Origin of the sequence: Steroidobacter sp. (assembly GCF_016790065.1) — a bacterium.
In the GTDB taxonomy this organism is placed as follows: Bacteria; Pseudomonadota; Gammaproteobacteria; order Steroidobacterales; family Steroidobacteraceae; genus Steroidobacter.
The window spans coordinates 1-41,570 of the sequence record NZ_JAEUPY010000737.1 but is presented as its reverse complement, the minus strand read 5'-3'; the positions used below and the strand labels follow the sequence as shown (position 1 = coordinate 41,570).

At 62.2% G+C, this 41,570-nt stretch carries 35 protein-coding genes; 16 read left to right on the top strand and 19 right to left on the bottom strand.

From position 1 onward, the window contains the following. Positions 1–52: 52 nt before the first annotated feature. The 4 genes from JNL55_RS30100 (at position 53) to mgtE (ending at position 4,435) form a co-directional block, all read left to right on the top strand. Entirely contained in the window at positions 53–1,561 is a 1,509-nt protein-coding gene (locus JNL55_RS30100) for an RNA polymerase factor sigma-54 (RefSeq protein WP_293863309.1), read from the top strand. 45 nt (positions 1,562–1,606) lie between these two features. Further along, positions 1,607–1,927: a ribosome hibernation-promoting factor, HPF/YfiA family gene (gene hpf / locus JNL55_RS30095; RefSeq protein WP_293863307.1), complete on the top strand. Its 321-nt coding sequence runs from the start codon at positions 1,607–1,609 to the stop codon at positions 1,925–1,927. Positions 1,928–2,125: 198 nt separating this feature from the next. Beyond that, a complete protein-coding gene (gene rapZ, locus JNL55_RS30090) occupies positions 2,126–2,995 on the top strand; it encodes an RNase adapter RapZ (RefSeq protein ID WP_293863305.1) in 870 nt (289 codons plus the stop codon). Between the two features lie 87 nt (positions 2,996–3,082). Beyond that, the gene (gene mgtE / locus JNL55_RS30085; RefSeq protein WP_293863303.1) at positions 3,083–4,435 is read left to right on the top strand and encodes a magnesium transporter; all 1,353 of its coding nucleotides are present in this window, start codon (positions 3,083–3,085) and stop codon (positions 4,433–4,435) included. On the opposite strand, the gene JNL55_RS30080 is transcribed toward mgtE, so the two are convergent. Beyond that, a complete protein-coding gene (locus tag JNL55_RS30080) occupies positions 4,400–5,665 on the bottom strand; it encodes a patatin-like phospholipase family protein (protein WP_293863301.1) in 1,266 nt (421 codons plus the stop codon). The genes mgtE and JNL55_RS30080 overlap by 36 nt on opposite strands. Positions 5,666–5,800: 135 nt before the next feature. Here JNL55_RS30080 and JNL55_RS30075 point away from each other — a divergent pair, with 135 nt between their 5' ends. Together JNL55_RS30075 and JNL55_RS30070 are read left to right on the top strand one after the other, a co-directional pair. Then, on the top strand, positions 5,801–6,367 hold the full coding sequence (locus JNL55_RS30075; RefSeq protein ID WP_293863299.1) for a peroxiredoxin: 567 nt from the start codon (positions 5,801–5,803) through the stop codon (positions 6,365–6,367). Between the two features lie 268 nt (positions 6,368–6,635). Then, positions 6,636–7,085 carry an ORF6N domain-containing protein gene (locus JNL55_RS30070; protein ID WP_293863297.1) on the top strand — a complete coding sequence of 150 codons (450 nt, stop codon included), beginning with the start codon at positions 6,636–6,638 and terminating at the stop codon, positions 7,083–7,085. Positions 7,086–7,088: 3 nt separating this feature from the next. Here JNL55_RS30070 and JNL55_RS30065 read toward each other — a convergent pair whose 3' ends face one another. The 7 genes from JNL55_RS30065 to tkt all read right to left on the bottom strand — a co-directional run bounded on the left by JNL55_RS30065 (position 7,089) and on the right by tkt (position 17,304). After that, on the bottom strand, positions 7,089–8,264 hold the full coding sequence (locus JNL55_RS30065; RefSeq protein WP_293863295.1) for a vWA domain-containing protein: 1,176 nt from the start codon (positions 8,262–8,264) through the stop codon (positions 7,089–7,091). 9 nt (positions 8,265–8,273) lie between these two features. Further along, a complete protein-coding gene (locus JNL55_RS30060; RefSeq protein ID WP_293863293.1) occupies positions 8,274–9,125 on the bottom strand; it encodes an AAA family ATPase in 852 nt (283 codons plus the stop codon). Positions 9,126–9,201: 76 nt separating this feature from the next. Next, complete coding sequence (locus JNL55_RS30055) at positions 9,202–11,616, bottom strand: penicillin acylase family protein (protein ID WP_293863291.1); 2,415 nt, start codon at positions 11,614–11,616, stop codon at positions 9,202–9,204. Between the two features lie 8 nt (positions 11,617–11,624). Next, positions 11,625–13,058 carry a pyruvate kinase gene (gene pyk / locus JNL55_RS30050; protein WP_293863289.1) on the bottom strand — a complete coding sequence of 478 codons (1,434 nt, stop codon included), beginning with the start codon at positions 13,056–13,058 and terminating at the stop codon, positions 11,625–11,627. Between the two features lie 13 nt (positions 13,059–13,071). After that, entirely contained in the window at positions 13,072–14,265 is a 1,194-nt protein-coding gene (locus tag JNL55_RS30045; RefSeq protein ID WP_293863287.1) for a phosphoglycerate kinase, read from the bottom strand. A gap of 2 nt (positions 14,266–14,267) precedes the next feature. Then, on the bottom strand, positions 14,268–15,281 hold the full coding sequence (gap, locus tag JNL55_RS30040) for a type I glyceraldehyde-3-phosphate dehydrogenase (RefSeq protein WP_293863285.1): 1,014 nt from the start codon (positions 15,279–15,281) through the stop codon (positions 14,268–14,270). A 19-nt stretch (positions 15,282–15,300) separates the two neighbouring features. Then, positions 15,301–17,304 (bottom strand): transketolase, encoded by a 2,004-nt coding sequence (tkt, locus tag JNL55_RS30035; protein WP_293863283.1) that lies wholly within the window; start codon positions 17,302–17,304, stop codon positions 15,301–15,303. Positions 17,305–17,674: 370 nt separating this feature from the next. Between tkt and JNL55_RS30030 the strand changes: the two genes are divergently transcribed. Both JNL55_RS30030 and JNL55_RS30025 read left to right on the top strand, forming a co-directional pair. Next, on the top strand, positions 17,675–18,493 hold the full coding sequence (locus tag JNL55_RS30030) for a metallophosphoesterase (RefSeq protein WP_293863281.1): 819 nt from the start codon (positions 17,675–17,677) through the stop codon (positions 18,491–18,493). Positions 18,494–18,598: 105 nt separating this feature from the next. Continuing rightward, positions 18,599–19,465, top strand: coding sequence for a TraB/GumN family protein (locus tag JNL55_RS30025; protein ID WP_293863279.1), 867 nt, complete (start codon positions 18,599–18,601; stop codon positions 19,463–19,465). A 2-nt stretch (positions 19,466–19,467) separates the two neighbouring features. On the opposite strand, the gene JNL55_RS30020 is transcribed toward JNL55_RS30025, so the two are convergent. After that, on the bottom strand, positions 19,468–19,632 hold the full coding sequence (locus JNL55_RS30020) for a rubredoxin (protein ID WP_116810406.1): 165 nt from the start codon (positions 19,630–19,632) through the stop codon (positions 19,468–19,470). A 140-nt stretch (positions 19,633–19,772) separates the two neighbouring features. On the opposite strand from JNL55_RS30020, the gene hemL reads away from it, so the two are divergent. Further along, a complete protein-coding gene (hemL, locus tag JNL55_RS30015) occupies positions 19,773–21,041 on the top strand; it encodes a glutamate-1-semialdehyde 2,1-aminomutase (protein ID WP_293863274.1) in 1,269 nt (422 codons plus the stop codon). Positions 21,042–21,048: 7 nt separating this feature from the next. Here hemL and JNL55_RS30010 read toward each other — a convergent pair whose 3' ends face one another. From JNL55_RS30010 to JNL55_RS30000, 3 genes are read right to left on the bottom strand one after another with little or no spacing between them, the layout of a single operon-like run. After that, the gene (locus JNL55_RS30010) at positions 21,049–22,023 is read right to left on the bottom strand and encodes a glycosyltransferase (protein WP_293863272.1); all 975 of its coding nucleotides are present in this window, start codon (positions 22,021–22,023) and stop codon (positions 21,049–21,051) included. Positions 22,024–22,032: 9 nt separating this feature from the next. Further along, positions 22,033–23,010 carry a glycosyltransferase family 2 protein gene (locus tag JNL55_RS30005; protein WP_293863270.1) on the bottom strand — a complete coding sequence of 326 codons (978 nt, stop codon included), beginning with the start codon at positions 23,008–23,010 and terminating at the stop codon, positions 22,033–22,035. Between the two features lie 3 nt (positions 23,011–23,013). Next, complete coding sequence (locus JNL55_RS30000) at positions 23,014–24,972, bottom strand: capsule assembly Wzi family protein (protein ID WP_293863268.1); 1,959 nt, start codon at positions 24,970–24,972, stop codon at positions 23,014–23,016. 302 nt (positions 24,973–25,274) lie between these two features. Between JNL55_RS30000 and JNL55_RS29995 the strand changes: the two genes are divergently transcribed. Further along, positions 25,275–26,996, top strand: coding sequence for a hypothetical protein (locus JNL55_RS29995; protein ID WP_293863266.1), 1,722 nt, complete (start codon positions 25,275–25,277; stop codon positions 26,994–26,996). Here the strand turns inward: JNL55_RS29995 and JNL55_RS29990 are convergent. Together JNL55_RS29990 and JNL55_RS29985 are read right to left on the bottom strand one after the other, a co-directional pair. Further along, positions 26,940–27,914 (bottom strand): glycosyltransferase family A protein, encoded by a 975-nt coding sequence (locus JNL55_RS29990; RefSeq protein WP_293863264.1) that lies wholly within the window; start codon positions 27,912–27,914, stop codon positions 26,940–26,942. The two genes, JNL55_RS29995 and JNL55_RS29990, sit on opposite strands and share 57 nt — an antisense overlap. A 2-nt stretch (positions 27,915–27,916) precedes the next feature. Beyond that, entirely contained in the window at positions 27,917–28,324 is a 408-nt protein-coding gene (locus tag JNL55_RS29985; RefSeq protein WP_293863262.1) for a hypothetical protein, read from the bottom strand. 228 nt (positions 28,325–28,552) lie between these two features. Between JNL55_RS29985 and JNL55_RS29980 the strand changes: the two genes are divergently transcribed. Next, positions 28,553–29,464: a CPBP family intramembrane glutamic endopeptidase gene (locus JNL55_RS29980; RefSeq protein ID WP_293863260.1), complete on the top strand. Its 912-nt coding sequence runs from the start codon at positions 28,553–28,555 to the stop codon at positions 29,462–29,464. A 64-nt stretch (positions 29,465–29,528) separates the two neighbouring features. Here the strand turns inward: JNL55_RS29980 and JNL55_RS29975 are convergent, their stop codons facing one another. The 3 genes from JNL55_RS29975 to JNL55_RS29965 are packed head-to-tail and all read right to left on the bottom strand — an operon-like array spanning position 29,529 to position 32,017. Further along, a complete protein-coding gene (locus tag JNL55_RS29975) occupies positions 29,529–30,110 on the bottom strand; it encodes an LON peptidase substrate-binding domain-containing protein (protein ID WP_293863258.1) in 582 nt (193 codons plus the stop codon). Positions 30,111–30,127: 17 nt separating this feature from the next. Further along, a complete protein-coding gene (gene mpl / locus JNL55_RS29970; RefSeq protein ID WP_293863256.1) occupies positions 30,128–31,498 on the bottom strand; it encodes a UDP-N-acetylmuramate:L-alanyl-gamma-D-glutamyl-meso-diaminopimelate ligase in 1,371 nt (456 codons plus the stop codon). A 3-nt stretch (positions 31,499–31,501) separates the two neighbouring features. Next, a complete protein-coding gene (locus tag JNL55_RS29965; protein WP_293863254.1) occupies positions 31,502–32,017 on the bottom strand; it encodes a hypothetical protein in 516 nt (171 codons plus the stop codon). A 75-nt stretch (positions 32,018–32,092) separates the two neighbouring features. Between JNL55_RS29965 and rnd the strand changes: the two genes are divergently transcribed. After that, entirely contained in the window at positions 32,093–33,217 is a 1,125-nt protein-coding gene (gene rnd / locus JNL55_RS29960) for a ribonuclease D (RefSeq protein WP_293863252.1), read from the top strand. Positions 33,218–33,260: 43 nt separating this feature from the next. On the opposite strand, the gene JNL55_RS29955 is transcribed toward rnd, so the two are convergent. Continuing rightward, entirely contained in the window at positions 33,261–34,289 is a 1,029-nt protein-coding gene (locus JNL55_RS29955) for an adenylate kinase (RefSeq protein ID WP_293863250.1), read from the bottom strand. A 104-nt stretch (positions 34,290–34,393) separates the two neighbouring features. Here JNL55_RS29955 and JNL55_RS29950 point away from each other — a divergent pair, with 104 nt between their 5' ends. From JNL55_RS29950 to JNL55_RS29940, 3 genes are all read left to right on the top strand, one after another. After that, on the top strand, positions 34,394–35,698 hold the full coding sequence (locus tag JNL55_RS29950; protein ID WP_293863248.1) for a 6-phosphofructokinase: 1,305 nt from the start codon (positions 34,394–34,396) through the stop codon (positions 35,696–35,698). A 163-nt stretch (positions 35,699–35,861) separates the two neighbouring features. Next, the gene (locus JNL55_RS29945) at positions 35,862–37,913 is read left to right on the top strand and encodes a sodium-translocating pyrophosphatase (protein ID WP_293863246.1); all 2,052 of its coding nucleotides are present in this window, start codon (positions 35,862–35,864) and stop codon (positions 37,911–37,913) included. Between the two features lie 125 nt (positions 37,914–38,038). Beyond that, positions 38,039–38,449, top strand: coding sequence for a YbaN family protein (locus tag JNL55_RS29940; protein WP_293863244.1), 411 nt, complete (start codon positions 38,039–38,041; stop codon positions 38,447–38,449). Here JNL55_RS29940 and JNL55_RS29935 read toward each other — a convergent pair. After that, complete coding sequence (locus JNL55_RS29935; RefSeq protein ID WP_293863242.1) at positions 38,446–40,809, bottom strand: bifunctional diguanylate cyclase/phosphodiesterase; 2,364 nt, start codon at positions 40,807–40,809, stop codon at positions 38,446–38,448. The genes JNL55_RS29940 and JNL55_RS29935 overlap by 4 nt on opposite strands. 333 nt (positions 40,810–41,142) lie before the next feature. Here JNL55_RS29935 and JNL55_RS29930 point away from each other — a divergent pair. Then, on the top strand, positions 41,143–41,570 hold a 428-nt coding region (locus JNL55_RS29930), incomplete at its 3' end, for a protein-L-isoaspartate O-methyltransferase family protein (protein WP_293863240.1).

Genomic DNA, 41,570 nt, shown 5'->3' with positions numbered 1-41,570 from the left:
AGCCTGCTAGACTGCCGCTCGTACGCCCCGAGATCCCCGGATTCCACCGTCGATGAAACAGTCCCTGCAGCTCAAGCTCGGTCAGCAGCTGACCATGACACCTCAGCTGCAGCAGGCCATCCGCCTGTTGCAGTTGCCCGTGTTGGAGCTGCAGGCGCAGATCCGCGAGGCGTTGGAATCCAACGTGATGTTGGAAGCCGAGGACGAGGCCAATAATCCCGAAACCGGCGAAACAACGCTCGAACCTCAATACGAGTCGCCGTTCGAGTCGTCCACGCCGAACTCCCAATCCAGCAGCAGCTCCAGCGACAGCGGCGACAGCAACGAACACACCGACACACGCGAGACCGCCGAGGCCGAGCAGCCGCTCGATATCGTCGAGGATCAGGACTGGAGCGATTCGCAAGTCACTGGCCCGGCCGACACGCCGTGGTCGGGCGATGACGATCACTCGCAGGACTTTTCCGACGCGCGCGGCGAGACGCTGTCGGAGCATTTGACCTGGCAGCTGGAAATGTCGCGTCTCAACGAGCGTGACATGCGCATCGGTGCGGCCCTCATCGACGCCATCAACGACGACGGCTACGTGATCGAGCCGCTCGACGAGATCGCGCGCAATTTACAACCTGAGCTAGTCGTCACGACCGCGGAAGTCGAGCGCGTGCTGACGCATGTGCAGGCAATGGATCCCGCCGGTGTGGGTGCCCGCTCGGTCGGTGAGTGCATCGAGCTGCAGCTCCGTCAGCTGGATCCGGACACGCCGGGTCGCGACACCGCGCTCGCCATCGCAGCCGGTTATCTCGATCAGGTCGCCGAACAACAGTACGCATTGCTGAGACGCCAGCTGCGCGTCACCGAGGAAGAGCTCGAATTCGCGTTGGTGTTGGTCCGCGCTTGTCAGCCGCGCCCGGGCTCGAGCGTGCATTCGGTACCCGCCGAATACGTCGTGCCCGATGTGTTCGTGCGCAGGACCGAGCGCGGCTGGGTGGTCGAGATCAATCCCGCCAGTTTGCCGCGCATCCGAGTCAATCAAAGTTATGCCGGCCTGATCGGCCGCTCCGGCGATCACGCCATGCTCCGGACCCAGCTGCAGGAAGCGCGCTGGCTGATCCGCAGCCTGGAGATCCGCAACGAAACCCTGTTGAAGGTGGCTCGCTGCATCGTGCAGCGCCAGTCGGCGTTCCTGGAGAACGGCGACGAGTACATGCAGCCCATGATCTTGAAAGACGTGGCCGAGGCCGTGCAGATGCACGAGTCGACCATCTCGCGCGTCACCACCAACAAGTACATGCACACGCACCGGGGCGTGTTCGAATTTCGTTATTTCTTTTCCAGCCATGTGGCTGCCAGCGACGGCACGGAGATGTCCTCGACCGCCATCCGCGCCAAGATCCGCAAGCTGGTAGCCGCGGAGGAGCCTGACAAGCCCCTGTCTGATAGCCGGATTGCCGACATCCTGTCACGCGAGGGCGTGCTGGTCGCGCGGCGGACCGTCGCTAAATACCGCGAGGCTCTAGGTATACCTCCGTCCAGCGAACGCAAGCGAGTTTCGGTGAGATAGACGCAAGTTTTCCGACTTCCCCCCGCTCCATGACAGGAGGCTTCCATGCAACTGAACGTCACTGGTCACCACGTCGATGTCACCACTTCCATGAAGGGCTACGTCGAGAAGAAGCTGGACCGCATCGTCCGACACTCCGACCACATCATTGACGTTCACTGCATACTCACCGTCGAGAAACAACGCCACAAAGCCGAGGCCAAGGTTTTGTTGAATGGCGCCATGGTCTACGCCGACGCCGTGGATATGGACATGTACGCTGCCATCGACGCGCTGGCCGACAAACTCGACCGCCGCGTCAAGAAGCACAAGGAAAAACTGTCCGACCATCACGCGCTGGATGCACTGAAAGTGCGTCCTTCCTGATCGGTCACCACGGATCCAACCACCGGACGGTTCACATATTCCGTACTAAATCGGCCGGCGGTTCACGCAGTTGGCGTGGGCCGCCGCAGTCGATCATCATTTGTTACATTTGCCTCGTTGCCCGCTTCGAGCGGCACGCTGTAGTCTTTGCCGTAACACTCTTTTTGAGCACTCCTCGCCATCGCCGCCGTGCCCGCCATGCGTCTCGTCATCGTCAGTGGTCTGTCTGGGTCCGGCAAGAGCGTGGCCCTGCACATGCTCGAAGATCTCGACTATTACTGCGTGGACAACATTCCGGCGGGCCTGCTGCCGATGTTCATTTCCCACACGGTGCGCTCGCCCGAATCGACCTACGGCTACACGGCCGTGGGCGTCGACGCGCGTAACCGGCCCGCCGAGATCGCGTCGGTCCCGAAGCTGGTTGCGGACCTCAAGCGCAGCGGCGTGGCCTGCGAAGTACTGTTCCTCCGCGCGGATTCGGACTCACTGCTGAAGCGCTACAGCGAGACGCGCCGCCGCCACCCGCTGAGCCGCGACGGCCTGGGCTTGGCCGAGGCCATCAGCCAGGAACACTCGCTACTCGAACCCATCGCGGACGCAGCCGATCTGATCATCGATACCACGCGCACCAGCGTCCACGAACTGCGTGAGCTGATTCGCGATCGCGTCGGCGCGCGCGTCGAAGGGCGCATGTCCATCCTGTTCGAATCGTTCGCCTTCCGTCACGGCGTACCGGGCGATGCGGACTTCGTGTTCGATGTGCGCAGCCTGCCCAATCCGCATTGGGAACCCGGGCTCGCGCGCTTCACCGGGCGCGATCCGTCCGTCGTGGAATATCTCGAGCGCCACCCGCAGGTGACCAAGATGTTCGACGACATCGTCGCTTTTCTGGAACATTGGATTCCAGAATTGGTCCGGACCAATCGTAGCTATCTGACCATCGCCATCGGCTGTACCGGCGGTCAGCACCGTTCCGTATATCTGGTGGAACGGCTGGCCCGACATTTCTCGGCGAAATTCCCGCAGGTCCACGCACGCCACCAAGTCGTCGGCGCGCATCCTCGGTGACCCCGCGCGTTAAATAGTCCGACGCGCGGAAAATCCTTTCGTTCTTAACTTCGCCTGCGCGCCGCGCGCCGCTACACTGCGCGCGCTATGACCGAAGCCCAGGAACAACAGAAGAGCCGACTCGCCGCGCTACGCAGCGCGCTCGAGTTGGGCTCGCTGCGTCATGGTCATCGGCTCATCAACAGCCTGCACCCCGCGGAAATCGCCTCGCTGATCGAGTCGCTCCCCCCGGCACGGCGCGAAATCGTCTGGGAATTCGTCGACCCCGAGATCGAGGGCGACGTGCTGATCGAGCTCAACGAGGAAGTGCGCGCCGAGCTGATCGGCGGCATGGATGCCGACGAGCTGATCGCGGCCACCGAGGGCATGGAGGTCGACGACCTCGCCGACTTGATCGGCGACCTGCCCGAGACGCTCAATGAGCGCGTGCTCCATTCCATGGACGCGCAGGACCGCGAGCGACTCACCGCCGTCCTGCAGTTCGAGGAAGACAGCGCCGGCGGTCTGATGAATCTCGACGCCGTCACGGTGCGCGCCGACGTGACTTTGGAAGTGGTGCTCCGCTATCTGCGCATGCGTGGCGAATTGCCCGCCCGCACCGACCAGCTGTTCGTGGTGAATCGTCACGACAGGTACCGCGGCGCTGTGGACATAACCCGGCTGCTGACCGAGGACCCCGAGAAAACCGTCGGCGAAGTGATGGACTCGAGCGTCGAAGGGATCGCGCCCGAAACCCACGCTCGCGACGTTGCCAAACTGTTCGAAGACCGCGACCTCGTGTCCGCCGCCGTGGTAACCAGCGACGGCAAGCTGCTCGGCCGTATCACCATCGATGACGTCGTCGACGTTATCCGTGAGGAAGCCGACCACTCGGTCATGAGCATGGCCGGCCTCGGCGAAGACGAAGATATGTTCGCCGGCGTTCTCACCAGCGCGCGCCGGCGCGCGGTCTGGCTGAGTGTGAATCTGGCGACGGCCTTTCTCGCAGCCAACGTCGTGGGCCTGTTCGAGGCCACCATCGAGAAGGTCGTGGCACTCGCCGTGCTGATGCCCATCGTCGCCAGCATGGGCGGCATTGCCGGCAGTCAGACGCTCGTGCTCATCATCCGCGGTATCGCGCTCGGCCAGGTGGAACAGACCAATGCGCGCTGGCTGCTGATACGCGAAGTCTTGGTCGGCTTGTTAAATGGCGTGGCCTTGGCCAGCGCCGTGGGACTGGCCGCGGGCATCTGGTTCGAGGAATGGACCCTCGGCCTGATCATTTTCGCGGCGCTGATGATCAACCTATTCGCGGCGGCACTGGCAGGCGTCGGCGTGCCGCTGATGTTGAAACGTATGGGCGTCGATCCGGCACTGGCCGGCGGCGTGGTTCTGACCACCGTTACCGATACGGTCGGCTTCGCCTCACTTCTGGGCCTCGGCACGCTGTTCCTTACGTGAGTCGAGCCGGCGCAGGATCGCGGTAGCCCCGCTCGACGCCACCGAGTAGCCCGCTAAGAACGACATCAGATCGTCCGCGCGCTTCATCGCATCCTGATACCCGAGCGCAATCAACTCACGCGTGTACGTGTCTTGGAACAGCAAATAACTCATTAGCTGTCCGCCGCCGGTATTCATCGCGCCCATCGTTCTGAGCAGCACGCGCAAGGTCCGCGGCAGCGATGCCACGTGATGACGCGCAATCTCGGACAGATCGCGGCTCGGCAAGATCACCAACATGTCGACCCGCTTCAAATGCGTCGAACCATCGGGAGTGTTGACCGTGATCGGGCCCACCTTGTCCACGATCTGGTTCAGTTGGGTCAGGCGCTCCAGGTCCGAATACATGCCGTCCGAGAACAATGAATCGAGCATGTAACCGAAGATCTGGCCGAAGGTGGGACACAGCGGCGGCACCGCCATGGCCGGCGAGGCTTCATTCCGCGTGCCGACAACCAGCAGCCGTTGCGCGCCTAGATGAATGGCGGCGCTGAACGGGTTGGACTCACGCATCGCGCCGTCGCCGTAATACTCGTCTCCCAGTAGCACCGGAGGAAACAAGAACGGCACCGCGACGCTGGCCATTAGATGCTCGACCGTAAGCGACGTCTGCTCGCCCGCGCGGCGCGTTCGCAGCCACGGTGCATGACCCGCCTTGGATTCGTAGAAAGACACCGACCGCGTGCTCGCGTACCCGGCCGTCGACATGGCGATGGCGTCCAAATGCCCATCGGCGATGGAACGGCTGATGCGGCTGAAATCGAATTGTTCCTTCAGCAGCTCCCGCAACGGTGAATTGTCGAACAACGACCGCGGCGGTGGCAGCAGCCAGCCCCCCGACAGCATGGCCAACAACCAATGCAAACTGCCGCGCATCATGCTAGCCGTGTCGGCGCGAAACACTTGGTTGACCTGGAAGTTGCGCCAGACGCGCTCCAGGTTACCGACTGCGACGCGGAAGCGATCGGCGTGGACCGCGATGGCAGTGGCATTCACCGCGCCTGCCGAGGTCCCGGAGACCACTGGAAACGGATTGATGGCGCGCGCCGGCAATAGATCTGCCAGCGCCCTCAGGACGCCCACTTGATAGGCGGCCCGCGCGCCACCTCCCGGCAACACCAGCCCGACTTTGGGCGGCCCGACCGGAGGCGCAGATATCGGAGTGCGCTCGCTCATAGGTGATGAATCCATGCCGATGTCATTAGCGAAATTCCCGGCCGTATGGTTTCGATCCGGGCGCTCGCCGCTGAGCGTTTAGTATGGCACAGTGCCCCGGTGCCCCCTGTTACGCACGCCTCAGTGCGCCGCTTTTTTCAGGATTTCGCCATGAACCGCACACGCTTTTCCCCTAATAAGCTCGGCTCGGTGGCGCTCGCCGCCATCCTCACCTGGTTCGCCGTCGCCGGCCTGGCCCAAGCCGCCGAAGGCCCGGCCCTGGGCAGCGCCGCGCCCGACTTCAAACTACCGGACCAGAACGGCAAATGGCATGAGCTGAAGGACTATCGCGGCAAATGGGTGGCCCTGTACTTCTACCCCAAGGACAAAACCCCAGGCTGCACCACCCAGGCCTGCGAGTTCCGTGACAACGTCTTCGCCTTCCGCGACGCCGGCGCCGTCATCCTCGGCGTGAGCGTCGATGACGTCGAATCTCACAAAGAGTTTTCCGAAAAACACGGCCTGCCGTTTCCTATCCTGGCCGACGATAAGAAAGTCGTCGCTAAAGAGTACGGCGTGTTGAAGCGCTTCCTTGGCACCATCGAGCTGGCCAAGCGCGATACTTTCCTGATCGATCCGGAAGGCAAGATCGTGCGGCACTACGCCGATGTCGACCCGAAGGGTCATTCGCAGATCGTGTTGAAGGATATTAAGGAACTGCAGGCGAAGAAGAGCTGAGCACTTCAACCTGACACGGCAGCGGCTGTCTTCATCGTTAGATGGCCGCCTCCCGGGAACGGCGCTATTTCCGAAGCGCTCGATTCGAATGACTCAGTGCGATCCGTCTAACCGACGAGTAGCTCGAGCTGCTTTGAGATCGCAAATTGCGACCTTAAAGACGGGCCCAGGCCCGCACCATCCGCCCAGGCAAATGTATTTCAACACCCGTTAACTCAACAATACCGTCCGCACCGGTCGTTCATACTCAGCTCCGCAAGGACTCGCCGTGCTCTACGGCGTCACCACCAAACGACTCAACGAGCAAGTCAAACGCAACCTTGCGCGCTTTCCAGAAGACTTCTTGTTTCGTCTGACGCCTAAGGAACTCGAGACATTGAACCGGTCGCAATTTGCGACCGGTTCCCAGAAGCACCGTGACCCACGCTTCCCTCCCTATGCCCTCACCGAGCACGGCGCCATCATGGCTGCCACCGTCCTCAACAGCCCGCGAGCCATCGAGATGAGCATCTACGTCGTTCGCGTCTTCGTGGAACTACGCGCGATGCTCGCGTCCAACCAAGAGCTGGCGCAGAAGCTCGCTGAACTCGAGCGGAGGGTTTCTTCGCACGACCAAGCCATCGTCGGCATCCTCAAGGCCATTCGTGAGCTCATGCACGTTCCGATACCGAAGAAGCGGCCGATCGGATTCACAGCTAATTTGGACGAGGAAGCGTGATGCTCAGTGCAACGCCTTGATCGCCTGCTCCAACCCACCGAGCGTTAGAGGAAACATCCGGTTCTCGATCAGCTCGCGAGTCACTTGCACCGACTGAGTGTGTTCCCACCGTTGTTGCGGCTCGGGGTTCAGCCAAACATGATGAGGCCACGTCTTCGCCAACCGCTGCATCCACACAGCGCCGGCCTCTTCGTTCCAGTGTTCGATGCTGCCGCCGGGTTGGACGATTTCGTAGGGACTCATGGTGGCGTCGCCGACCACGATGAGTTTGTAGTCATGGCCGTAGGTGCGCATCACTTCCATCGTCGGGATCTTCTCTGTGCGACGGCGACGATTGTCCTTCCACACGTGCTCGTACACGAAGTTGTGGAAGTAGAAATATTCGAGATGCTTGAACTCCGAGCGCGCGGCGGAGAACAGTTCTTCGCAGACGCGGACGTGGTAGTCCATGGAGCCGCCGACATCGAGGAACAGCAGCACCTTGATGGCATTGTGCCGCTCAGGCACGAACTTCAAGTCCAGGAATCCAGCGTTGCGGGCCGTGGAACTGATGGTGTCATCGAGATCGAGCAGTTCAGCGGCGCCTTCGCGGGCGAACTTGCGAAGCTTGCGTAGCGCGATCTTGATGTTGCGCGTGCCGATCTCGACCTGGTCGTCGAGATTCTTGAAATCGCGTTGGTCCCAGACTTTGACGGCACTCTTGTTGCGCGACTCATCCTGGCCGATGCGAATGCCTTCAGGGTTGTAGCCATGAGCACCGAATGGCGACGTGCCGCCGGTGCCGATCCATTTGTTGCCGCCCTGGTGACGCTCTTTCTGCTCGGCGAGGCGCTGCTTCAAAGTCTCGATGAGCTTGTCCCAACCGCCGAGTGCCTGGATCTGCGCCTTCTCTTCATCACTCAAAGTGCGCTCGCCCATGCGACGCAGCCATTCCTCGGGAATGCTTTTCATCATGGCGTCGAACAAGTCTTCGGCGCCCTTGAAGTGGGCAGCGAAGGCGCGGTCGAAGCGATCGAAATGGCGCTCGTCCTTCACCAGACAGGCGCGGGACAGATAATAAAAGTCCTCAGCGCTGGCGCCAGCAACGCGCGCCTGCAAAGCCTGCAGCAGCGTCAGGAACTCGGTGATGGACACCGGCACCCCGCCCTCGCGCAGTTTGAAGAAGAACGGCACCAGCATAATGGAAGCTCAGCGACCGCCGCGACGATTCAAGAACACCAGCTGTTCGAACAGATGCACATCCTGTTCGTTCTTCAGCAGCGCGCCGTACAGCGGTGGGATGGACTTCTTCGGGTCGTCGCTACGTAACGCTTCGGGCGGAATGTCCTCGGCGACCAGCAACTTGATCCAATCGAGCAGCTCGGACGTCGAAGGCTTCTTCTTCAACCCCGGCATCTCCCGCACCTTGAAGAACGCGCTGAGCGCTTCCGACAACAATTCTTTCTTCAGCGTCGGATAGTGCACATCGACGATGCGCTCCATCACCGCTGCATCGGGGAACCGAATGTAATGAAAGAAACAACGCCGCAGGAACGCATCGGGCAGTTCCTTTTCGTTGTTGCTGGTGATGATGATGACGGGACGATGCGTCGCCTTGATCCACTGGCGCGTCTCGTACACGTAGAACTCCATCCGATCCAGCTCGTGCAACAGATCGTTGGGAAACTCGATGTCGGCCTTGTCGATTTCATCGACCAGCAATACCGGCTGCACGTCGCTCTCGAACGCTTCCCACAAGCGTCCCTTGACGATGTAGTTGCCGATGTCATGAACCTTCGCATCGCCGAGCTGCGAATCGCGCAGCCGGGACACCGCGTCGTATTCATACAAACCCTGCTGAGCTTTGGTGGTCGACTTGATGTGCCAGCGATACAGCGGCCGCTGCAGCGAGCGCGCGACTTCTTCGGCCAGCTGCGTCTTGCCGGTGCCGGGTTCGCCTTTGACCAGCAACGGCCGGCCCAACACCACCGCCGCATTCACGGCCATGTTCAAATCTTCAGTGGCGACGTAGTTCTCGGTGCCGGCGAAACGTGAGGACATGCAAACCCCGAATGAGCGTAGCGATGGCTAAGGAATAGCCACACCATACCATCGGCGGCCGGCGCAGCTAAATGACTTACTGTTTAGAAACAGCTGCGCCAGGCGACAGCTTGAGGACGTATCGGGCCTGGCCGGGCAACAGTGGCCGAGGTTCGCCGCGAGTCCAGGCATTGTGGCCTGCGCCGTAGAACGGCGACATCGGGTGGTCGACCGGCCCGCCGGGCATCTGGAAATATCCTTCAGCCTCGCGTCCCGGCGACACCACCATACGTTGAGAAGCACCGAACGCCGGCCCCTGAACGCGTGGCATGAACGAATCGCCCGACAACGGTTCAGATGGCATGTCGAGCCAACGCCCGACGAACGGCATCGCCTGCGACAGCGGATGTCTCATCGCCAAAGTGTTCTGCTCGCCCCAGGTGCACTGACTCAGTGTGGTGCATTCGGCCACCAATTCATGAAGCGCAGCGTCGATGGATGCCAACAGCGCCTGGTCCCAATTCGCATGCCGAGGATCGAGCATATGCGCAGGCTGCCGAGTGATCAGCTGCCACAGCGGCCCTTCGAACTGCGATGACGGTGAGAATTTGGTCTCTGGATACTTGATGCGCGCCGGCGCGGTGAGCGACTCGAACACATCCTGACGAATCTGTAGCCGCATCGCGCGCACCAGCCGATAGCCAACGTCGTCAGCTGCGGCACGCGCCGACCAATCTTCCAAGAACTTTCTGGCCTCGGCCCGCAGCGGCTGACCTTGCACGGCATCTTTGTCCAGCAACTCGAGCAGGAAGTCACGCCAGCGAACTAGAAACAAAGCGCGATCGTCGAGCTGGATATTCATCATGTCCGTGGCGTTCGCACTATCGAGCGCGAGCAGATCGTCGCGGATCTGAGCAGCACGCGCACCGTTGTCGTACATGCCATCACCCATGAACGCCATCCAGGATTCGAGGTCGATGGTGCGCGCATTGGCGGTCCACAAACGAGCGGCAGTCGGGTCGACGATGCGAGGATATTCCTCCGGCTTGCGCCAGCCGTGCCAGCCAGTGCCTGGTGAATTCCATAGATAAGGCATCGTGGAATCGTAGTTGCCACGCACCGGCACTTGGCCCATCAGCGACCAACCGATGCGTCCGCTCGCATCCACCGCCAAGAAATTCTGCACGGGCACGCCGGCGCGATTTGCAGCGAGCAAAGCCGCTTCGACATTGCCGGCCGTTTCGAGATCCAGCATACGCATGTTCGTAGCTTCAGCACGATGCGCAGTCCACGCCAATGCCAGCGGGCGATCCGAAGCCTCCTGCCGCACGATGGGGCCCCACCGCGTGACCAGCACGGTGAGCTTCACCGGATCGGCATCTTTGACGTTGAAAATTTCCTGACGCACTTCGAAAGGCTCCGAGCCTTCCGGGGTGAGATAGCGAGTCTTGTCCTGCGGATCGCGCTCGACGATCACCAGGTCGGTCCAATCGCCGAAGCTGTTGGTGAAGCCCCAGGCGACCTGACCATTGCTGCCCACGATCAACACCGGCAAGCCCGGCAACGTCACACCGACCAGATCGCGACGATCGGACCCATTCGCTTCGACAATCATCCGCGCGCGATACCAAACATGTGGCAACCGCAGGCCGAGATGCATGTCATTGGCGAGCAGCGCACCTTTGTTGGCGGTGTGAGTACCGGCGACCGCCCAGCTGTTGCTACCGAAGTAAACTTTCTCTTCCATCGTGCCGGCAGAACGGGGCGCCGATAAAGCGGCACTTCGCGCCGCGCCGTTGCGGAGATCAAAGATATCCGGCCCGGGAATCGCGGCGGAACGGATGGTGCCACCGGCGATGGGTGCATCCCATTCGGTGCCCAGCGGCGAGAGGAAGGTGAACATCGGCGCCGGCAAAGCATCACGCAGCTGGGAGCGCGCGAGTTCTTCCAAACCGCTGGAGTCGTTCAGATTGAGATACATCGAGAACGCCACCAGGATCGAATCTTCTGGCGTCCACGGCGCGGGCTGCGCACGCAGTAACAAATATTCCCAAGGCTTGGCGCCCGCCTGAGCCAGCGCGGAATTGGCGCCCGCAGCGTACGCGTCCAACAAGACGCGATCATTCGCAGTCGATGCCGCAACGACTTCGCGAGCGACGCGGCGAAATCCATGGATGCGCAGCTTGCGATCCGTATCCAGCACCGCCGCGCCCAGCAGCTCCGACATCTCGCCGGCCGCCGCACGACGCATCAAATCCATCTGGAAAAAACGATCCTGCGCGTGAGCGAAACCGGTAGCAAACGCGAGATCGGCACGAGTGGTAGCGCGCAGGACGGGCGTACCCTCGGCATCGCGCTCGATAGATGCGGGCGCCGACACCGCCGCGGTAGAAACATTGCCCTCAATTTGCGGCAGGCTGGCATGCAGTGCCAAGTAACCTGCCAACAGGCCGCCGACGAGAACGATCAGGACAGCAAGAGCAACAACTCGCAGCGGCCGGAGCAAACGCATTACAGCTCCTAGACCCGCACCTCGAGAATTTTCATGGCATTGGTCTTGCCGGAAACGCCGGACAGTTCGCCCTTGGTCAGGATGATGCGATCGCCCGCTTCCACCATGCCCTGTTGCAGCATGAGTCTAAAGATATCGGCATACAGCAATTGGGCGTCGCTGTGCGTGATATCGAAGGTCACCGGATACACGCCGCGATAAAGCATCACGCGACGGCGCGTCTCTTCGTGACGGGTGAACGCGTAGATGGGAATGTCGGCACGAATACGCGACATCCATAACGGCGTCGACCCCGACTCGGTCAACGCGACGATGGCCTTCACCTTCAAATGATTGGCGGTGTACATCACCGCCATGGCAATGGCTTCGTCGGTCTTTTCGAAGATGCTGTGTTCGCTACGGTGACGCACCGGCGTATGCGAAGACTCATATTTCTCGGCACCGAGAATGACCTGCGCCATGGTCGCTACAGCCTTGACCGGATACTTACCGACGGCGCTCTCGCCAGAGAGCATCACCGCGTCGGTACCGTCCATCACCGCGTTGGCGATGTCGGACACTTCGGCGCGCGTCGGCACCGGATTGTGAATCATGGACTCCATCATCTGAGTCGCGGTAATGACCACGCGATTGCGCTTGCGACACGCGGAGATGATGTGTTTCTGCAGGCCCGTCAGCTCGGCATAACCGACTTCGACGCCGAGATCGCCACGCGCCACCATGACGGCGTCGCTGGCTTGAATGATGCGATCCAGATTGACCAGCGCTTCACTGCGCTCGATCTTGGCGACCAGATAACCATGGCCACCGGCCGCGCGCAGCAGTTGGCGGGCTTCGTCCATGTCGCCACCGTCGCGGGCAAACGAGACCGCGAGATAATCGACTCGCAGCTCGGCAGCGAGCTTGATGTGCTCGCGATCCTTATCGGTCAACGCACCGGCAGTCAGTCCGCCGCCCTGCTTGTTGATGCCCTTGTTGTCCGAAAGCTCGCCGCCCACCACGACCTTGGTCATGATGCGCGGGCCATCGACATCGACGACTTCCAGGACGATCAGGCCATCGTTCAGCAACAGCGTGTCGCCGCCGCGAACATCCTTGGGCAGATTCTTGTACGCCACGCCCACCGATTTGACGGTACCGGCCTTGGAGTCCAGCGACACGTCGAGGACGAACGGATCGCCCTCGTTCAAGAACACTTTGCCTTCGACGAAGCGATCGATGCGGATCTTCGGGCCCTGCAGGTCGCCGAGGACAGCGACCCACTTGCCCACCTGCTCCGCCACTTCGCGCACCATCTGTACGCGTTTGGCGTGGGCCGCTGCCTCGCCGTGCGAGAAGTTCACTCGCACGACGTCGGCGCCGGCCCGCAGCATCTCACCAAGCACCTTTGGGTTATCGGTGGCCGGCCCGAGGGTGGTCAGGATCTTGGTGCGACGGAGCATTGAGGACCTCGTGTTAGCTACGACTACGCTCTTCCAGGACCGCCACCGCGGGCAACTTCTTGCCTTCCAGGAATTCCAGGAAGGCGCCGCCGCCGGTAGAGATATAGGAGATGTCGTCTTCTACACGATATTTCTCGATGGCCGCTAGCGTATCGCCACCACCGGCGATGGAGAACGCCGTGGCCTTGGCGATGGCCAGCGCCAAAGTGCGCGTGCCTTCGCCGAACTGATCGAACTCGAACACCCCGACCGGGCCGTTCCAGACGATGGTGCCGGCCGCTGCAAACGTCTGTGCAAACTTTTCAGCCGTGTCCGGACCGATGTCCAGGATCATTTCGTCGGCCTGCACCTTGTTGGCCGGCTTCACGTCGGCTTCGGCGTTCGCGGAAAATTCCTTGGCCACCACCACGTCGGTGGGCAGCGGGATTTTCACGTTCAGCTCGGCCGAGCGCTTCAGCAAGCTTTTGGCAATGTCGATCATGTCCGGCTCGTGCAACGACTTGCCCACCGGCAGCCCCTGCGCCGCGATGAAGGTGTTGGCGATGCCGCCACCGACGATCAGCGTGTCCACCTTGGACAACAGGCTCTCCAGCACCGTGAGCTTGGTCGAGACCTTGGAACCGGCCACGATGGCGATCAGCGGCCGCTTGGGTTTTTCCAGCGCGGTCTCCAACGCCACCAGCTCGTTCATCAGCAACGGGCCGGCACAGGCAACCTTGGCGAACTTGGCCACGCCGTGCGTGCTGGCTTCGGCGCGATGCGCCGTGCCGAACGCGTCCATCACGAACACGTCGCACAGCTCTGCCATTTTCTTGGCCAGATCTTCCTTGTCCTTTTTCTCGCCCTTGTTGAAGCGCACGTTCTCGAGCAGCACCACTTCGCCAGGCGCGCATTCCACGCCATCCAGCCACTGCTTTTCGAAACGTACTTTGTAGCCCAGCAGCTCGGACAACCGCTGCGCCACCGGTGCAAGCGAAAACTCTTCGTCGTACACGCCCTCTTCGGGCCGGCCGAGGTGCGACATGATCAGGACGCGGGCGCCCTTTTCCTTCGCTGCCTGGATCGTCGGCAGCGACGCGCGAATGCGCGCGTCGCTGGTAACCACACCACCCTGCACCGGCACGTTCAGATCCTCACGGATCAGCACGCGCTTGTCGCGCAGGTCGAGATCGACCATCCGCAGGACGGTGCCTGCTCCGGTAGGCATGATCAGACCGCCTTCGACCAGGCCACCGTGGTGTCCAACATGCGGTTGGAGAAGCCCCACTCGTTGTCGTACCACGAGCACACCTTCACCAGCGTGCCGTCGATGACCTTGGTCATGGTGGCGTCGTAGGACGAGGAATGCGGGTCATGGTTGAAGTCCACCGACACCAACGGGCCGTCGGTGTATGCCAGGATGCCCTTGAACGCACCGTTGGCGGCTTCCTTCATCACGGCGTTGATCTCTTCGATCGACGTTGCACGCTTGGCGACGAAGCTCAGGTCGACCAGCGACACGTTGATGGTCGGCACACGCACCGAAAAACCATCCAGCTTGCCGTTCAATTCCGGTAGCACCAGGCCGACAGCCGCAGCAGCGCCGGTCTTGGTCGGGATCATGGACTGAGTGGCTGAGCGGGCGCGACGCAGATCCTTGTGGAACACGTCGGTCAGCACTTGATCGTTGGTGTACGAGTGGATGGTGTTCATCACGCCCGACACGATGCCGATCTTCTCGTGCAACACCTTGGCGAGCGGCGCCAAGCAGTTGGTGGTGCACGAAGCGTTGGAGATGACGGTGTGGCTGGCCTTGAGCGTGTTGTGGTTCACGCCGTAGACGACCGTCGCATCGACGTCCTTCTCACCAGGAGCGGAGATCACGACTTTCTTCGCGCCGCCCTGGATGTGCAGACCCGCCTTCGCCTTGCTGGTGAACAGACCGGTGCACTCGAACACGTAGTCGACGCCCAGCTGACCCCAAGGCAACTTGGCCGGATCGCGCTCGGCCAGCACCTTGATGCGGTCGCCATTGATGACCAGCGAGTCGCCATCGACCGAGACCTCGCCGTTGAACTTGCCGTGCACGGTGTCGTAGCGAGTGAGGTGCGCGTTGGTCTGCGCGTCGCCGAGATCGTTGATCGCGACGATTTGAATCTCTTTCTGGCGATTCGCCTCGTACACCGCACGCAGGATGTTGCGACCGATGCGACCGTAGCCGTTGATACCAACCTTGATGGGCATTCTCGTTACCTCGTTAGAATCACTGCAGCAGCTTGGTCGCGGTGCGAACGACATTGTCCGCGCTGAAACCAAAGTGCTTGAACAAATCCTTGGCGACACCGGAGGCGCCGAACGTCGTCATGCCGACGATGGCGCCACGCGTACCGACATAGCGGTACCACGTGTCGGGGGCCGCCGCCTCGATGGCGACGCGTGCTTCGACAGCGCGCGGCAATACCTGCTCGCGATAAGCCTCGTCCTGCGCGTCGAACACGTCGGTGCTCGGCATGGACACTACGCGGACTCGCTTGCCGTTCTGTTGCAACAGGCCGGCAGCTTCCACTGCGAGAGCCACTTCCGAGCCGGTCGCGATCAGGATCACGTCGGGCGTGCCTTCGGAATCCTTCAGCACGTAACCGCCGCGACGAATGTTGGCGATCTGCTGTTCGGTGCGCGGCTGCGGCGGCAATGCCTGGCGAGTGAGCGCCAGCGTCGACGGACCGTCGCGACGTTCGATGGAATCCGCCCAGGCGACTGCCGTTTCAGTGCTGTCGCAGGGACGCCAGACCGTCATGTTCGGAATCAGGCGCAGGCTCGGCACATGTTCCACCGGTTGATGGGTCGGGCCGTCTTCGCCCAAGCCGATAGAGTCGTGAGTCATCACGTAGATCACGCGCTGTTTCATCAACGCCGACATGCGCATGGCGTTGCGAGCGTAGTCGGAGAACACCAGGAACGTGCCGCCGTAAGGAATCACGCCGCCGTGCAAAGCCAGGCCATTCATGATCGCGGACATGCCGAACTCGCGCACGCCGTAGTGAATGTAGTTGCCGCCAGCAGCCTCGCCAGTGATGGAGACCGAGTCCTTGCGATTGGTGTTGTTCGATCCGGTGAGATCGGCCGAGCCGCCCAACAACTCAGGCAGTCCAGGGCCGTAGGCGTTGAGTGACGCCTGCGAGGACTGGCGAGTGGCCAACGGCTTACTCTCCTTCGCAACGTCGGCCACATATTTGGCGACGACTTCTTTCCAGGCCTTGGGCAGCTCGCCGGCCTGGCGACGCTGATACTCGGCGGCCAGCTCGGGGAACTTGGACTGGTAGGAGTTGAAGCGTTCCTGCCAGTCGGCTTCACGCTGGGTGCCCTTGGCTTTCGCGTCCCAACCCTTGCGAATCTCCTCGGGGATCACGAACGGCTCGTAATTCCAGTCGAGGTGTTTGCGAGTCGCAGCCACTTCGTCCGGGCCAAGCGCCGCGCCGTGCGTGGCTTCGGTGCCCTGCTTGTTGGGCGAGCCCCAGCCGATGATGGTCTTGGCGCAGATCAGGCTGGGCTTGTCGGTCTGAGCCACGGCCGCGGCGATGGCCTTTTCGATGGCCGCCGGATCATGGCCGTCGACATTCGGCACCACGTGCCAGCCGTACGCTTCGAAGCGCTTCGGCGTGTCGTCCGTGAACCAGCCGTGCACTTCGCCGTCGATGGAAATGCCGTTGTCGTCGTAGAACGCGATCAGCTTGCCCAGCTTCAAGGTGCCGGCCAGCGAACAGGCCTCGTGCGACACGCCTTCCATCAAGCAACCGTCGCCCAGGAACACCCAGGTGCGATGGTCGACGATCTCGTGGCCGGGCTTGTTGAACTGCGCGGCCAGGTGCTTTTCAGCCAGCGCCATGCCGACGGCGTTCGCCAGACCCTGGCCGAGCGGGCCAGTCGTGGTCTCGATGCCCAGGTGCGCGTCGTGTTCGGGATGGCCGGCGGTATGCGAGCCGAGCTGCCGGAACTTCTGCAAATCCTCGATGGACAGCGGGTAGCCCGTCAGATGCAGCAGCGAGTACAGCAGCATCGAGCCGTGGCCGTTGGAAACCACGAACCGGTCGCGGTCCGACCACAGTGGATTCCCGGGATTGTGCTTGAGGTGATCGTTCCACAAGACTTCGGCCAGGTCGGCCATGCCCATGGGCATCCCCGGATGCCCGGAGTTGGCCTTTTGCACGGCGTCCATCGCCAGGGCGCGAATGGCGTTGGCGAGCTGCCGGCGGTGCGATGTCTGCATCGGAAAATATCTCGAAAAGTGCGTATGAAGGCTGGCCCAAAGGCGTGGCATGAGCGGCCGAGAAGGCCGCGCATTTTGGACTATGGGGCGGGGTGGGGCAATGCAGATCGCCAAATTGCATGTGCTGGGCAGGATGCCCGAATGCCGGGAGCGCATGGACGCGCAGGACCGGCGAACGAAAGCCCAGCTCGCCAGTCAGAATTGGGAACGTTTCCGACGCCTGAGCCTTTGTGAAACGAAGCGCAAAACTGGAGGCTGGGGAGTGCCCGAGCCATGCGATTAGACACTGGTCACCGTTTCGCCCCAACCCCGTTGCTACGATCATTGTGGCTATTTTGCCCCATTATGTAGCGAGTAGACGCTAGCCCAAATGCAATCGGTCCGTCTCATTCAGTTCAGCGATCTGCACCTGTTCGGCGAAGCCAGCGGCCGCCTGCGCGGCGTGGCCAGCTTGCCGGCACTGCAGGCCGCGGTCGCCGATGCCCAACGGCGCAGTCACCGTGCCGACGGAGTGTTGCTGACGGGCGACTTGGTGCAAGACGACCCGGACGGCTACCGCTGGGTTCGCCAGGTTTTCGGCACCTCGCGCGCGCCGGTGCTGTGCCTGTCGGGCAATCACGACCTACCCGACCACATGCGAGCAGCCCTGCGCGGCGGCCCGTTCAAGGTCGGCGGGCATACCGAATTCGGCCGTTGGCTGGTGGTCATGCTGGACTCGTGGGTGGCCAACGACGCCGCCGGCCGCGTCGGCGCCGAGCAGCTGGAGTATTTGCGTGAAGTGTTGCGCACACATCGCAACCATCACGTGCTGGTGTGCTTGCACCATCACCCCATCGCCATCCGTAGCAAGTGGCTGGACCAGGTCGGGCTGTATGACGCCGACGAGTTCATGACCATCGTGCGCGAACATTCGAACGTGCGCGGCGTCCTGTGGGGCCACGTGCACCAGTCGCTCGACAGTTTCATTCATGGCGTGCGCTTCATGGCGACGCCAGCCACCTGTGCCCAATTCCTGCCCGGCAGCGTCGACTTCGCCATCGACAATCGGCCGCCCGGCTATCGCGTGCTGGAATTGATGCCGGACGGCGCCATCGCCACCGAAGTGTGCTGGCTGGAAACTTACATTTCTAATGAACTCGGGACCGGGCATCCTGCCACGGCCCGAGTTGCGAACCGGCAAAAGGCGTGACTTTTGCCTCTCGCTCGCCGCCTGCGGCGTCGGGGTACGTCCATGTACCCGGGGCTGTTCTAGCTGAGGTACTCTGCGAGCCGGCGTCAACGTCGGGATAACTCAGTGAAGCAAGTACTCGTCGCGCTGTGCGCGCTCTGGTTCAGCGCGTGCACACCGGCCGCCGATCAGCAGCACCATAGTCTGTGGTCGCTGAAGGGCAAGACCAACACCGTCTACCTGCTCGGCTCAGTGCACTTTCTCAACGAGTCCGAGCAACTGCCCGCCGCGCTCGATCAGGCCTATAAAGAGTCGGAAGTGTTGTTGATGGAGATCGACATGGACGATCTCGATCCGCTGGAAACCCAGCAGGTCACGCTGGAGCTGGGCATGCTGCCGGCCGGTCAATCGCTCGAACAACAGCTCGGCAAAGCCACCTACTCCCGACTGGCGACGCGCGCTCAGGATCTCGGTATCGATCCCGAATTGTTGAATCGCTTCAAACCCTGGTTCGCGGCCATGACGCTGGTCCAGCTGCAGCTCATGAAGATGGGCCTGGCACCGACTTCCGGCGTCGAACAGCGGTTCACCGCACGCGCGGTGGCGGACAAGAAGCCGATTCACGGCCTGGAAACGTTGCGTGAACAGCTGACCATGCTGGCCGGCTTGCCGGACCAGCAGCAGCGCGAATTCCTGCTCTATAGCATCGAGGATGCGGACCGGATCGCGCAGGAAATCGATGAGCTGTTATCGGCCTGGCGGCGCGGCGACAGCAAGGCACTGGCGGCGCTGCTGGCGGAAGGCTTCGATCAATACCCGGACCTGTACCGCCCCCTGACCACCGAACGCAATCGCCGCTGGCTGAGCCAGGTCGAGGCGTTGCTCGACGATCGCGAAGACTATCTGGTGGTGGTCGGAACGCTGCACCTGGTGGGCAAGGACAGCCTGATCGCGCTATTGGAAGGCAAGGGCCACAAAGTGACCCAACACTAGGCTCACACCTCAACCATCTCGAAGTCTTCTTTGCCGGCGCCACAGTCCGGGCAGCGCCACGACAGCGGCACGTCGTCCCAGCGCGTGCCGGCAGCAATGCCGGATGCGGGATCGCCTTTTTCTTCTTCGTAGACGTAACCGCAGATCACGCACATGTAGGCTTTCATTTCGCTGACGCCGACTCGAACCAGAAGGTAAGAAGGGGCCGGATTATAGGGAAGTGACGGCAGGGATGGGAGCTGCTTGCTCGATGGCGTGGAGCTCGATGGCTTACACTGCACGGCTTAAGACCTGCGGAGTTTTGCCCGTGTCGTTATTTTCCGATGCCAGCCGTTACATCCCCGGTGGCGTGAATTCTCCCGTCCGTGCTTTTCGCGGCGTGGGCGGCGACCCTATCTTCATCGAGCGTGCCGACGGCGCGCGCGTTTACGATCAAGACGATCGGGCTTACATCGACTACGGCGGCTCGTGGGGCCCGATGATTCTTGGTCACGCGCATCCGGACGTGATCCGGGCCGTGCAGGAACGCGCTGCGCTGGGCCTGTCGTTCGGCGCTCCGACGCGCATCGAGACCAAGGTCGCGCAGCGAGTTTGCGAAATGATGCCGTCCATCGAACTGGTGCGCATGGTCAGCTCGGGCACCGAAGCCACCATGAGCGCGATTCGGCTGGCGCGCGGCTTCACCGGTCGCGACAAGATCGTCAAATTCGAAGGCTGCTATCATGGCCACTCCGACTCGCTGCTGGTCAAAGCCGGCTCCGGCGCACTGACTTTCGGCGTGCCGACCTCCCCCGGCGTGCCGAAAGAGTTCGCAGCACAGACCATCACGCTGGCTTACAACGACATCGCGCAGGTCCAGCAACTATTCAGCGATAGCGGCAATGAAATCGCCTGCATCATCGTCGAGCCCATCGCCGGCAACATGAACTGTGTCCCGCCGGTGCCGGGCTTCCTGGAGGCATTGCGCGCGGTGTGCGACCAGCACGGCTCAGTGCTGATTTTCGACGAAGTGATGACGGGCTTTCGCGTGGCCCGTGGCGGCGCGCAAGCGCTGTACAACATTCGTCCGGATCTCACGACGCTGGGCAAGATCGTCGGCGGCGGCATGCCGGTCGGCGCGTTCGGCGGACGCCGCGACATCATGGAAAAGATCGCGCCGCTCGGCCCGGTGTACCAAGCCGGCACGCTGTCGGGCAATCCGGTGGCAATGGCCGCCGGCCTGACGACATTGGAGCTACTGGATCAACCGCAGCTCTACGAACAGATCGCCGCTCGCACCACCCAACTGATGGAAGGCCTCCAGCAAGCGGCCAAGCTCGCCGGCATTGGGCTGTCCACCAATCATGTGTGCGGCATGTTCGGTTTGTTCTTCACCAGCAAGACGCCGGTGCGTTATTTCCGCGAAGTGATGGCTTGCGACGTGGAGCGCTTCAAACGTTTCTTCCACGGCATGCTGAACGAGGGCATCTATCTCGCCCCGTCGGCGTTCGAAGCAGGTTTCGTTTCAGCAGCGCACACGGCAGCTGACATCGACGCCACCATCGCGGCAGCCAAGAAAGTATTCGCGACGCTGTAATTCCGGCTCAGGACAAGAGCCAACGCCGCGGTATCGCCAGCTTCAGCGCCCGTTCGAACGACTTGCGCCTCAGACCCGGATGTTTGAGGCCCTGCCAGATCGGGTGCAGCCAGCGGCGTTTCGGTAACGCGAGCACAGCCTCGCGGCCGTCGGCCTCGATGCGATACATCGAGACGATCTGCTCACCCAAGTGACGCCGTTCCGCTGCCAGCTGCGGCAACGCTTGCAAGCAGCGCTCGTGGTCGTCGGCGATCTCGCGATACATGCGGATGGTGCGCTCGTAACGCTGACGACGCGCCGATCTGCTCGGCCCAGTGCGAACGAACACCGTGCCGCCCAGATTGGCGTCGTGCCGGCGATAGCCCAGCAACGATTGCTCCAGACAATAGATCCGGCCGAACAAGCTGGCCCGCAAGGTCAGCATGTTGTCTTCAACCAGACCGCTCAGCGGCGGCAACTCGTCCAGCAGCTCGCGGCGCACCGCCATCGAAGCGCCCAGCAAAGTGACGAACTTTCCCAGATGCAGCAGCTTGCGCTGATCCATGGGCGACTCGAGATACCACGCGCCTCGACGTAGCGAGCGATCCTCAGCGTCGATCTCGTCGACCGCCGAACCCACCGCGTAAGCATCCGGGTGAGCATCGAATGCCGCGAGCAGCTTGGCCACGCGCTGCGGATAAGAAACATCGTCGGCCGCCATGAACACGAAGATCTCACCGGTGGCGAGTTTCGACACGGTGTTGATGTGCCGACACAAACCCTGGTTCTGTTCGTTGGCGCGCACGATCAATCGGTGCGGACCGGAATACGAAGCTGCGATCTGCTGTGCGATGGCCAGACTACCGTCGCCCGAGCCGTCGTCGGACACGATGATTTCGCAAGGCACGGTTTGCGCGAGCGCACCGTCCAACGCCTGACGCAGCGTTTTCTCCATGCGATACGCCAGCAGTAGGATGCTTGCTCTGAAAGGTCCGCGCGACATGCTCGGGCCCTAGGTCGACGCTACGATGCGTGCATATTTGGCTGGCTTGAACAGCCGCCGCAGCCGCAGACCGAAAATATGTGACATCGACTTGCGCACCAGGCTGACCGGCCCCTTGCGCAACAATCGATACAACCGTCCTCGGTGATGCAGGATGAACGTCGCGAGGCTGGGCGCGAACCAAGCCGTCTCGCTGCGTAACCAGAGCTTGTGTAGCTCGCCGAAGAACTCACCCTGCGGCTGACGCAAGGTGGATAGATAGCGCAGCCGCCAAGCCGTGTCGTCGAAAGATTTCATCCTTGATCCGGGAATGCGCCGAGCGCGTTTACGATGGGCACGCAGCACGTCAGTCACGTTCTTGCCGTGCTGTCGATAGCGCACCAATTTTTCCGGGCAGTAGACGACGCCGCCATTCGCCGCGGCCCACATCGCCAGCCACCAGTCGTGGAATATTTCCGCCGGCAGCTGCGGAGCCTCACCGAGCAACTCGCGCCGGAACAACATGGCATGGCCGGAAACACAATTGGTGACGATCAGTGCCGCGGGGTCGTTCAAGTCTTGCATGGCCCAGAACCGCGACATGCTCATCCCGAGACTGCGTCCATCGGCATCGATCAGCTCGGAGTCGCAATAAGCCATGGCGTGATTGCCGATGCGGCTGGCCAGGATGCGCAGCTTGTCCGGAAGCCAGATGTCGTCCTGATCGCAGGGCGCAATGAACGCTCCCTTGGCCAGAACCAGCGTGCGCTCGAAGTTGCGGATGAAGCCGAGGTTACGCGGATTCACAGCGACACGCAGCCGTGGGTCACGCTGTTCATACTCTCGTAACAATTCGACGGTGCGATCGGTCGAGCCGTCATCGACGGCCACGATCTCCAGATTCGAATAGGTCTGCGCCAGCAGCGAGTCGAGCTGTTGGCGCAGATATCGTTCGCCGTTGTAGGTGCACAACGCGACGGAGATCAACGGCTCGGCGGCAGCGCTCATGGGCTATAAGCGGCGACTCAGATAAACGGCAATCCCGTCGGCATCGAAGAACAGCCGGGTACGATCCGGCGTGATCGGCGGATCGCTCGGCAGCGTCTTGTCCCGGCCAAGTTTCTCATGATGTCTGGCATCCAGCGACAGGTCCCAGCCCGGCAAGATGTCCATGTACTGCACGCCCGCGCCATAGTAGTAACCATACGCCGGCAATCCGAAGTCATAGCGCGCGGCACCGCCGAAGACGTTCACCGCCAGCTTGGGGTTGAATCGGAACCGATAGTCCAGAGCACGCAGCGAGATCAAGTTGTTGTCGTCGAGACGATCCAATTCCAGTCGCACGCCGAAGTCGCTGCGACGAGAAACGTTGCGGCGTGCGCCGAACGCAATGTGCGGCGTCACTTCCGAGTCGGTCCGCACCACTGGAATGTCCACGCCGAAGATCTTTTTGACGCTGCCGTAGTTGGCACCGACATCGACGAACACCTGCGTCTTGCTCCAGTCAGATTCGCTGCTCTCGCTGTAACTGCTGCGCCCGCCGCCTCTTGGGCCCGGCTGCGCGAAATCGACAGAAGCTTGCAGGCGTGCGAACGAATCGCCGAACACGTCCTGGCCTACCTGCACGCCGGCGTCCACCGCAAAGCCACGCACATCCATCGACACGTCCAGTCGCAACGACTGGAAGGTGTCATAGCCGACTTCCGGCCCAGCGACACGCCACGCCTCATCGAGCGACATGGTGCGATAAGTGGCCTGCCAATAGCGGCCCGAAGGGCTACGCCAGCCCGCGCGCAAGCTATGACTCTGTCCGCCGATCGCATCTCCGAACACTCGCTGGTCCCCAAACCAGTGGCCAATGACGTGCTCGCGATTTACCAGGCCGTCCCTGTACACGTGATGAACGTACCAAGCGTTCTGCCACTCCGAGACTTCATAAGTCACATCGAAGTTTTGCCACAGCTGCGGGAAATCGATGCCCACTGACATGTTGGTGGCACCGAGCCGATAGTTGCCGGCGTATGCATTGTCCTCGCCGGCGTATTCCATGTGCACGGCGAACGGCGTCTTGCCGGGGAAGATGATGCTGCTGGTCAGCGATGCCACGCGATTGCCGAACTCCGACAATTGAGTGGGCGAATTGCTGCCGATCAGGGCCTTGCGAAAATCCGACAACGTTCCGCCGTCGGGTGAACCGCCGCCGTATTGAGTAACGCGGCTGAGCGCGAAACCCAACCCTTCAGCAGGCGAAACGCTGCCCTGCATGCCTGCCAGTCTCGGCTTGCCGGATGTGACCCCCAAACCGTCGAGGGTAGGAAGGTTTTCCTGCTTCGACATTTCCGCGGCAAACACCTCATAGCCGATGCCGAGCCGACTGATCGGCTTGTAGTTGGACAACGTAACCGAGGGCATGGTGGGTGCCTCGGTGCTGATCAGCGAGCTGCTGTCATTCAGCGGCGACAACCAATGGTCGCGGTAGCCGATATCCAGCTGCGCGTAGTCGGTACCCAAGCTCAGCAGCGAACCCGTGGGGATCACCTCGTCGTCGCTCGCGATGGCGCCGGCCGAGATCAGCACGTAGTCGTTCCATTGGTAATAGCCGCCGACGCGCGCTTCCCAAGCGTCGTTCACGTCCACGCCATGAGCATTCGGCTGCGCGCTGCTCGAATCGCCGTCGACGACGGCAGCAGTGACCCGCGCGTGCGTGACGCCGGACTTTTTCATGTAACGCTGCAGGTAAGCACGTACTTCCGCGCACAGCGCCTCGTCACTTTTACAAGCGCGCGGCAGCGCTTCCAGCACCACGGCCGCCGGGATCGGCTTACGCATGACCGTCTTGCCGCCGAGAGCGAGTACGCGCTGAATCTTTCTGTCCATGTCCGGGGACATGCCCATCGGCAAATAAGGACTGACGCCCCGCGCAGCGGCCGGCATCCCGACCGTCATTCCCAACAGCGCCAACAATGCCATTCCCTGGGTGAGGGCTAAGCTCCGACTTCTCAAATTGACCCCTAGCGCATCGGGACCGATGCCGTGTACAGGCCACGGAGTTTGCATGGGCCCACCGAACTCAACAAGTTTCGGCCACTAGATGAATCTGACCGGTGTGGACGAAATCGCCATCGACGCCCACACTGACGCCAGTGAGCGACGCAAATCCGCTTGACAAGCAGCTGCAGGAAACCGCCGCGGCGCGTACGATCCGCAGCGGCGGGCGGAGCCGTGGACAGACCAGGGGCATGACAAGAAAGTTCGTTCTTATCGATCACTCCATGAGGGATCTCGGCGGGCACTACTACACGTACGCCAGTTGCGTGTTGCCTGCGGCCGAGCGCGCCGGTATGCAGCCGGTGCTGGCCATGCATCGGGATTTCCGGGACCTGCCGGCCTTGCCACCGAGCTGGCAGTCGCACGCCGTGTTTCGCAACAAGAGTTATTCCCAGCGATACATCGAGACCGGCAGTGCCACTAGCGGATTCAGTAGCTGGTGGGCACGAACTCGCAGCAAATGGCGTGCGCGCGAGCGATCGCGCCTGGCCGCAAGCTTTGCCGAGGACTGCGCCACGCTGTTCAGCCAGGTGACGCTGGCAGCCGGCGACCACGTGTTCTTCGCCTCTACTTCCGAGATCGACCTGGAAGGGCTGGCGATATTCCTGCAGAGCGCGCCCGAACGGTACCGTGAGATCCATTGGCATCTGCAATTGCATCTCGGCATCTTCGAAGGTCGCGATCCGGACTACGCCCAGCAGCGCGGCCGGCGCGAATTCATGCGCGAGATCTTTCTGCATGCGCTGAAGCGCGTGCCCAGCCATCGCATCCATTTGTATTGCACGACGCGAGAGCTCACCGCGCAGTACGAGTACCTCGATGTGGCACCGTTCTATACGCTGCCCTACCCCGTTCATCCGTTGTTTCTTTTGCCTTCCGCGCCCAAGTCGTCGAGCGACAGCGTGCGTATCGCGTGTCTCGGCCACAGCCGTCGCGAGAAAGGCTTTCGCGAGTTGCCGATCGTGGTCCGCCGCTTGTGGAACGACTATCTGAGCAAAGGGCGCGCGCAGCTGGTGATGCAAACGCGACGACGAGACTTGCGCCGCGCGCTCGATTCGACCGTCGCCGACCTCGGCGCGCACAGCGCCACACCGCCAGTGGTGTACGCGCCCTTTCCGCTCGATTTGGAACGTTACGCCGAGTTAGTCCGCAGCTCGGATATCGGCCTGCTGCTCTATGACAGCACTCGGTACTATTCACGCTGCAGCGGCGTGCTGTTGGAAATGCTCAGCGCAGGCGTGCCGGTCATCGTGCCGGGCGGCTGTTGGCTGTCCGAGCAAATCCACGATGAGAACCAACGGCATCTACGCGACATCGCCGAACGCGGCACGGCACTGAAACAAATCGGCGATAACTCGCTCACGTGGCAAGGCCAAAGGACCACCAACGGCTCGGCCATCTCTTTCACGGACAGAGCGGCGAGCTGTGAATTCGATCTCGCCCCGGGCGCGCGCTCGCTGCTGCTGGGCTTCCGATGGCTGGAGCCCTCGACACGCGGCACCTACGCGCAGCTCGATCTGGAACAGTTGGACGCGCAGGGCGCACAGCTGACGAACTTCGCCGCCATCGTCGGACCGGGCAGCGATCCGTCCGCGGTGTATTCGCTGTTCCATCTGCACGAGAACGCGCAGCGGGTACGACTCAAATGGCGCAATGCCTGGGACGACGGCACCATCAGCGTCGATTCGGTCGAATGCCGCCTCTATGCCGAGCACTACCCTGCCGGTTCGGTGGGCCTGACCGCGGCTAACATGGATCAGAGCGGCGAGTTACTCGGCGACGTGTTGCTACATATCGAGCATTACCGGAAGCGTTCCGCCGCCTTCGCCGGGCGCTGCACGGAATACTTCAACGCGGATCAAATCGTCGCGCAGTTACTCGGCGCCGAATCAGCCGCGCAACCGCTCGCGGAATCGCTTCCCAAACGCTTCGATCTCTCGGCGTAATCGAACTCGTAGTCGAATGCGCGCCGAGTGATCGGTGCGATGCGCGTTGATCAGTGCCGGGTTGATAAAGATCCGATAACCCTTGGCCCGCAACCCCGCATGCAGCGGCACGTGCTCACAAACTGCTCGTCCCTGCTCTGCGCCACTGTAGCGACCTGCGAGTAATGCCTCGCGCCGATAGATCGCCAGACCGCCAAACGCTGAATCCACTTCGATCCAATTCGCCCGCGGACTCACGCGCGCCATGCGCGAATGAATGGCAATCGCCAACGCACGCGGATGATCGAACAGCGCTCGTAAGCGCTGGTACTGCTCGTGACAATCCACGGGACACCAGTCCGGATGACGAAGCGCCCAGATGTCGTAATAGGCATCGCTCTGGTTGGCAGCCACCACATCCCACGGCACGCTCGATGCCCAGCAAGTCGATAGGGCTTCACGCCGCAGATCGTTATTGACGCCGTCCAGATCGGCGATCATCACGTAGTCGACCGCCGCGAACTGCGGATCGTTACGCAGCTCATCAAGATATCGATTGCGGCAGGCAGCGATGCGCTCGGTGCGCGCCGGAATCTTCTCGGCCAATGAGCCGAGCGACGTGAACTGAAAGCCTGCAATCTCGTTTCGCAGGCGTTGCAGCTCGGCCACCGTGCCGTCGGTGGAATCGCTTTCGATGATCAGGAACTGCACCTCCCCAAAGCCGGCCGTGGCACGCGCCAATGTTTCCACGGCGCGCCGCACGGTTTTCGCTCCGTTACGTACGCAACCCACGATAACGAGCGCGGCGGCGTCGATCGGCTTGTGATCTCGCATCGGCAAGGAAGATGGCGCAGGGAATTCCGGCTGCGACGCATTGGAGCAGGAACCGCGCGGACTGACAACGCCGCCGGAGCCGATTCGCGCGGTTCGCTGCTTCATGTTCAGGCACGGTCGCCATGAATGGTTGCCAGCGCCGCAGCACTCCGCCCGCGCCACTGCAAGCCCTGCCCCTGCATCCGGCCATGCCGCTCCAACCTGGCCTGAATGCCCGCCATGGTCCGATCATGCGCTCGCGCCAGTTGCGCGACCGTTTCGCCCCCGTCGAACTTTTCCAGCAGTTCGCGATCTTCCTCTTCGGTCCACGGCTTGCCGGCGTTACCGGGCATGCGCGTACGGGCATTTCGAGCCTTGGTGCGCGTGACCATCTCGAGCGCGCGAACTGCCACATACAATGCGCGGATTACGTCAGCCGACTGATACGGCGAGTCGATGTCGAACACCTCGCCGGTCTGTGGGTTGACGCCGTTCGCCAGCGCGGACACGATGCTCAAAGCCTTGCTGTCATCCATGATGTCGTTCTCCAGAAATAAATTATTACTCTCGATGAATGCGAATCCCTTCCGCCTCGGGCCGGCAGGCCTCGAAGCTGACAGCAGTGTAGGCGCGCCCACCCGGCGCGAAACCGCGGCATATCTGGCGAACAATCGAGAAATGGCGCATTCCCGCGCGCACGATCTATGCTGGACAGGACGTCCGAATGCAGTGGGCCCACGTCTGCGCGGGAGCCACCGTTAACCATGCGTGCCTTCGCTCTGTTCGTCGCGCTGCTGGCGGGTTCGTTAATCGTGGCCGCGGTGTTCACTTATCCCGCGTGGTGGCTGGTCAGCCTCGTATCCATCGAACCCGTGCACCGGGTCATGCACCGCATTGCCATGCTGCTCGCACTGATCGGCTTGGTTGTACTCACTCGCCGGCTCGGACTGACGGACAAGGAGTCACTCGGCTACGGCTTACCTCGCGGGCAGTTCTTGAGGCAGATGGGCATCGGGTTTATCTGCGGCATCGGCTTGATGGTGCCGCTCACGGCACTGCTGCTCGGACTCGATATCCGTGAAGTGAAACCTGAATTCGCTGGGCACTGGCTCGGGTTGATCGCCGGCGGCCTGCTTACTGGCGTCACCGTCGCCTTCATCGAAGAAACATTCTTCCGAGGCGTGCTGTTCACCGCCATCTCTCGCACCTCCGGCGCGGCTGCGGCCGTCATCGCGCCGAGCGTGCTTTACGCGTCATTACATTTTTTGGGCGGGAAGCTGCGAGTGGCGCCTGAAGATGTGTCCTGGTTTCACGGCTTCGAGGTATTGAGCAAGCTGTTCGAGCGGTACGTGGAGCCGCTGACCTTCGCTGATTCCTTCGTCGCACTCGCCATGCTCGGCGTGCTGTTCGCTCTTGTTCGCTTGCGCACCGGCGCGATCGCAGGCTGCATTGGATTACACGCCGCTGGCGTGGGCTTCATCGCCGTTCTTCGCGAAGCGACGACCACGAATCCAGATACTCAATACGCCGTGCTCGTCGGCAACTACGACGGCGTCATCGGCTGGGCCGCTCTCGTCTGGTTCTCGGTAATCGCCGCGGCGTTTGTGTTGCTGAGTAAGCGCCGCGCAAAAGCCGTCGAGCACTCCCGCGACAACCGAGAGCAGCATCGAACGTGAAGTATCAGTAGACGTTTCGGCGTTGCCGTCTGCGTGCCGCGGCGAGTGCAGCGATCCTATCTCTTCAAGCCTGCCGAATATCCAACCGCTCGCGAAGCAAGCGCAGCCGCTCGACGGCATTGTCCATCTCAAGGCATTGCTGCCGCTCCGGCATGGGCAACGGCAGAATCTCGGCGAGTCTCATCCCAACCCAGCTGGCATTCTCATAGTGCGGCGGTTCATCGCCGTACGCAGTGCCAAGCTGAGCGAGCGCTTGTTTGAGCAGCTCAGCCAGAATGCCCAGGTCCTCGGGAATCTCGATCACCGGCTCTTCAGGAAGAAACGTCACATCGGCCAGATTCAACCCATCGCTCTGCGTCTTCACTTCGACGATGCTGAATTTCTTTTCGCCACGAGCCGTGATACCGAGCAACCCGTCATCGAGCCGCTCGAAATCAACGATGCGTGCCGTCGTCCCGACACTCGTAGTACGCGCCGTACCGCCGGCTTCGCGGCCTTCGGTAATGAGCGCGACGCCAAAGTCGCTGCTCTCCCGCATGCAACGACTCACCATGTCCAGATAACGCGGCTCGAAAATGCGCAGGCGCAAAGGACCGCCCGGGAACAGCACGGTGTTCAGCGGGAACAAAGGCAGGACCAACGACATGAGTCCTCCTTAAGCGATTAGCGCTTGCGCAAACGGTCCAGCAGTTTGCCGTGAATGCCGCCGAAGCCGCCGTTGGACATGATGAGCACGTGATCGCCGCTCACCACCGAACGATCCAGCTCGGTAATTAGTTCATCCAGATCGCGAATGGTTTGTGCCCGCTTGCCCAGCGCCGCCACCGATCCGGCCACGTCCCAAGTGACATTCGGCCCCTGATACATCCAGACATGGTCGGCCTGCGACAACGATGTAGCCAGCGCCGATGAATGCGTGCCCAACTTCATGGTGTTGGAGCGCGGCTCCAGCACCGCAATCAAACGCTTCGAGCCAATCTTGCGTCGTAAGCCGTCGATGGTCGTCGCCACTGCGGTCGGGTGATGTGCGAAGTCGTCATAAACTGTGATGCCATTGACCACGCCGCGCACTTCCATGCGCCGGCGCACGCCTTGGAATTCCTTCAACGCCGCAATGGACGTTTCGATGGGCACACCCGCACCGCGCGCCGCGAGAATTGCCGCCAAGGCATTCTCAGCGTTGTGTCGTCCCAGCATCGACCACTTCACTTCGCCCACCGCGGCGTTACCCTGCATGATGGAGAAGTTGCTGTAGTCACCGCCGGCCGGTGCCAGCGCATACCAGGCCGTGTCGCCGTGCAATCCGGTCGAGAACCGTTCCACCGGCGTCCAGCAACCCATGTCGATCACGTGCATCACATTGGCATCGCCGGAGTTGGCGACCACCAGGCCGTGCCTCGGCACCATGCGCATCAGTTGATGAAACTGCCATTGAATGGACGCCACGTCGGGATAGATATCGGCGTGGTCATGTTCCAGATTATTGATGACAGCGGTGCGCGGCCGGTAGTGAACGAACTTGGCGCGCTTGTCGAAGAACGCGGTGTCGTATTCGTCCGCCTCGACCACGAAGTGCTGCCCGCCGCCGAGCCGCGCCGTGACATTGAAATTGCCTGGCACGCCGCCGATCAAAAAGCCCGGATCGAGCCCGCCGTATTCGAGCAGCCAGGTGAGAATGCTCGAGGTGGTGGTCTTGCCGTGAGTGCCGGCCACCGCCAGCGTCCAGCGTTTGTTCAACACGTGTCGCGCCAGCCATTCCGGCCCGCTGGTGTAGGGAATATCGCTTTCCAGCAGTGCTTCGATCAGCGGGTTACCGCGACTCATCACGTTGCCGACCACCACCACGTCCGGGTTCAGCTTGAGCTGTTCCGGCCCGTAGCCTTCGATGATCTCGATGCCCAGCTCGCGCAGCTGGTCGGACATGGGCGGATAAACGCTTTGGTCCGAGCCGGTGACGCGATGGCCCGAGGCGCGCGCCAGCGCCGCGATGCCGCCCATGAAGGTGCCGCAAACGCCAAGAATGTGAACGTGCATAGCCTAGCTTCGCAGATCGAGCATCAACTGCACGACCGCCTGAGTGGAATAAATGATGGCCACGGTGAGCGCGATCCCGGTGATCAAGCCGCGATCCAGCGCCAGCATGAAGATGCGCCCGAGCACCAGCGCGGTGATCAGGAAGCGCAGCATCAGCCAGTTCATCGACAACTCATCGCTGAACCCGAAGGTGAGCTGCGCCGAACGGAACGTCACATCCATCAGCAGCACCAGCAAGCCGACGCCCAGCGTGGCCGTCATGGTCTGCACGAAGCGCTGCCGCCGGCTGAAAAACGCCAGCACCGCCCATAGCCAGGCGCCCAGCATCAGGGCGTCGACACAAATGAACAACAGCGCGGTGGTCCGGTCCAGGGCGAACAAGCGCATGCGCACGAAGCCGGCGGCCATGTATGCGATCAGCGCCAGCGTCGCCAGGGCCGTCGATGCCGGCAAGTCTTGCGGTCCCTTCCGCCAGAGCGCGATATCGAGGAAGCTTTGCAGAAATCGCAAAATGACCATGAGCGAAACGCGTGTTGCACCGGCTAACAACGCCGGCGACTCCCCTATAATGCAACCAATTGTACACGCACGCCCATGCAGCCCGCGCCACTCATCACCACGTCCGCTGAACTTCTACACGCACTCGATCGCCTCGCTCCGGCCGACTTCGTCGCGCTGGACACGGAGTTCATGCGTGAGAGCACTTATTTTCCCAAGCTTTGTCTGGTGCAGATAGCGGCGCCGACGGCCGACGGCACCGACGTTATTTGCGCGCTGATCGATCCGCTGGCGGTGCCAGACTTGCAGCCGCTGTGGGATTTTCTGAACGACCGCGTCCGGATCAAAGTGCTCCATGCCGCGCGCCAGGATCTCGAAGTGCTGTCAGTCGCGATGCGCGGCGCGCTGAATGGGCCGATTTTCGATACTCAGATCGCCGCGGCCCTGCTCGGCGAGCCGGCACAGATCGGTTACGGAGCGCTGGTGGCCTCGCGCCTCGGCCAGCAGCTGGAAAAAGGTCACACCCGCACCGATTGGTCGCGACGGCCGTTGAGTCCCGAGCAATTACAGTACGCCGAGGACGACGTGCGCTATCTGGTGCCGTTGTATCTGAACCTGCGTGACGCTTTGGAGACAGCCGGCCGGACCCAGTGGCTCTATGAGGAGACACACGAGCTGGAGCAGCCCGGGCTGCATCGCACTGAGCCGGAAGCGGCCTGGAAACGCTTGAAGGGATTGGATCGGCTGCGCCCCGAACAGCGCGCCACAGCCAAGTTACTCGCGCACTGGCGCGAGGAGACCGCGGTCAAGCATGACAAGCCTCGCGGTTGGATTCTGGCCGACGATGCTTTACGCGAGATCGCCGAGCGGTTGCCTGCGAACACTCAGGAGCTGGAGAGCGTGCGGTCGGTGCCGCCGGGCATCGTGAAGCGTCGGGGCGAGGAGTTGCTGGCGTTGATTACGCGAGGTCGCGAACAAGGCGCGTCGGAACCCGCCTGGAACGTGCCGCCGCGGCCCGATCCTCAGCAACTCGCGATGGTTACAAAACTAATGAACATCGCGCGCTCGACGGCAGAAGCACTGCAGATCAGCCCGGAGATTTTGGCCACTCGACGGGATGTGGAGCAGCTGGTGTTTTCTCGGCGCACCGAGCGCCTGGGTGCAGGCTGGCGCAAGGATGTGATTGGCGATCGGCTGATCGCGAAGCTGCAAGAGAACTGAGATTGGCCAGGGGCTGCTGACGCAGCCCTGACCCGAAACGGCGTTACTTCTTCTTACGCGCGACTGGCTTGGAAGATTTCTTCGCAGCCGGCTTGGCAGCTTTCTTGGCGGCGGGCTTGGCAGACTTCTTCGCGCCCTTGGCCTTGCTCACAGCCTTGCTCTTGCTCGCAGCCTTGGCTTTCGCAGCCGGAGCTTTGCTCTTGGCAGCAGCTTTGCCTTTCACGGCAGCCTTGCCCTTAGCAACCTTCTTGGCCGGCGCCTTGCTCTTGGCAGGCTTGCTAGCGGCAGCTTTGCTCTTGGCAGCGGGTTTGGCCTGCGCCGAGGGCTTGCCAGCCGCTTTCTTGCTCGCAGCTTGTTTGCCAGCGGAGTTCTTGCCGGACTTTTTCGCCGCGGTCTTGGTGACTTTCACCTTGGAGGCCGGCACGGGCTTGGCCAGGGCCGCGGCTTCCATACGCTCGGAGACATCTTCGAGCTCGCCTTCGCCGGCGACTTTACGCAGCAGGCCGAGCTTGGAGTAATGCTCGATCAGCGGCTTGGTCTGCTGGTCATACACTGCCAGGCGCTTGCCGATGACTTCTTCCTTATCGTCCGGGCGCTGATACAACTCGGCGCCGTCCTTGGAACAAGTGGTCTGACCGGCGGGCAGCGAGTGCACGTTGTACACGGAGCCGCAGGTCTGGCAGATACGACGGCCGGCCAGGCGCTGCATCAACGTTTCGTTGCGCACGTCCAGCAACAGCACGGCATCCAACGGCTGACCGATCTCTTGCAGCAGCGTGTTCAGCGAGTTGGCTTGTTCGCTATTGCGGGGGAAGCCGTCGAGGATGAAACCGTTGGCGGCGTCGGGGCGGCTCAAGCGTTCGCGGATCAGGCCGAGCACGATGTCGTCGGACACCAATTGGCCGGCATCCATCACCGACTTGGCTTGCTTGCCCAGTTCGGTGCCACGGGCCACTGCATCTCGCAACAGGTCGCCGGAGGAAACCTGAGGCACGCCGTATTTGCTCTGCAGGCGCTGCGCCTGTGTGCCTTTGCCAGAACCAGGCGCCCCAAGCAGTACGATCCGCATCATTTTTGAATCCGACCTCCCGATGAGAGCCGGGGAGGGTACAGAAAGCGCCGTTCGAGCGCTATCCTTCGCGCGCCCATTCGGGGCCGAAGTGCAAAGGTCCAACCATGCCCAAGAAGAACGCGCCGAAACCCTCTGCCCGCCGCTCGGCCCGCGCCCGTAACGCCTTCTACGCGCAGTCCGGCGGGGTCACCGCGGTCATCAACGCGTCGGCCGCCGGCGTCATCGAAGCCTGCCGCCGCGCCAAGGGCCGCATCGGCAAGGTCTACGCCGGCCGGCACGGCATCGTGGGTGCTTTGACAGAAGATCTGATCGATACCAGCAAAGAGTCCGCGGCAGCGATCCGTGCCCTGCGCCACACGCCCTCGGGCGCGTTCGGCTCGGCGCGTTTCAAGCTCAAAAAGTTCGAGGACAACCCGGCCCAATACCAGCGCCTGATCGATGTCTTCAAAGCGCACGACATTGGCTATTTCTTCTATAACGGCGGCGGCGACTCGGCCGACACCTGCCTGAAGGTTTCGCAGCTGGCCGACAAGCTCGGCTATCCCATCCAGGCCATCCACGTGCCCAAGACCGTGGACAATGACCTGCCCATCACCGACTGCTGCCCGGGCTTCGGCTCGGTGGCGAAATATGTCGCGGTATCGATTCGCGAGGCCGGCTTCGACGTGGCCTCGATGGCCAAGACGTCCACCAAGGTATTCATCATGGAAGTGATGGGCCGCCATGCAGGCTGGATCGCCGCGGCCGGCGGCCTGGCCTCGGAGAAGGAAGGCGATGCCCCGCACATCATCCTGTTCCCGGAAATCACCTTCGACGAAGACAAATTCCTGGCGCGCGTCAAACACTGCGTGGAGAAGTTCGGTTACTGCGCCATCGTGGTGTCCGAAGGCGTCAAGAACGCGGACGGCAAGTTCCTGTCCGATGCCGGCCTGCGCGATGCATTCGGTCATGCGCAGCTCGGCGGCGTCGCGCCGGTGATCGCGCAACTGATCAAAGCCAAGCTGAACTACAAATATCACTGGGCCGTGGCGGACTACCTGCAACGCGCCGCGCGCCACATCGCGTCCAAGGTGGACGTCGAACAGGCGTACGCGCTCGGCAAGGCCGCGGTGGATCTGGCACTCAAGGGCCACAACTCGGTGATGCCGACCATCGTGCGCACCTCGCAAAGCCCGTACAAATGGAAAATCGGCGTAGCACCGCTCGACAAGGTGGCCAACCAGGAGAAGATGCTGCCGCGTGATTACATCACCGAGGACGGCTTCCACATCACCGCCAAGGGCCGCCGTTATCTGAGCCCGCTGATCCGCGGCGAGGATTACCCGCCCTACAAGGACGGCCTGCCGCAGTACGTGACGCTCAAGAACACGCCGCTGAAGAAAAAGCTCGACACACCCTTTGTGCTATAGTTTCGCGCGTTTTTTCCGAGACTTAACTTGTGTCACGCGCGCCGTACTTAGCCGTAACGGCGCGCCGATTTAGCTCAACGATTTTTTGGAACCTGCCTTACTGACGATCTGCCCGCTTTAAAAATTCGCTCACAACGATGCACCCGTAAGGGGGAGGAAGTTGATGTCCACAGATGTCGCGCTTTGGCTCGCGATCGGCGCCGGTGTTTTGGCCGTGCTGTATGGCGTAATTTCGGTCGGATGGATCAACAAGCAGCCTGCGGGCAATGAGCGAATGCAGGAGATCGCCGCGGCGATCCAAGCGGGCGCCAGGGCTTATTTGAATCGTCAGTACACCACGATCGCCATCGTCGGCGTGGTGTTGTTGATCGTGCTGGGCCTGGCTCTGGACTGGGCCACCGCCGGCGGTTTCGCGGTCGGCGCCATCCTCTCCGGTCTGGCCGGCTATATCGGCATGAACGTCTCGGTGCGCGCCAACGTGCGTACCGCGCAGGCTGCCAGCGTCGGACTCAACCCCGCGCTACAAGTCGCCTTCCGGGGCGGCGCCATCACCGGCATGTTGGTGGTGGGCCTGGGCATGATCGGCGTCGCCGGTTACTTCACCCTGATGCGCGGAATCATCGGCGATGAGCATGCGCTCCACTCGCTGATCGGCCTGGCCTTCGGCGGTTCGCTGATCTCCATCTTCGCGCGTCTCGGCGGCGGCATCTTCACCAAGGGCGCCGACGTGGGCGCGGACCTGGTGGGTAAAGTCGAAGCTGGCATTCCTGAAGACGATCCGCGCAACCCGGCCGTGATCGCCGACAACGTCGGTGACAACGTCGGCGACTGCGCCGGCATGGCGGCCGACTTGTTCGAGACCTACGCGGTGACCGTGGTGGCCACCATGGTGCTCGGCGGCTTGATGTTCACCGCCGCCGACGGCGGTCTGGACATGCGCTACATCCTGTATCCGCTGGTGCTCGGCGCGGTGTCCATCGTCGCCTCCATCATCGGCTCGTACTTCGTGAAGGCTCGCGAAGGCGGCAAGATCATGAATGCGCTGTATCGAGGCACGGCAGTGTCCGGCGTGCTGGCGCTGATCGCGTTCTACTTCGTGACCGATCTGGTGATGGTCGATAAGGAACTGTCCTCCAACCTGTTCGCCTGCTCGGTCATCGGCTTGGTGCTGACGGCTGCGCTGATCGTGATCACCGAGTACTACACCGCGACCGAGTACGGCCCGGTGCGCTACGTCGCCGCTGCTTCGCAGACGGGTCACGGCACCAACGTCATCGCGGGTCTCGCGGTGTCGATGAAGTCGACTGCGCTGCCGGTGCTCGCAGTGGTTGCGGCCATCTGGGGCGCATTTCACATCGCTGGCCTGTACGGCATCGCCATCGCGGCCACCGCGATGCTGTCGATGACCGGCATGATCGTCGCGCTCGACGCGTACGGCCCGATCACCGACAACGGTGGCGGCATCGCCGAGATGGCCGGCTTGCCGAAGGAAGTGCGCAAGATCACCGACGCGCTGGATGCGGTTGGTAACACGACCAAGGCCGTGACCAAGGGTTACGCGATCGGCTCCGCCGGTCTCGCGGCGCTGGTGCTGTTCGCCGACTACACCCACAACCTCGAAGCCGCGGGCAAGCTGCAGGTGTTCTCGCTGTCGGATCCGGCGGTGATCATCGGCTTGTTCATCGGCGGCTTGGTGCCCTACCTGTTCGGCGCCATGGCGATGGAAGCCGTGGGTCGCGCGGCCGGTTCGGTGGTGGTGGAAGTGCGCCGCCAGTTCCAGGAAATCAAAGGCATCATGGAAGGCACGGCCAAGCCGGACTATTCCCGCGCCGTGGACATGCTGACGCGTGCCGCGATCAAAGAAATGATCGTGCCGTCGATCCTGCCCATCCTGGTGCCGGTGGTGGTCGCGTTCGGTATGAACTTCCTGATGGGTCCGGGCGCGGGCATTCGCGCGCTGGGCGGCCTGCTGATCGGCACCATCGTCACCGGCCTGTTCGTCGCCATCTCCATGTGCACGGGCGGTGGTGCTTGGGACAACGCCAAGAAGTACATCGAAGAAGGTAACTACGGCGGTAAGGGTTCGGACACGCACAAGGCCGCGGTCACGGGCGACACGGTGGGCGATCCGTACAAAGATACGGCCGGCCCGGCCATCAACCCGCTGATCAAGATCATCAACATCGTGGCTCTGCTTCTCGTACCGCTGCTTTAAACGCAGCCACGGCGGCAATACAAAGGGGGCGCAGCTTCGGCTGCGCCCCTTTTTCTTTGCGACTGTAAGCGGCCGCGCGTAGCGCAGGCCGCGACAGGCGCGCGGCGAGCCGGCAAACTCTGCTGATGGACGACACCCGCAAGCCGGTCCGTCAGTTACCCGCGGTAGCGCGTTACCTGCTGCTGGCGTTCGCCGGGCTGTGTGTAGCGCTCGGCGTCATCGGCATCTTCATACCGGGCTTGCCGACCACGGTATTCATTCTGATGGCGGGTTGGGCCGCGGCTCGTAGCTCACCGCGCTTTCATCATTGGCTGGAAAGCCATCGCCTGTTCGGCCCCATGCTCCGCGACTGGAGAAAACATGGCGCGGTCAGCCGCCGAGCGAAAATTACAGCGACCGTGATGATGACCGCGTGCGCGGTGATCTTGTTTGTCACGACCTCGCGGATGTGGGTCGCGGAACTCATCACTGGCGTGATGGCGCTCGTGCTGATGTGGTTGTGGCTGCGGCCAGAGCCGCCGCCAAAGACGCGCTAGCCGATGCTTCGCTGAGGCACGACACGCGCCAACGGCTGCGGCCGGCCGAGATAGAAACCCTGCAGGAAATCGACGCCCATCTTTTTCGCGGCGTCCAGCGCGCCGGCATCTTCGACCTGCTCGGCGATCACCTGGAAGTTCAGCGTGCGCGCCAGCTTGATCATGGCCGCGACCATGGCTTGATTCACCGAATCCACCGCCAGGTTACGAATGAAGGTGCCGTCGATCTTCAGATAATCCAGCGACAGATTTTTCAGATTACCGAACGAGGACAGGCCGCGCCCGAAATCGTCCAGCGCGAATTGGCAGCCCATCCCGTGCAACACGCCGATGAAACGTTGCGCATGTTCGATGTTGGTGATGACCGAGTTTTCGGTGACTTCGAAACACAACTGCTGCGGCGACACGCCGGTGCGATCCAGCACGTCGACCACGAACTCCAGGAACTGCGGATCGCCCAGTGTCTGGCCGGAAAGATTGATGGCCAGGCTGCGGCTCGCCGGCAGTCGAATCCCGCCGCGGCCCAGCGCCGTCAGCGCCGTCTGCACCACCCAGCGATCGACATCCGACATCAGCCGATAACGCTCGGCCGCACGCAAAAACTCCGCGGGCGAGATGCCGCCGGGGACGTTGTCGTCCTGCAAACGTAACAGCACTTCCAACGCCGGCCCGGTTTCGGTGGCCGCCGACGCGATGATGGGTTGAGCCATCAACTCGAAACGATTGTCCTTGAGCGCCGACTGCAAACGCTGCAGCCACTGGATCTCGCCACGGTGACGCGCCACAGCCTCGTCACGCGCCGAGTACACATGCACGTGATTGCCTTGTTTCTTGGCGACGTAGCAGGCCGAATCGGCCGCGCTCATCACTTCATCGGGCGCGCCGCTCTCGCGAGAAATCTCGATCAAGCCGACGCTGATACCGATGTTGAAAATCTTGTCTTTCCACACGAAGCGGTAGTCGCTGATCTTGCGCACCACGTCGTCGGCGATCTGGCGCGCCTTGTCGAGCGGACAGCCCACCAGCAACAAGCCGAACTCGTCGCCGCCGAGACGGCCGACGGTGTCGGAGTCGCGCACCGTTTCTTTGATCAGCGCCGCAACCTCGCGCAGCATGCCGTCGCCGGCCATGTGCCCGCAGGTGTCGTTCACGGCTTTGAAGCGGTCCAGATCGAGGTAGCACAGCACGTGCTTGCCCTCGTTGGTGTGCGCAGTCGCCAGAGCTTCTTCCAGGCGGCGCTCGAACTCACGACGATTCACCAGACCGGTGAGCGCGTCATGGCTGGCCTGATACGACATCTGCTTGGTGATACCGCGCAGCTCGCTCACGTCGCGCACCACGATCACGGTGCCAACCAGGTCGCCCTTTTGTCCTTTCAACGGCGTGACAGTGAGCTCCACCGAGCGTTCTTCGCTGCCGTTCCGGGAAATCATCAAGCCGCGGCGGCCCGCCGTGACTTTCGACTGGGTCGCCAGGCAATGGCGCACCGGATCGCCCAGCGAGCGACGGTCGCCCTCGTCCAGCAACTGAATGATGTCAGTGATGCTCTTGCCGAGCGCGTCCACCGCGGTGACGCCGATCAGCTGCTCGCCCGCTTGGTTGACGTAGTCAATGCGACCGCTGACATCGGTAGTGATGATGCCTTCGCCCAGCGAGTCGAGGGTTTCCCACGCGGTGGGCCGACCGCTGCGCACCGGCGCGGACGCGGGCGCGGAACGCGGCCCCATCTCGACCAGCGTCAGCAACAGCGCCGGACCGCCCTGATAGTCGATACGCACGGCCGACAGCTCGACCCGCGCGGTGCCGCCTTCAGTATCGGGGTGCATCTCGATTTCGAGGCGCTCGAGGCCCGGCTCGCCGGCCAGCGAACGGCGCAGGTGCTCGGTCACCAGCTCGGTGTAGTCGGGATGCAGTAGATCCGAGATCTGCTTGCCGGTGAGGTACTCGGAGGCGTCATTGCCGGTCTCCCGAGGGATTCCCCCGGCCGCACTCCTTCGATCGTGCGACCTACCGGTCAGTGCGGCAAAACGCTCGTTGGCGAACACGATGTGCTCGCGATGCACGGCGACCGCCTCGTGCAGACCGCCGAGCAAGCCGACCAACGAGCGCTCGCGCTCGCCGATCATCAGGTCCTTCATGGCCATCTGCTCGAGCAGGCGGTTGGCGCTATCGGCGAACTCCGAGGCCGGGCCGGTGACGCGGATCCGCTCGGCGAACTGACCCGAGCGCACGATGCCCTCCAGTTGTCCGGCGGCACGCGTCAGGGCCGCGCTCCGGCGCTCCCGCCATAGGATGAAACCCAGCAGCAGCAATACCGCAACGGCGAGAGAGATGGTCACAGTCCCCAACAGGGCACTCACATTGAAACGCTCTTGTCCTTCGATCCCTTGAGTTATACGAATCGCCCTCAGCAGTCCCGATAATCAGTGGGTAACCGGGTCGATTCTGAAGAGAGCATAGCGAACGGTTAAACGTCTGCCGGGGGGATTGACCATATTGTATGCGGCAGGCCCGGGAATATTGGCCTTAATGTGCCCCTGAAGACGGTTTCAGGGTTCCCAGCAAGCCCCCGCCGCGCTACCGGGCGCCGCCTTGTGTGCCGCCGGCAAAGCCCGTACCCTTGCCGCCGCCCCGGATCAGGCCTGATTTGTCTACGAATATTGCCTATGAATATCGAGTTGGCTCGCACCCAGATGGTCGAACAACAGGTGCATGCCTGGGACGTGTTCGACGAACGGGTTTTGCAGGTGATGCGTGAAATCCGGCGCGAAGAATTCGCACCCACGCCCTTCACCCCCATCGCCTTTGCCGACGCGCCCATCCCGCTGCCGCACGGCCAGTCGATGCTGCCGGCCAAGATCCAAGGCCGCATCCTGCAAGCACTGACGCCCGCGGCGACCGATACCGCGCTGGAAGTCGGCGCCGGCAGCGGCTACCTGAGCGCGTGTCTGGGACGGCTGTCGGCGCGCGTGCGCGCCGTGGAAATATTTCCAGAGCTGGCCGAACTCACCCGGCGCAACCTGTTCGCCGCGGCGGTCAACAATGTGTCGGTCGAGGTCGGCGACGCCCTGCAGCTCACCGAACAGTCGGCTTACGACGTGATCGCGGTGACCGGCTCGCT

Bases quoted from the DNA above. Each gene is read 5' to 3' on its own strand.
- JNL55_RS30100 (WP_293863309.1), top strand. From the start codon at position 53: ATGAAACAGTCCCTGCAGCTCAAGCTCGGTCAGCAGCTGACCATGACA.
- hpf (WP_293863307.1), top strand. From the start codon at position 1,607: ATGCAACTGAACGTCACTGGTCACCACGTCGATGTCACCACTTCCATG.
- rapZ (WP_293863305.1), top strand. From the start codon at position 2,126: ATGCGTCTCGTCATCGTCAGTGGTCTGTCTGGGTCCGGCAAGAGCGTG.
- mgtE (WP_293863303.1), top strand. From the start codon at position 3,083: ATGACCGAAGCCCAGGAACAACAGAAGAGCCGACTCGCCGCGCTACGC.
- JNL55_RS30080 (WP_293863301.1), bottom strand. From the start codon at position 5,665: ATGGATTCATCACCTATGAGCGAGCGCACTCCGATATCTGCGCCTCCG.
- JNL55_RS30075 (WP_293863299.1), top strand. From the start codon at position 5,801: ATGAACCGCACACGCTTTTCCCCTAATAAGCTCGGCTCGGTGGCGCTC.
- JNL55_RS30065 (WP_293863295.1), bottom strand. From the start codon at position 8,264: ATGCTGGTGCCGTTCTTCTTCAAACTGCGCGAGGGCGGGGTGCCGGTG.
- JNL55_RS30060 (WP_293863293.1), bottom strand. From the start codon at position 9,125: ATGTCCTCACGTTTCGCCGGCACCGAGAACTACGTCGCCACTGAAGAT.
- JNL55_RS30055 (WP_293863291.1), bottom strand. From the start codon at position 11,616: ATGCGTTTGCTCCGGCCGCTGCGAGTTGTTGCTCTTGCTGTCCTGATC.
- pyk (WP_293863289.1), bottom strand. From the start codon at position 13,058: ATGCTCCGTCGCACCAAGATCCTGACCACCCTCGGGCCGGCCACCGAT.
- JNL55_RS30045 (WP_293863287.1), bottom strand. From the start codon at position 14,265: ATGCCTACCGGAGCAGGCACCGTCCTGCGGATGGTCGATCTCGACCTG.
- gap (WP_293863285.1), bottom strand. From the start codon at position 15,281: ATGCCCATCAAGGTTGGTATCAACGGCTACGGTCGCATCGGTCGCAAC.
- tkt (WP_293863283.1), bottom strand. From the start codon at position 17,304: ATGCAGACATCGCACCGCCGGCAGCTCGCCAACGCCATTCGCGCCCTG.
- JNL55_RS30030 (WP_293863281.1), top strand. From the start codon at position 17,675: ATGCAATCGGTCCGTCTCATTCAGTTCAGCGATCTGCACCTGTTCGGC.
- JNL55_RS30020 (WP_116810406.1), bottom strand. From the start codon at position 19,632: ATGAAAGCCTACATGTGCGTGATCTGCGGTTACGTCTACGAAGAAGAA.
- JNL55_RS30010 (WP_293863272.1), bottom strand. From the start codon at position 22,023: ATGTCGCGCGGACCTTTCAGAGCAAGCATCCTACTGCTGGCGTATCGC.
- JNL55_RS30005 (WP_293863270.1), bottom strand. From the start codon at position 23,010: ATGAGCGCTGCCGCCGAGCCGTTGATCTCCGTCGCGTTGTGCACCTAC.
- JNL55_RS30000 (WP_293863268.1), bottom strand. From the start codon at position 24,972: ATGGCATTGTTGGCGCTGTTGGGAATGACGGTCGGGATGCCGGCCGCT.
- JNL55_RS29995 (WP_293863266.1), top strand. From the start codon at position 25,275: ATGAGGGATCTCGGCGGGCACTACTACACGTACGCCAGTTGCGTGTTG.
- JNL55_RS29990 (WP_293863264.1), bottom strand. From the start codon at position 27,914: ATGAAGCAGCGAACCGCGCGAATCGGCTCCGGCGGCGTTGTCAGTCCG.
- JNL55_RS29985 (WP_293863262.1), bottom strand. From the start codon at position 28,324: ATGGATGACAGCAAGGCTTTGAGCATCGTGTCCGCGCTGGCGAACGGC.
- JNL55_RS29980 (WP_293863260.1), top strand. From the start codon at position 28,553: ATGCGTGCCTTCGCTCTGTTCGTCGCGCTGCTGGCGGGTTCGTTAATC.
- JNL55_RS29975 (WP_293863258.1), bottom strand. From the start codon at position 30,110: ATGTCGTTGGTCCTGCCTTTGTTCCCGCTGAACACCGTGCTGTTCCCG.
- mpl (WP_293863256.1), bottom strand. From the start codon at position 31,498: ATGCACGTTCACATTCTTGGCGTTTGCGGCACCTTCATGGGCGGCATC.
- JNL55_RS29965 (WP_293863254.1), bottom strand. From the start codon at position 32,017: ATGGTCATTTTGCGATTTCTGCAAAGCTTCCTCGATATCGCGCTCTGG.
- rnd (WP_293863252.1), top strand. From the start codon at position 32,093: ATGCAGCCCGCGCCACTCATCACCACGTCCGCTGAACTTCTACACGCA.
- JNL55_RS29955 (WP_293863250.1), bottom strand. From the start codon at position 34,289: ATGATGCGGATCGTACTGCTTGGGGCGCCTGGTTCTGGCAAAGGCACA.
- JNL55_RS29950 (WP_293863248.1), top strand. From the start codon at position 34,394: ATGCCCAAGAAGAACGCGCCGAAACCCTCTGCCCGCCGCTCGGCCCGC.
- JNL55_RS29945 (WP_293863246.1), top strand. From the start codon at position 35,862: ATGTCCACAGATGTCGCGCTTTGGCTCGCGATCGGCGCCGGTGTTTTG.
- JNL55_RS29940 (WP_293863244.1), top strand. From the start codon at position 38,039: ATGGACGACACCCGCAAGCCGGTCCGTCAGTTACCCGCGGTAGCGCGT.